The sequence below is a fragment of the Roseovarius litorisediminis genome (genome assembly GCF_900172295.1).
GTDB classification, from domain to species: domain Bacteria; phylum Pseudomonadota; class Alphaproteobacteria; order Rhodobacterales; family Rhodobacteraceae; genus Roseovarius; species Roseovarius litorisediminis.
The window spans coordinates 1-55,053 of sequence record NZ_FWFL01000014.1 but is presented as its reverse complement, the minus strand read 5'-3'; the positions used below and the strand labels follow the sequence as shown (position 1 = coordinate 55,053).

Below are 55,053 nucleotides of genomic sequence, written 5' to 3'. Positions count from 1 at the left end.
CACGCCCGTCAACATGCACAACACAGGCCCCGCATTGCGACGTGTCACACCCAACATGCGTCCCCGTCAATCCACAACCCTCACGTAAAAAATCAACCAATAACGTACGCCCTTCAGATTCGGCCGAGCGGGACGTTCCGTTCACGGTCATTGTAATTTTCGTCATTTTTTCTCCCTTTGGAAATCCTGTGTGGTGTCAGCCGCCAAAAGTACGTTTCAACCAGCCCTTTTTCTCGGGTGTGTCGCCCTCTTCATCCTGCGCCGTCTCTTCGGCGGGGCCTTCAACGACCTCCTGAAAGCGCTGGAAAAACTGGTCGGCCATCTTTTTGGCAAACCCGTCGATGATGCGGCTGCCCAATTGGGCCAGTTTGCCACCAACCTTGGCCTCGACGTCGTAGCTGAGTTTTGTGCCTTCGGGGGCGTCTTCCAAGCGCACATCTGCGCCGCCTTTGGCAAAACCGGCAGTGCCTCCCTTGCCCTCGCCGGACAGCGTAAGGCTTTCGCCTTCGACCCTGTCAGACAGGGTCACCGCGCCCTTGAACGTGGCTTTGACAGGGCCGACCTTTTGCACGACTGTCGCTTCGAATCCGTCCTCGGCCGAGCCTGACATCTCCTGGCAACCGGGGACGCATTCTTTCAGAACATCAGCAGACAACAGGGCGGCCCAGACCTCGGAACGGGGGGCTGCGATCACGCGGGAATCAGATAGTTTCATCGTGGGTCTCCTACTTGTTGCGGTCACTCTAGGCGGAACCTGCGCCAATGGCTATTGGACCTTGGGAGTAGTTGTTGCTTTCATTTTCTGTCTCTGAAACAGAAAGGGGCAGGCCCTATGATCAGGACTGCCCCTTTTAGGATAATGCAGGGTCGAAACGCTTCAGAAGCTGTAGCTGATGCCCAGATTGACCGCGTGAGTCACGAGTTCTGTTTTCAGCTTACCCGCCGTTTGGCCAGGATCGGGGTCGATGGTGGCGTCGTTGTCCGACCAGACAACCTGATATTCGCCAAACAGCGCCCATTTGTCGTTAAGGTTGTACTTCATGCCGGCAATGCCGCGAACTGCCGGGCCGGTCGTTTCGTACCCGAAGGTCCGGTCGGTAGCGCCTGTGACCCTGATATCGACGTGGGGAATCGCAACGCCCACGCCAGCGCCGACATAGGGCGTAAACTTGGCGTTGTTGAATACGCCGGGCCAGCGTTTCATGATGTTGGCGGTGATAATGTTGTGCCCGTCCGAAAACTCCAGCCGGTCAACACCGATGGCCGCCCGGTCCGCATCCGAGGCGTACGCCTTGGTGTGCGTACCTTCAATGCCGAAACCCAGATTGCCTTGTGTCCACCAGATTGCCCGGCCACCGTAATAATAGGGATTCTCCAGCGGTTTGCCTTCCCAGTTGACGTTGCGGCTGAAGGACGCGCCGCCCGGCAAATTGCCAGAAGCCGTGCTGTCCTGAACATTCTGAACGCCCATGTAAAGGCTAAGTTCCATTTCCGCAGCGGCAGGGCTGGCAATCAGCGCAATCGCGGCGGCGGTCAGTTTCAGGGATTTCAGCATATTCATGGGCCTTTCCGGGTGGCATCACGTTAAGATTTCCCCATGCTTACACCCGGATTCGACCACTCTCAAGCGCGACACAAGCGCGCCGAGTTCAAAACATCGGCATTGCGCACTGGACTGGCCTTAAAAGCCCCGCTAAACAACGGTCCGGAACGGTTGCGGGAATCTCGCAGCCCGAAACCCGTATGAGCCCGGTCGCGGCTTTGAGAATGGAGTATACCTCGTGTCCCACGCAGAAGATCACGACGGCACCCGCAGAGATTTCCTCTACTACGCCACGGCTGGCGCAGGTGCCGTAGCCACAGGGGCCGCCGTCTGGCCACTGGTTGACCAGATGAACCCGTCCGCAGACGTAAAGGCGCTGTCCTCGATCCGTGTTGATGTATCCGGTGTCGACGTCGGCACCCAACTGACCGTCAAGTGGTTGGGCAAACCGGTATTTATCCGCCGCCGCACGCAGGACGAGATCGACGCTGCCCGCGCCGTCGAAATGAGCGACCTGATTGATACGACCTCGGAAAACCTGAACAAGCCGGATACTGATGCCGCTGACCAGAACCGCTCTTTGGATGAAAGTGGTGAATGGCTGGTGATGATCGGTGTGTGTACCCACCTTGGCTGCGTGCCAATCGGGGACGGTGCTGGCGACTTTGGCGGATGGTTCTGCCCCTGCCATGGGTCGCATTACGACACTTCGGGCCGCATCCGCAAAGGGCCCGCCCCTGAAAACCTGCCGGTTCCGCTGGCCGAATTCGTCGACGATACGACGATCAAACTGGGATAAGGAAGCGCGCAATGTCCGGAATTCCGCACGATCATTACGAACCCAAGACCGGCATCGAAAAGTGGCTGCACTCACGGCTGCCCATCGTTGGTCTTCTATATGACACCATCATGATCCCCACACCCAAGAACCTGAACTGGATGTGGATCTGGGGTATCGTCCTGACCTTTTGTCTGGTGTTGCAAATCGTTACCGGCATCGTGCTGGCGATGCATTACACCCCGCATGTCGATATGGCTTTCGCTTCGATCGAACATATCATGCGCGACGTAAACGGTGGCCACTTCCTGCGCTACCTGCACATGAATGGCGCGTCACTGTTCTTTTTTGCCGTCTATCTGCACATCTTCCGCGGCCTTTATTACGGCTCTTACAAGGCCCCGCGCGAAATTACGTGGATTGTCGGCATGCTGATCTATCTGGCCATGATGGGCACTGCGTTCATGGGCTACGTTCTGCCCTGGGGGCAAATGTCGTTCTGGGGTGCCACGGTGATCACCGGACTTTTCGGAGCGATCCCCTTCATTGGTGAACCGATCCAGACGTGGCTTCTGGGCGGACCGGCGGTGGATAATGCTACGCTGAACCGCTTTTTCTCGCTGCACTACCTGCTGCCCTTCGTGATTGCGGCCCTTGTCGCTGTGCACATCTGGGCGTTCCACACTACCGGCAACAACAACCCGACCGGTGTTGACCCGCGCAAAAGCTCAAAGGCCGAAGCCGAAAAAGACACAGTGCCTTTCTGGCCCTACTTTGTAATCAAGGACCTCTTTGCACTGGCAGTCATCCTGGCCGTTTTCTTTGCCATCGTCGGCTTCATGCCCAACTATCTGGGTCACCCCGACAACTATATCGAAGCAAACCCGCTGTCGACGCCTGCGCACATTGTGCCTGAATGGTACTTCCTGCCGTTCTACGCGATCCTGCGGGCCTTCACATCCGATGTCTGGGTTGTGATGCTGGCAAGCTGGATCACCGGTGGCATCATCAACGCCAAGTTCTTTGGTGTTCTGGCGATGTTCGGTGCGATCGTAGTGATGGCTCTGGTGCCCTGGCTGGATACCTCCAGCGTGCGTTCAGGCCGGTATCGGCCGATGTTCAAGTGGTGGTTTGCGCTGTTGTGCATCGACTTTGTCGTGCTGATGTGGTGTGGCGCCATGCCGGCCGAACCGCCCTATTCGATCATCTCGCTTATCGGCTCGGCCTATTGGTTCGCCTATTTTCTGGTGATCCTGCCGCTGCTGGGTGTGCTCGAAAAGCCAACCGCACAGCCCGAAACCATCGAGGCCGACTTTGCCAGCCACTACGGCAAAGCCGAAACGCCGGCTGAATAAGAAAGGAAACGGGATAATGTTTAAGAAACTCAGCCTATCCGCTGTTACCGCCCTGACCCTTTCAGCCGGGGCAGCACTTGCTGCAGGCGGGGAAAGCCACGTTCATGATGTGGACTTCTCGTTCGAAGGCCCGTTTGGAAAGTTCGACCAGAACCAGCTGCAACGTGGCCTGCAGGTCTATACCGAGGTCTGTTCGGCCTGCCACGGTCTGCGCTATGTGCCGCTGCGCACGTTGGGCGACGAAGGTGGCCCAGCTCTGCCTGAAGATCAGGTTCGCGCCTACGCCGAACAGAACTTCAGTGTGTATGACGCCGAACTGGAAGACGACCGTCCGGCCGCTCCGACCGATCACTTCCCGGCCAATACCGCAGCAGGCGCGCCTGATCTCAGCATGATGGCCAAGGCGCGTGCCGGGTTCCATGGCCCCTATGGGTCGGGTATCAACCAGCTGATCAAAGGTATGGGCGGCCCGGAATATATCGTTTCGATCCTGACCGGCTATACCGGTGAGGAAAAAGAAGAGGCAGGCACCACCTTCTACGAAAACACCGCATTCCCCGGTGGATGGATCGCCATGGGCCCGCCGCTGCTGGGTGAGGATGTCGAGTATGCCGATGGCCACTCGAACGAGCTTCATCACGAATCCGAAGATGTTGCCGCCTTCCTGATGTGGGCCGCCGAGCCCAAGCTGATGGCGCGCAAAAATGCCGGTCTGACCGGGGTGATCTTTCTGACGGTTCTGTCGGTTCTGCTTTATCTGACCAACAAGCGGATCTGGGCGCCGATCAAAGGCAAAAAGACCAGCTGATCCATTAGCGGATTTCTGAAACGTCCAAACCCCGCAGGTTCCGCCTGCGGGGTTTTTCTTTTGCGACAATGGACGTCGGTGCATTCTTTAGGGAATTCAGGTACGAACCTTATAGATCTTACATAATCTTTTTGTGGGCTGGTCTTGAAATCGAAAAAGCTATCTACTAGTTGGTAGGGTAATTCGGAGGAAACAGAATGCGTATTAATGCCGATTTTTCACAACGGGTTGTCGTTCGGCCAGAAGATTACAATTGGGTCAGTTCGCCTGCCATGGGGGTTGAGCGTATGATGTTGGACCGCATCGGTGACGAAGTTGCCCGCGCCACCACGATTGTCAGGTTTGCCCCCGGTTCACAATTCGATGCGCATACTCATGGCGGGGGGGAGGAATTTATGGTTCTGGAAGGGGTATTCTCTGATGAAACAGGTGATTACCCGGCAGGCACGTATGTGCGCAATCCAATCGGCACCACTCACAAACCGCACACAGACGAGGGCTGTACGATTCTGGTAAAGCTGCACCAGTTCGACGAAAGCGATACCGCGCACTTCCATATTGACACCACCAAGGCCCAGTTTCAGCCCGGGCTGGTTGGAGGCTTGTCTGTCTTGCCGCTGCATAGTGCGGTCAATGAAAACGTGGCGCTGGTCCGCTGGGCGCCGGGCACCAGGTTCAACGCCCACCAGCATTGGGGGGGCGAGGAAATCTTTGTTTTAGAGGGCACTTTTCAGGACGAACACGGATCATACCCTGCTGGCACATGGATTCGCAGCCCACATTTATCCCGGCACACGCCATTTTCCGACGAAGGATGCCTGATCTATGTGAAAACAGGGCACTTGCCGATGGAAAATGCCGCTTAACTGGGGGGCTGGGGAATATCACCTTTTGCGATAATGTCCCGTGAAAACTCGGTATAAGCGGTTTCCCACGCTTCCTGCATTTCGGGTGTAAACGCATCACCCAATGTTGCGCTCAGCGTCTCGATCAGGGCTTTGCCCATGGGTTCAAAATCCTGTGCCCTGACCCCCAAGGCCCGATGCGCGCGTCCCAGATCGGCATATCGGTCAGCCATGGCTTTAGTATCGTGCAGGTTGTCAACAATAGCACCTAGGGTCGCCATGAACCGCATGCCCTGACCCGCCAGATCTTCGCGAAACATGGCTTTGAGTTCAGGGGCTTGCCGGAATAGCGAGGTATAGAAATCAATGGATTTAGGGATTGGGTCGTCACGCAATACCGAAAAACTTTCGCGTACCAATTCCAGCTGTCTTTGGGTCAGGGGCATGGTGTTTCCTCCGCTGATTGGACGCGCGCGAAGTTACTATACCACACCTACCAGGCGCTGGCGAACTGTCACCTGGGCTGAGGATTGCGTGCCGTGTTGTAGGGCTGCCAGTTGGTAATTTCCGGATAATACATCTGCCGCCAGCGCCGTACCCTTGGATTCATGACCCGGCGCCATACCGGTGGGATCATCGCGACCATGGTCATGACCGAATAGCCATAGGGCAGTTGCGGTGCATCGGTATTGGTATAGTTCTGCAGTAGCGGAAAGCGCCGGTCAGGCTTGTAATGATGGTCGGAATGGCGCTGCAGATTGATCAGCAACCAGTTTGAAACCTTCTGCGCCGCATTCCAGCTGTGTTGTGGTTTAACGTGCTCGTATTTGCCATCGCCCAGATGCTTACGCGTCAGACCGTAATGCTCGATGTAGTTCACCAGTTCCAATTGCCAGACCGCAATAAACGCCTGCCAGACAAACAGCGCCACGCCAATCCAGCCCCCGATCAAAGCGGCCAGCACCAGCATGAAACCCTGCAAAGCCCAATAGCGGAAAAAGGGGTTTCCAAGGCTTGCCCAAGGCTTGTCTTTGCGCGCCAGCATGTCTTTTTCTGCTTTGAAAGCGGATTTCAGACAGCCGGTCAACACACGGGGAAAGAACCGGTAAAAGCCTTCGTTGTAGCGGGCCGTTACCGGATCGCGCGGGGTGCAGACATGGCGGTGATGCACCAGAAGATGTTCTGATCGGAAGTGCGAATACAGCACCATCGCCAGCAGCACATCACCCAGAAATCTTTCGCCACGGTCTTTTTGATGCATCAGTTCATGGCTATAATTGATGCCCACCGTCCCGGTAATCACGCCAACGCCAAAGAACAGCACGATCTTTTCCAGCGGCGCCAAGTGGCTGTCGCCCGGGCCTGTGACATACCAGATCATCCAGAAAAGCAGGGAAAACTGAAGCGGTGCCCAGATCAACGTGATGGCTTTGTACCAGGTCAGCTGATCTTCACGGGTTTCCAGATCGGCGTTTTCAAGGTTAAGGCCCAGCAAGGCATCGAGAATCGAAAAAAGATACCACGTGACAATGGGCAGCAGCACGACAGTCCATCCCCCATAAAGTGCTCCGATCAGGGCGATGGGGACCAGCAGCAGCGACATCCAGAACGGAAGGGCATTTTGAAACTTGGCGACCTGACTGGAGGGGATCATAACTGGCTCCGACTATGGAAGGGGTGCTTTTCGTGGCAGAGTTTAAGGCATATTCTTTAGCGCGCCATGGGCAAGATCATAAACTTTGCGCATGACGGTGGGTAATTCGGATGGTCTGAACTGCGGTTTAGGCAGGAATTCACCTGTCAGTGGCTGCGCGTCGGTATTCACAAGGGCGATTGTGATCTGAAGGCGCAGGTGGAAATGCGTAAACGTGTGCCGTACCTCTTCTGCCAGCAAGGTCCATTCGGCTTTGATCGGCGGGGAAGGAGAGGGGGCCTCGCTCCAGTCGCTACCAGGCCAGCCCAGCATGCCGCCCAACAGGCCTTTGTCGGGACGACGTTCCAGCAAAAAAGCACCATCGTCGCGCAAAACCACATAGGCAATACCAAGCCGCGTGGGCTTGGGGCTCTTCGGCGTTTTCCGGGGCAGTTCACTAGCGGTACCACGGGCACGTGCCTTGCAGGCTTTCATCCAGGGGCAAATTCCGCAGGCGGGGGATTTTGGTGTGCAGATAGTCGCCCCCAGATCCATCACGGCCTGCGCATAGTCGCCGGGTCGCTTTTTTGGGGTCAGTTTCGCAGCTGCCTGCGTCAACGCGGGTTTGGCGGCAGGCAGGGGCGTGTGGATATCATGGATACGCGCCATCACCCGTTCGACATTGCCATCGACAACCACTTCGGACCGGTCAAAAGCGATGGCGGCAATGGCGGCAGCTGTATAAGGGCCGATGCCCGGCAGGTTCTGCAAAGCCTCTCGGGTATCGGGAAAAGCCCCATTGTAGTCGCCGGCCACCACGCGCGCGCATTTCAGCAAATTCCTTGCGCGGGCATAATATCCCAATCCGGCCCATTCCCCCATGACCTGACTATCTTCGGCAGCGGCCAGATCGCCGACGGTAGGCCATAGTGTGGTGAACCTTTCAAAATAAGATTTCACACTGGCCACGGTCGTTTGCTGTAACATTACTTCGGACAGCCAGACACGGTATGGATCAGGCGGGGTGCCTGCTACGTTCACGGCCGCCGGACTGATGCGCCACGGCAATACACGTGCATGGGCATCGTACCAGTGCAGCAGGTCGGCAGCGTTGGCGGTGTCACACATTCTTTATCCGTCGGTCGGGTTTGGGGCTGGTATGCTTTGTCACATGCCCTAAATTAGGGTGTGAGTACAGGAGTCCAACCATGGCTGCCCCCAAATCCCCGACCCGGGGGTTCAAACGCACCTCGACACTGCTGCAAAAGCGTATCCGCGGCGCTTCTGAAAGCCGTGGTTTCGCCCAGTCCCGTCTGCTGACCCATTGGGCCGAAATTGTCGGTGAAGACATCGCCGCAATTGCGCACCCGGTCAATGTCGCTTACGGTCGACAGGGGCTTGGGGCAACTCTGACAGTGCTGACAACAGGGGCTCAGGCCCCGATGCTGGAAATGCAAAAGGAAAAGCTGCGCGACAAAGTGAACGCAGTATATGGGTATAACGCCATATCGCGCTTGCGCATCACCCAGACAGCACCGACGGGTTTTGCCGAGGGTCAGGCAAGTTTTGCGCATCACGCACCCCCTGAAACCAAACCTCTTCCTGAACCAGAGACCCTGAAAAAGGCCGCAAAACTGGTGGCACCTGTGGGCGATACTTCCCTGCGCGAAGCACTGGAAACTCTGGGGCGGAATGTACTATCAAAGTCGAAACGCTGAAATTACGAAAGTGACCCTTATGAAGCGAATGATTATTGCCGGTGTCTCAAGCCTTGCCTTTGCAGCAGGAGCCTTTTTTTGGATGGGTAGCGGGCCATCAACCCCTCCTGCCCTGCCTTTTGGGGCCGCAAGTGCGCAAGAGGCTGCAGAGGTTGATACCTCAAGTATTGTCGAAATGTCGCTTGGCCAGAAAGACTCCAAGGTTTCCATCGTGGAATACGCGTCGTTCACCTGTCCGCATTGTGCGAATTTCCACAAAGGTCCTTTCAAGAAACTGAAGGCCGAGTATCTGGATAATGACAAGGTGCACTTCACCTATCGCGATGTCTATTTCGACCGCTTCGGCTTGTGGGCGTCCATGGTGGCGCGCTGTGATGGCGAAAAGCGCTTTTTTGGCATCTCCGACATGATTTACACTCAGCAAAAAGAATGGATCGGCAACGGTGACCCGGTTGAGATTTCTAAAAATCTGCGCAAGATCGGCAAGATCGCCGGTCTTGGCGAAGACCAGTTGGAGGCGTGCCTGAGTGACACGGACAAAGCCAAGGCGCTGGTTGCGTGGTATCAACAGAATGCCGCCAGGGATGATGTGACGTCGACGCCGACATTGATCATCAACGGCAAGAAATATTCAAATATGAGCTATGCCGACCTGAAGGTTATCATCGACGAAAAGCTCGCTGAATAACCATAAAAGCGTCTGGGGCGAGGTCGGTTACTTCGCCCCAACCTCAAAGCTTTGGCTTATCTTTTATTTACAGACCTATACGTGACAATGCCGCGTCCAGAGGCGCCCAATCCTCGATTTTCAGCCGGACGGGCAGGGTAACAACCTTGCGCTTGAAGTCGGGCGGCAGGCGAACCGCATCTTTTTCCGTTGTTACCAGTTGAGCGCCCAATTGATCGGCCTCACGCTCGAGTCGCGCCATAAGAGAGTCGGTCAGGGGCTGATGGTCGTCCAGAGCTTCGCAGCGGGCCAAAGTGGCCCCCATGCCGCGCAGGGTGGCAAAAAACTTACCTGGATGGCCGATCCCAGCAAAGGCCAGAAAGGGGGCGCCTGTCCAGTCCATGCCTGTTTCCAAAGGCTCCAGATGCCCTTTCAGATGGGGAATGGAAATTTTTTCACCCCATGCCTTAGCAAAGCTGTCTTGCGCACTGTCGGGGCCTATTGACAGCAGAAGGTCGGCGCGCGCTAACCCTTCATGCACCGGTTCACGCAAAGGACCGGCCGGTATACAGCGGCCATTGCCAAAGCCCTTGACAGCATCCACCACGACGATCGACAGGTCTTTGACAAGTTCCGGATTTTGAAATCCGTCATCCATTACAATTACAGAAATCCCGTCGTCGTCCTCTTGCTCGGCGGCGATATGGCGCGCGCCTTCAGCACGGTCGCGGGCGATCCAGGTATCAGTGAAGGCGGCGCATAGCAAAGGTTCGTCACCGACCTGGGCAGCCGTATGTCGACGAGGGTTGACCTCGACCGGTCCTTCCAGCGTGCCACCATGGCCCCGTGACAAAACACAAGGTTCTTCGCCTTTTTCCAAAAGGTGGGTCACCAGCGCAATTACGGTCGGCGTTTTTCCTGTTCCGCCGGCGTTAAGGTTGCCAACACAAATGACTGGCATTGCCGCCTTGAAGCCCTGCCCATTTGCCAGCCGCCGTCTGGTCGCCCGGGCATAAATCGCGCCAAGTGGCGCCAAAAGGCGCGCGATGATCGAGGGTTTGCCGGGCGGCGTAAACCAGAAACCGGGTGCTTTCATGATCGCGCCACCGTCACATCCAATGTGTCCTGCACTGTATCAAGTATACGGTCTGTCACTGCTGCACCCTGGGATGCGACATCCCACGCCGCATGCGCCATCAGCGCTGACTGATCGGGTGCGATCAGACGTCGAACAGCTGCGGCAAGCGTCTCGGTATCCCGAACGATCCGGGCCGCCCCGGCCTCGGCATAGCGGGAATAGCTGGACAGGTACTGCTTAATGTTGGGGCCATAAAGAATGGCCGATCCATGTGCTGCGGGCTCGTTGGGATCACAGCCCGACTGGCCCGGACATAAAGAACTGGCCATAAAAGTTATCGGCGCAAGCCTGTACCACAGGCCCATTTCCCCGCGTGTGTCGGCAAGTAATACTTGTGTAGACTCATCTGGTATTTGCCCTTCGGACCAGATGACGTAACGCCAACCTTCCAGATCCAGTTGCTCCTGCATTTCTTGGCTTTGGTTGATATCATTCGGGACGATCACCAGCAGCGTCCGGTGTGCCAGCTTGCTGACGTCACGGTGAGCGGTAAGAACGACCTCAAGCTCGTTCAACTGTAGCATTGCCGCCAACCATATGGGGCGCCCGCGCAGAATTTCGGCAAGTTCTTCGCGATCAGATTCAGTATAGGGAAGTGCCATCGCCCCTCCCAGAAACGGACCTGTAACCAAGATATCGTCGTCGCGGATGCCCAGCCGTCGCAGGTAGCGCGCGGTATTTTCTGTCCGGACCATGATCGCCGTGAATAGTCTTAACACTGAACGCGGCAGATCCGGAAACCAACGCCAGCCCGGTCGGTCAAGCAGCGTTTCTTCGGCGTCGATCAGATACAAGGGAACGCCGCGCTGATCCGCTTGAATCAAAAAGGCCGGCTGCAGATCGCCACCCGTCCAGAGGCAGACGTCGGGTGACCAGTGGCCAAGGAAAACTTCGGCTGAATCGACTGTGTCATCGGGCAGAGGTTGCCAGATAACGGCATCGGATGTTCTGGACGGACTTGAAACATCCCCCTTTGTCGTCAACAACATCTGCACGCCGGGGCGTTGCTGAACCAGGCGTTCGGTGAGTTGCACCAGGGCGTCGGCACGTATCGAATCCACCGCATGCGCCCAGATCAGCTCACCCTTCGGGCGCGGTATGTCCGGTATATTTTGTGGCTGCGAACTGCGGCGCGCATATGCCAGGTAAGCAGCTAGACTAAGCGAGCGACTCATTGCTTGCCTACCCCAGTTCCTCTGTCGAAGAGGTTTCGCTTTCTTCGTCGCGCAACTTGTGCAGATGGGCAATGAAATAGCGCATGTGTGCGTTGTCGACGGTGCGATGGGCCTCGGCCTTCCAGGCGTTGTAAGCCGTTTCGTAGTTCGGAAAAATGCCGACGATATGCAGATCGCTGACATCCTTGAAAACATTTTTGGATGGATCGACCAGTTCGCCGCCAAAAACCAGATGCAGGCGTTGGGTCATGTCAGTATCCTTGCCAGAAATTTGCAGATGCGCGCAAGGTATTCGATTGCGGCGCAGGGTCAAGCGAATGGATGAAAATCGGACTTTTAACCACGCCGTAGCTAGCACGTCGGGCGGATCCGTTTTGCCTTGGCTTGACGATCTGGGCTGAAACCGGCATGCGTTTCTGAAAAACTGAAAGCAAAAAATGCTCAAACCCTTTCTGATCCTGCAGCTGCGCCCCGAAACCGAGGCTGCCGATGACGAATATGCCGCGATCCTGCGCAAAGGTGGGATGACCGCTGATCAGACACAACGTATTCGGCTTGACCAAACCGACCTGCCTGCGAACTTGCAGCTGAAAGAGCTTGCCGGTGTGATTGTTGGTGGCGGGCCCGGCTGCGTCAGTGATGCGCCACACGACAAAACCCCCGTCGAGGCGCGAATCGAGGCACAGGTGCTGGCTTTGATGCCCCAAATCACCGCAATCGATTTCCCTTTCCTTGGTTGCTGTTACGGCATTGGCATTCTTGGCAAGCACCTCAACGGTGACATCAGCAAGGCCGCCTTTGCTGAACCAGTTGGAACATCGGATTGCGAAGTGACACCTCAGGGTGCTGACGATCCATTGCTGAATGGTGTACCCGAAAGATTTACGGCTTTTGTCGGACACAAGGAAGCGATGCAGTCCTTACCCGATGATTGCACTCATCTGGTCAGTTCCCCCACCTGTCCCTTCCAGATGGTTCGCTACAAAAAGAATGTCTATGCCACGCAATTCCATCCCGAGGCTGACGCCGCAGGGTTTGAGACCCGGATCAATATATACAAACATCGAGGTTATTTCCCGCCTGAAACAGCCAGTGACCTGATTGCGATGTGCCGCGCGGCAGATGTGCGCGCGCCCGAACTGATCTTGCGAAACTTTGTGCAGCGCTACGGTTGATAGGTCAGAAGCAATCTCTGCGGCCAGGTGCGCAAAAATCCGATAATGCCAAGTCCGGCCTATTTCCGCCTTATTGAGTGAGATCAAGGACGCGGACCGCGCAACAGGTTCAATCCTGTGGTACCGTAGCGCTGACAGGAGAGAACAATGTTAGACATCAGCACATATAAAGTGGCGCAGGTCATCCTGATGGCCCGTGAACTGGATCGCGCCGAATCCGAGCTTCGGGCGTTTATTGACCGGTTGACCGAAGAGGAACAGGTTAGTCTTGTGGCGCTTATGTGGATTGGTCGTGAAAGTTTCACTGCCGATGAACTGGAAGAAGCCAAGGCAACCGCCCGCGAAGAGGCAACAACGCCAACAGCGGACTACCTGCTGGGAAGCCCGCATCTGTCGGACCACCTAGAAAATGGCCTGGATGAACTGGGCCTGTCCGCCATCGATGACGAAGATGATCTGGTGCGGGGGGGATAGGCTTCACCATCAGGGTCTGTTGGCCAGGGTCCATTGTAAATTCTGCGGCTTAGCATTGCATTTGCGGTTTCTCGACAGCCGTGATGGTACCCATTAATATGAAGGCAAGAGCGTTTGAATGCGGTCGGGGATCACTATGATCAAAAGGAAAATAGCGTATCTGTTTTCACTTCTGGTGATGCTGACCGCTGTCAGCGGTTTGGCAGCGGCGCAGCAACCTGTGGACCCGCGACAAATCAATCGCCTGACCCAGGAAATCCGTGCGCTTGGCCCCAAGGTTGACCCGAATGAAGCACAGCGTGCGGCGCGCATTGCTTATGAGTATACCGCGCAGCTGGCGCAAGAGTATCAGATCACCGATCCACCGATTGTCCACAATACCAAAGTCAATTTTGGGTTGAAGCCGCGCGGTCTGTGCTGGCACTGGGCGCATGATATCGAGGCACGGTTGATGAAAGAGAATTTTCAGACGCTTGACCTTCACCGGGCGGTGGCCACTCCTAGCAGCCCGTTCCGGCTTGAACACAGCACTGCAATCGTAAGCCTGCGGGGGGATACGATATTTCAGGGGATCGTGCTGGACCCTTGGCGAAAGGGTGGTGAGTTGACTTGGGTGCGGACTGGTTCAGACCGGCGATACACTTGGCGCCCGCGCGACGAGGTCTTGCTGGAAAAACGTCAGCAGAAACAATCGCTTGGGCATCCGCGCGCCCATGTTCGAGTTGATTGAGATCGCCAAAGGCTTGCCAACGGGCGGGGGCATTGACCCCAGGTCGATCCCGATGGGATGGTACAGATTGGCCTAACCCGCGACAGATGCTGCCAACAGCGCCTTTGAATAGGGGTGCTCGGCTTTCATCTGGCGCAGTTTTTCAACATCCATAACCTCAACAATTTCGCCGTCTTTCATAACCGCAAGCCGTTCGCACATATGGCCAATCACCGGCAGATCGTGCGAGACCATCAGATAGGTCAGCCCATGTTCCTCGCGGAGGTCGGCCAGCAGGTTAAGTATTTCGGCCTGCACCGACACATCCAGTGCGGATGTCGGTTCGTCCAGCAGCAGCAGCTTCGGCTCGCCAGCCAGCGCCCGGGCAATCGCCACACGTTGCCGCTGCCCGCCGGACAACTGGTGCGGATAACGAAACCTGAACCGCGCGCCAAGGCCTACATCCTCCAAAAGCTGCACCACGCGCTCATCGATATCGCGAAACCCGTGCAAGTGCAGCGTTTCGCTCAGAACCTGATCGACCGAATGGCGCGGGTGAAGTGAGGCATAGGGATCCTGAAATACCATCTGGACGGATTTGTAGAATGTTCTGTCGCGGCGTCTGCCCAACTCTTGGCCATCTACCGCAATCCTGCCAGACCAGGTTGGCGCCAGTCCGGTGATCGCCTTGAGGATCGTCGACTTGCCGGAACCGCTTTCGCCTACCAACCCAAAGCTTTCGCCGTCAGCCACCGAAAAACTGGCGCCGCGTACCGCATCGACCCTGTCGCGACCGATCCCGAACCAGACATTCAGGTTTTCAATTTCCAGCATCTCAGACAGCCCCCGACACGCTATCGGCCTTGGCCCAGTTGTCATCACGCTGCAGAACCTCCAACCGTTTGCGCGGCGCATCCAGACGTGGAAGAGAATTCAGCAGTCCGCGCGTATAAGGGTGCTGCGCCTGATGAAGTTTGTCGGCATCGCACACCTCAACGATCCGTCCGGAATACATGATCAGTACCCGGTCACAGAACTCGGACACCAGATTGAGGTCATGACTGATGAAAATCAGCCCCATACCGCGCTCTTTTACCAGCGCGTCCATGATATCCAGCACCTGCCGCTGCACCGAGACATCCAGCGCTGATGTGGGTTCATCCGCGATCAGAATTTCCGGGTCCGGGATCAGCATCATTGCAATCATGATCCGTTGGCCCATGCCGCCCGACATTTCGTGCGGGTAGGCGCGCATCACACGCTCGGCGTCACGGATCGACACCGCATTGAGCATCTCAATCGATTTGGCCCGCGCCTGTGCTTTGGATGTGTTGTTGTGCAGCAGGTAGGCTTCCATGATCTGATCGCCGATGGTCATCACGGGATTGAGCGAAAACTTGGGGTCCTGCATGACCATCGAAATGCGTTGGCCGCGCACTTTGCGCATCTCGACCTCTGTCAGTTTCATGAGATCTGTTTCATGAAGACGAATATGATTTGCTTCGACAATGCCGGGTTTGCGGATCAGCCGCAGGATCGCCCGCCCGGTCATCGACTTGCCCGATCCGCTTTCGCCGACGATACCCAGCCGTTCTTTGCCAAGGGTGAACGAGACACCGCGCACGGCCTCGAAAATGCCTTGCCGGGTGGGGAATTTGACCCACAGGTTTTCGACATCCAACAGTGTCATTGTGTGCCTCCGTCCTTGGGGTCGAGCACATCGCGCAGCCCGTCGCCCAGCAGGTTGAAGGCAAGTGAGACAGTAAAGATTGCCAGCCCCGGAACGGTAGCAACCCACCAGTGATCCAGAATAAACCGCCGCCCTTCGGAAATCATCGCGCCCCATTCGGGGCTGGGCGGCTGTGCCCCAAGGCCCAGGAAACCCAGGCCGGCTGCAGCCAGAATGATCCCGGCCATATCCAGCGTGACCCGAACGATCAGCGAAGAGATACATAGCGGCCAGACATGTTTGGTGATGATCCGCAGCGGCCCGGCACCTTGCAGGCGGATGGCGCTGATGTAATCAGAAGAGCGGATGGTCAGCGTTTCGGCCCGCGCAATCCGGGCATAGGGCGGCCAAGCCGTCAACGAGATGGCCAGCACCGCGTTTTCAATTCCGGCGCCAAGGGCGGCGACAAATGCCAGAGCCAGTACCAGCCGCGGAAAGGCCAGAAAGATATCAGTGATCCGCATCAGGACAAGATCGACCCAGCCACCGACATATCCGGCAATTGTGCCCACCAGCAGCCCGGCAATTGGCGCAATCATCGCAACCAGCAGCACGATATAAAGCGTGATGCGACTGCCATAGATTAACCGGCTCAGGATGTCGCGGCCCAGACTGTCGGTGCCTAAAAAGTTTCCGTCGCTGCCAAGCGGCTGCAACCGGTTACCCAAGTCCTGGGCAAAGGCGTCATGCGGGGCCAGAAAGGGTGCAAAAACCGCAGTCAGCCCCAACAGCACCAGAATGGCCAGTCCGAACATGGCCATCGTGTTGGACCGGAGTGCCAGCCAGCCCTTGTAAAAGCTAGACAGCCGCGCATGCCGCCGTGAAGTGGGCGTATCGGTTAAAAGCCAGGCACGCAGGGTTTCAGTCTCGCTCATTTCGACCTCGGATCGAAGACCTTGTAAAGAAGGTCCGAGAAAATATTCAGAAGGATAAAGATCAGCCCGACCACCACCGTACCACCCAGTACCGCGTTCATATCGGCCGACAGCAGCGCTGTTGTGATGTAGCTGCCGATGCCCGGCCAGCTGAAGATTATCTCGGTCAGCACCGATCCTTCCAGCAGGTTGGCATAGCTCAGGGCGATCACGGTGATCAGCTGCACCCGGATGTTGCGAAACGCATGCCGCCAGATCACGGCGCGTTCCGACATGCCTTTGACACGGGCGGTGGTGATATACTCGGCGCTCAACTGCTCCAGCATGAAGGACCGGGTCATGCGGCTGATATAGGCCAGCGAATAATATCCCAGCAATGAGGCGGGCAATACGATATGGCTGAACGCGTTGCGGAATACCTCCCAGTTTCCGTCCAGCGCCGAATCCAGAAGGATCATACCGGTGCGCTGCGGCACGATATCGACATAGAAAATATCCAACCGCCCGGGTCCGCCAACCCAGCCAAGGATGCCGTAGAACACCAATAGGCCCATAAGGCCCAGCCAGAAGATTGGCATGGAATAGCCAACCAGCGCCACGACACGAGCGATCTGGTCAATCCATGACCCGCGGCGCACGGCGGCAATCACGCCCAGTGGCACCCCCAGAACGATCCCGGCAAAGACGCCTAATGTGGCCAGTTCCAGCGTCGCGGGAAAGACCCTTGCAATGTCTTCGGAGACGGGCCGCGCATTCAGCAGCGACATGCCGAAATCGCCATGAATGACATCCCAGAGATAATAGAAGAACTGCACGATCAGCGGCTTGTCCAGCCCAAGCTGTTCGTACACCTCCTGATAGGTGGACTGGCTGGCGCGCTCGCCGACAATTGCCAGCACCGGGTCGATCGGCATGACCCGCCCGATCACGAAAGTGACGAATAACAGCCCCAGCATCGTGACCGCAATTGATCCCACGGTCATCAGCGTCGTCTTTAACCAAGGTGCAAGAGGCGCCCGGCGGCGCCCCTCACGATTTTCTTCGGTCAATGCCATTTACTTGGTGACTTGCCAGTAGGAGGCCGACGTGATGGCCTGTCCGGTCGAAAAGTTCGTCACGTTGTCGCGCATGGCCGACTGTTCGATCTGCTGGAACATGATCACAAAAGGCGAGGTTTCACGGAACTTTGCCTGAATGTCCTTGTACATCTGTATACGGGCATCACGGTCGTTTTCAGTTACAGCCGCGTCCACCAGCGGCGTCAGCCCATCCGTGTCCCAGGCATTGCGCCAGGCCAGAAGGCCGGTCGCCTGTGCCGCGTCGGAGTTGTCTGGGTTATAGGCAAATGTACCCGCATTGGTTTGCGGATCCGGATAGTCCGGCCCCCAGGCACCCAGATAAACGTCCAGTTCACGCGACCGGTAGCGCGCTAGAATCTGCTTGGCTGTACCTACGGTGATGTTCATCTTGATTCCGACCTGCGCCAGCGAGTTCTGCAGCGATTGGGCAATCTCGATCCGCTCTTGCGCTTCGCGCACGCCAACTTCGATTTCCAGGCCATCAACACCGGCAGCGGCCAGCAGCTCTTTGGCCTTGGCAACGTCATAGGTAAACGGCGCTTCATTCGAGGCCCCCAGATAGGTCTTCGGCAGGAAGTTCTGATGGATCGTATACTGACCTTTCAGAAAGCTGTTCTGCATTCCTTCATAGTCGACCAGATATTTGAATGCCTGGCGGACTTCGGGTTTGGAAAGGATCGGATGTTTCTGGTTCAGCGAGGCATACATCAGACGGCCTTTCAACTCGTCAATTACCTTGATGCCTTCTGCACTGCTGGCCCCGGCAACGTCTTCGGGGTTCAGGTTGCGGGCGATGTCGATATCACCACGTTCCAGCAGCAAACGCTGGCTGGCGCTTTCCTGTACATGGCGCACGATCACGCGCTCCATCGCCGGGGCGCCGCGATAGTAACCGGGGTTGGATTGCAGGGTCACGCTGTCATTGGGTTTCCAGCTGACCAGTTTGTAGGCGCCCGACCCGGCGGTGTTGGTTTTCAGCCAGGTGTTGCCCATGTCGCCATCGACCTCGTTGGCCATGACCGTTTTCATGTCAACGATCCCGCCGATAGTGGCGGTCAGACAGTTCAGCACGAACGACGTCGCATAAGGTTGGTCTGTGACGATTGTTACAGTGTTGCCATCGGCGACGATGGTCTGCTCGACGTTTTCGGCGCTAAATCCGAACTGCGTCAGGATGAACGACGGTGTTTTGTTCAAGATCACCGCCCGCCGCAGCGAATATTCCACATCAGCGGCAGTCACCGGGTTGCCCGAATGGAATGTCAGCCCGTCGCGAATGGTAAAGGTGATGGTCTTGCCGTCATCGCTGACGTCCCAGCTTTCAGCCACTTCCGGCTGATATCCGGCGTCCAGATCGTTGGGGTCAAAATTGACCAGTTTCTGATAGACGTTACGGCTGACATCCGAGCCGGCGAATTCGAAACTTTCGGCCGGGTCCAGCGTGGTGATATCGTCAATCCGGTTGGCAATCACCAGCATGTTCGCAGGCGTTTCCGCAAACCCGGCAGGCGCGGACGTCACCGCCACTGCCAGCCCGATGGCGGCACTTGTCAATAATCGGTTAAAAGCATTCATTTGTATTACCTCTCCTGTTGGTTACGAATTTGATTGCGCACCGGGGCCTTAAGACACCCATGTTTTTTCAAGTACGCGCAACCAGTTTGCGTGGCAAAGCTTGGTGATCAACGCATTGTCATATCCATGCTCTGTCATTGCCTGTCTCAAGTTCGAAAGATCCGCGACTGTGGTCAGGTCCTGTGGCACCACGGCACCGTCATAGTCCGAGCCCAGCCCAACGCGATCTTCGCCTAATTTTTCGATCAGGTAATCCAGATGGCGTAACATTTGGCTAATCGGGACATCGGCCAGCATCTTGCCATCTTCTCGCAGAAAAGCCACCGCAAAATTCAGACCAACCATTCCGTCACTTTCACGGATCGCATCCAATTGAGGGTCCGTCAGATTGCGGGAATGGTTGCAGATCGCATAGGCGTTGGAGTGGGTGGCAACCAGCGGTTTCGTCGAATGGCGCGCCACGTCCCAGAATCCCGCTTCGTTCAGGTGCGACAGGTCCAGCATTATCCCCAGCTCATCGCAGCGCTTCACCAGCCGCAAGCCATGATCGGTTAAACCCTCGCCAATATCGGGCGTCGACGGAAATCGGAAGGGAACCCCGTTGCCAAACACCGTGCTGCGGCTCCAGACCGGGCCAAGTGACCTGAGGCCCGCCTGATAAAGCACATCCAGAGTGTGCAACTCGGGGTCAATCGCCTCGGCCCCTTCGATATGGAAGATCGCTGCAATCTTGCTCTCGGCCATGGCTGCGCGAATGTCGGCCACGCTGCGGCAAACGTTCAAAGCGCCGCGTCGTTCCAGATCAAACAGGATTGCAGCCTCGGACATCACCACCGGCAGCGCATCTTCCCAATCAATCGGTTCTGGCAGCGGCAGGTCATAGCTGGCCTTGGTCATTTCATCGAATTTGGCGTTCAAATCGGTGGGCGAAGGGACGTAAACCGCAAAGAATCCGCCGCCAAAGCCGCCCCTGCGCGCCTTTTTCAGATCCAGCGCGCCGTCGCGCCCGTCGATAAAGGATTGTGCCGCGGTCAAACCGCCGGCGCGGAAGATCTTTAGCAATACATCGTTGTGCCCGTCGAAAATAATCGGCTCGCTGTTTGCCACGTCAGTCATCCACCCCAAATGTTGGCACACGCTATCAGCCCTTTTATTCATGTCCGAGCGGGAATAGTATGATTTTTAGTCATACATCTAGTCGGTATTTGAAAAGGTACTTTTTTGAATAAAATCAGGAACTGGCATTCGATCCCTGAATATCAGGCTTTTCGCGCGCTGATGCAGGCCGGAACAACCACAGGCGCGGCCCGGCAACTGGGCCTGTCACAGTCAGCGGTCAGCCGTTCGATCGCCAATCTTGAAAACAGGGTCGGGAACACACTGTTTGAACGTGAAAGTGGCCGCTTGCGCCCCACCTCCGAGGCCGTGCGCCTGAATCGTCGGCTGGATCCGTTATTTGATGCGCTCAACCGAATTGACGGCCCGACCGATCAGGTGCAGGAAACGCTGCGCCTGATTGCCCCACCCACCTATGCGCATCGGTTTCTGGTGTCGCAGATAAAAGGTTTCCTGACAGCCAACCCGCATTTCTATGTCAGCTTCGAGGTGAATACGTCAGACGAGGTGACCCGCGGCATTCTGGACGATCGGTTTGATCTTGGTGTTGCCGGAGTCGAGCTGTCACGTGCGGGGGTCAAGATGATTCCTTACCGGCTTTCCCAGGCAGTCTGTGCGATGCCGCGTGGCCACGCACTTGCCGCCGCGCAGGAGGTGAGGCCGCAGGATCTGCACGGGCAGGCCATGATCGCGCTGACCCACCGACACGCGCGTCGCAGTCAGTTGGACCGCCTGATGCATGAAGCCCGCGCCGTTCCACATGTCGTGGCCGAGGTTTCGACCTCTTTTGCCGCCGCGGATCTGGCGAAAGAGGGGCTGGGGCTGACCATCATCAATCCCTTTCCGCTGTATCACTACCGGTCCGAGGATCTGATTTTTGTGCCTTTCGCTTCACCCATCCGGTATCAAAGCTATTTTGTTGTGTCCGATCATCGGCCTTTGCCCCGCATCGCGCGGGCCTTCATGCGTCACCTTAGACTGAATACGCCGCAGGACCCGTTTTCGCAAAAAGGATAGGGCAGGGGGCTGATGGCTTAGATGATCGCTTTTTCGACAAGCGGGGCGTTGCGTAGAATCCGGTCGTAATGGAAAGGTGTCAGATCAAGGCTGCGATATTCTCCGTAGGTCAGCCATTCGGCCGTTCCGCGCCCCATCGCCGGGGCCTGCTGCAGTCCGTGGCCGGAAAAGCCATTGAGAAAAATAAAATTCTCAATCGTGTCATGTGGCCCAATGATGGCGTTGTGATCGAAGGTGTTATAGGCATAGTGCCCCGTCCACTCGCGCATCACCTTGATGGCCTCGAACTGGGGAATGCGGGTCGCGATCGCTGGCCAGACATGATTTTCCCACAATGACAGATCCATGTTGAAATCATCATAGTCTACCGCCGGATCAACCTCTGAGTGGCCACCTGCCATATAGGTCGTTTTGCCATCCTGCCGCATGTGCACACCCGACGGATCAACTGTCAGTGGCAGCTCGCGGTCCAGTGGTTTTTCTGCGCTGAAAACCCAAGTGTAGCGCTTGCGCGGTTCCACCGGGATATCAATGCCAGCCATCCGGCTGGTGCGGGCTGCGCGGGGGCCGGAACAATTGACAACCTGCCCGCAGGAAATCACCTCGCCCGAGGCCAGCGTGACCGTTTCCACACGGGTGCCCGCAGCATTTTTGGCCATGGTCACAACCTCGTTTGCAACATATTCCACGCCGCGTTCTCTGGATTGTCTGCGCCACCAATCGAATACCGCAATTGAATCCCAATAACCTTCGTCGACGGTATTGAGGCTGCCCAGAACCACGTCATCCACGTTGTAAAACGGGTAGGCCTCTTTGATCTGCTCGGGTGACAAAAGCCTTGTACCAGCGCCTGCGGCGTGCTGCACCTTTTGGTTGTCGCGCAGGATGTCGGCAAAGGCGTCATTGTCCGCCAGATACAAATAGCCGTAATTCTGGATTCTCAGTTGAGGCACCCTGGGGTCATTGCCCATATGGCGTGGTAAATTGTTGATGAAATCCGCCCCAAACTGCGAAATCCGCACGTTGATTTCCGTCGAAAACTGCTGACGGATGCATGAATTGCTATGCGCGGTCGAGCAAAACTCGTAACTCGGGTCCCGTTCGACAACAAGAACCGAGCCATCAAAATCCGGGGTGTCTGTTAAAAACCAGGCGGTAGAGGCCCCCATCATGGCCCCCCCGACAATGACAACATCATACCTGTCTTTGGTAGGGGGCTGCTGTTTCAAAAGTGGGTTCATGCAGCAGTCATTCCTTTGAAGGTAAAGCCTATATGGCCGTTTGATTGTCCGATTCTCCAGACGTGCTGGGGCGCGAAAATCTTTTTTCACGCACGAAAATAAATTCCACTCCAGTCAGGCTGGGTCAACAGGCAATTCCAACAGCATGATAGACGTTGCGATTTGCCTGATCTCTGATGTCCGGGATTGCCGTGCGATCCTGATGATCAGTGCCGAAAGAGCGGCAGGCGGGCATTTAAACGGCAACCCAAGCCCACTGCCCATTTCCAGGGGACCGGCTTTCACTTTTGCCGTTCAAATGGTGGGCAATTGTAGACTTCATCCAGAATGGTTTCGACCAGCTCGAATTGCGATTGCCCGTTGACGTCCTCAAAATAGATATGGCTGGGCCAAGGGGCGCCGACATGATTGTCCTCGGGCAGATCAATGGTGTCACAAACGCGTTTTATGGCTTCAACAAAAGAGCGGGCCTGCGCGCGGATTTCTGCCTTTGCGGCCTTCAGATCCTCGATGCTGTTCCGGTCGATCTGAGGGGAGCCGATGCCCGAGGTCAGGGGCAGATTCCGCTGTATGGCCTGGTCTTCGTAGAATGCGATATCCACCTTGTCCGCCTCCAGCCGCATGATGAACACCGGATTGACGCTGACTTTGGCCTCAGTCAGTTCCAGCAGGCTGCCCCGGTCTACATTTGCCCCTTCGGGAATTTTGCGCCGCGACGCTCGCCCCTTTCTTTTGACTTCAGAAACGAAATCACCACGATAATTGTTGTCAAACACGCGGTCGGCATAGGGTTTGTCGCGCAGCATGTGCCGGATTGATCGGATCGACATGGATTTGCAGTTTTCTGGCCCGATGAAGAAAGGAGAACCCGAGGCGTCCGACAATTCCACCCAGCCGTTCGGGAAGGTCTCCATGTGATGATCCATCCAGGGCCCAAGCACTTTGTCGCCCAGATGATCCAGCAAGGCATTCACATTGTCCGGGTCGTTTACCACGTCCGCCAGCAGCGGTTCCTGCCCGTAGATATCAGCGGCAAGGCTGTAGGGGGCCGAAATCTGCAACATCGGTGGCATGCCTGTCAGCTCTTCGGTGACCCGCAAAATGCCATCAATGGCCTTGGGTACACCAACGGTAAAATCCGGTGTTTCAAGCAGATGCCAGTTGTCGCGGTTGATCAGAACCGTATCCGGATCGGCGCCGGGTGGGAACTTGTCCGGATACATCATTTTCTGGCCCAGCGGTTCGCAGGTGAAGGCATAAAGCGCCCAGGTCATGTAGAATTTATGCACGCCCAGCAAACGGCTGACGGCCAGATTGGCCCGGACATAGCGGTATGGATCGGTGTTGTAATAGTCCCATGATTCAACGCCATAGAGGTCATTGAGAACCGCAAGCCCCAGCATATGAACCGAAGCGGTTGAATTTACCCTGTCGGGAGGGGCCAGCACCTTGAAGTTCTCGTCAAACTCTCCGGCAAGGGCTGCGTCAAGAATATCAGTCATTTCCTGCCTTGCACCAACATCGCCATTCTGCCAGCGCGTCAGCAGGTGTAATCCCACGGGATGGGCGTAATTTTCTATCTTGATCATGTTCCGATACCTTGCCTTTCAGCCCCTCACAGCCCCATGTCAGAGACGCCTTTCGGGTTATTTGCTATCGAAAATTGGATTTATTAAATATATCCATTATTGCATAATCTATAAGCCCATTTGGAGGACGCCGTGCCAAAATCCCCGGGAGGAGCATTGCTGCATGGGTTTGATATCGAACGGGGATCGTCCGTTCCGATCTATCGGCAGCTGGATGCGGCGCTGCGGCGGCTGATCCTGGATGGTACGCTTGAGCCGGGTCAGAAACTGCCGTCGACGCGTGAACTGGCCCTTGAGCTCTGTTTGTCCCGTATCACGGTAAAATCCGTCTACGAACAACTGGTCGCCGAAGGGTATGCGCAGGCCAGAACAGGGGCGGGAACGTTCATTTCTGAAGGGCTGGATTTTGAAACCTTCCCAAAATTCCGACGCCCTCGCTCGAAAGCAAATCCTCCGGCGATAGAGATATCAGATCGCGCAATGGCAATCATGTCCTCCAAGGCCAGCGTTCGGCATGGCAAGATTGCCCCGTTTCGCCCTGGTGTGCCCGCGCTGGACAAGTTCCCGGTCAATATCTGGAACAAATATCTGTCCGACGCGATGGTTTGTGACGCCCGTCGCAACCTCAGCTATGGGCAGGTGAACGGCAGCACGGCCCTTCGGACGTCGATTGCCAAACACCTGACCGATGCCCGGGGTATGCAAGCGGACCCCGATCAGATCATCATTACGTCGGGCGCGCAGCAGGCCTTTGTTCTGATCGCGTTTGTGCTGCTGAACAAGGGCGATACGGTCTGGTATGAAAATCCGGGTCATATTGCCGGGCGCGATGTCATGCAGATCATGGGGGCCAATGTCACGCCTGTGCCAATCGACAGCGAAGGGATGGATCTTGCTTATGCTGCAAAGGTGAACCCAAAGCCCACGCTGATTTTCGTAACGCCGTCGCATCAGCAACCCCTGGGAACGACAATGAGTCTCGTCCGGCGGCTGGCGTTGCTCAACCACGCGCATCAGAACGACGCCTGGATCATTGAAGACGATTACGACAGCGAATTCAGATATCGCGGACGCCCCTTGCCGGCGCTAAGTGCGTTAGACAGCGAACGTCGGGTTTTCTATGTGGGGACGTTTTCGAAATCAATGTTTGCCGCCATCCGGCTTGGTTATATCGTGGTGCCGCCGGGGCTGGTCGAAACCTTTGCAAAAGCCCGTAATCTGCTTGGTCAAAGCTCGTCTGCGGTTGCCGAACAGGCCTTGTCACGTTTTATGGATGATGGCCGGTTTGTTGAGCATATCCGGAAAATGCGCCGCATCTACCGGGAACGTCGGGATATCCTTTTTGACTGTCTGATTAACGATTGTCCCGATGTGCTTGAACCGCAGGCGACGGATGCCGGCATGCACATGCTGGCCTGGCTGAAGAATGGCGTGGACGATCAGGTGGCACATCATGCGCTGCTTGAGGCCGGGATCGAATCGCTGCCGCTGGCTGTGTATTGTCAGAAGCCGTTAAGCCGCTCAGGTCTCGTTCTGGGATTCTCTGCCGCGCCCGAAAATCGCATACCCAAACTGGTCAGGCGTATGGCAGAAGCGCTGCGGGTGTTACCGCGGCCCGAATAATCGTTGGAACAGACGGTCAGGATCATAAGGTCATCGCCGTCTTGTCGACTTTTTTGGCGCTCAGGGCCTTGCAGGACATTCTGCGCGAAAAGAGTGTGCGAAATCTCTGGCGCAGTTTGAAACGCGGCATAATCACTATATTGTAAAACCTATGCAGTCTGATCTCTCCACCAGTTTTCCCCTGAGAAGGGCCCGCGTTCACGAAGTCTGTGGCTCCGGGGCCATGGGGTTTGCGGCGGTCTGTGTGGCTCAGATGCAGGGCGATGTGCTCTGGATACGCGAGGTCTGGCGGCCCGAGGCTCTCAATCCCGTCGGGTTGAACGCTTTCTTTGATCCCGCAAGGATGCTGGTTGCTCAGGTCAAGGACCAGACCGAAGGCCTTGCTGTCGCCGAAGAGGCCCTGCGGGATGGCGCCCTGCCGCTGGTGGTGGTCGAATTAAGCCAACCGCTTGACCTGACAAAAGGGCGGCGGCTTCAGCTGGCGGCAAAGATCGGGAAATCTACCGGGCTTTGTCTCATTCCCGAAGGCATGGGCAGCAATGCCGCCGAAACCCGCTGGCAATGTACCCCGTTTTTTAATCCGGCATTTGATCCTGCCGACTCGACTCTGCAGCGCTGGGAAATTATAAAGAACAAATCGGGAACATTGAGGGCCTGGCATGTTCGATGGGATGCAGCGTCGCGTCGTCTCCATGTGGTTTCCCCGGCTGGCAAGCGACCGGGTTCTCAGGACGCGCCTGATTGAGGGGCCGTTCGCCCTGACCCTGCAGGAAAACAACGCCAACCGCCTGTATTGCCTGAACATGCAGGCCGAAAAACAGGGGCTGCACCGGGGCATGTCCTATTCCGATGCCCGTGCCTTTTGCCCGGATCTGCAAAGCCGCCCGGCAGATCCGATCGGAGATCAGCAGTTCCTGCATGTGCTGCGCCGCTGGGCTGCGCGCCATTATTGCCCCTGGGTAGGGCTTGAGGGGGGGGATGGGCTGGTGCTGGATATCACCGGTGCGGCGCATCTGTTCGGCGGCGAGGCGGCGATGCTGACTGACATGCGCCAGCGGCTAAGTCGGGCAGGTTTTGCGGCCCGGATCGGGCTGGGGGATACACGCGGCGCGGCCTGGGCGCTGGCGCATTACGGCGAAGGGTATGCCGCGCCGGGGCAGGCGCTGGCTGCGCTGCAGACCTTGCCCGTAGCCGCCCTGCGGCTGGACAATAAAACCACCATTGCCCTGCAGCGGCTGGGGCTGCGTAGTGTTGGCGATCTGGCCGGGGCTGTCCGTGCCCCGTTGGCCCGTCGGTTCGGCCCAGAGGTGCTGATGCGGCTGGATCAGGCCCTTGGCCATCAACCCGAACAGATCGCCCCGCTGGCTGAGCCGCCCCATTACGGGGTGCGGATGACCGTGCCTGATCCGATCGGCCTGTATGATGATGTGATGGCAGGCACCGCACGCCTGCTGGACCAGATATGTGCTAGGCTGAAAGCCCAGGAAACCGGGGCGCGGGTGCTGTGCCTGACCCTGCGCCGGGTCGATCAGGACAGCCAGACAATCGAGCTGCGCCTTGCCCGCCCCTTGCGTGACCCGCGGCGCATCCTGCCGCTTTTTGAACGCGGGGTCCGGGATGTCGATGCCGGGTTCGGCATCGACCAGATGCGGCTTGAGGCCACGCAGGTCGAACCATTGCCAGTGCAACAGGTCAGCCATGTTTCTTCCGGCCGAAAGGATCAGCTGGATGATCTTGTCACCCGCATCGGCACCCGCATCGGGTTGGAGAATATCCAGCGTTTTCTTCCGGCCGACAGCCATATTCCGGAACGCAGTTTTCTGATTGCACCGGCCGCCTATTCTGACCCCGGCGGTCCATGGGTCAGCCTGCGCTCACGCCCTTTGCAGTTGTTTCCGCCTGTCCCTGTTGCGGGCACTGGCCCGCGCCCGCCAAAGCGGTTTCGCTGGCGGCGTATGTCCCTCACAACGGCCCGTGCAACAGGGCCGGAACGGATCGCCCCGGAATGGTGGCTGGTGGATGACAACTGGCGTTCAGGCCTTCGCGATTACTGGCGTGTCGAAACCCGGCAGGGGCGTCGGCTCTGGCTGTTCTATACGCCGCAGAACCCCGGCTGGTTTGTGCAGGGGGAATTTGCATGAGCTATGCCGAACTATGTGTCACCACCAATTTCACCTTCCTGACCGGCGCCTCCCACCCCGAGGAAATGGTGACCCGCGCCGTCGAGCTGGGGCTTGCCGCGATTGCCATCACGGACCGGAACTCGCTGGCCGGGATTGTCCGGGCCTATTCCGCCCTGAAGGAACTGACCCGCGAGGCCGAGGATGCCATTCGCATCCGCTCACAACATCGGACCGACAGTTGCTCACGTCAGGAGGTCGGACAGCCTGAACCGATTGACCGGCCCATCATGCCGCAGCTTCCGAAACTGATCGTAGGGTGCCGTCTGGTGCTGCGCGACAGTTCGGTAGACTGGATAGCCCTGCCCAAAGACCGCACCGCCTATCAGCGTCTGACCCGTCTGCTGACGCTGGGCAAGCGTCGCGCCGGGAAGGGGGAGTGTCATCTTGATCTGAAGGATATGTTCGGTGCCTGTACCGGCATGATCCTGATCGCCTTGCCCCGGAAGGGGCTGCAAACAGCAACCTCGCATATACAGCAGGTTCAGCGGCGCTTTCCCGGTCATGTCTTTCTGGGCGCCGCGCCGCGCTATGATGGCACCGATCAGGCCTATCTTGCGGCCTGTGCCCGACTGGCGCTCAAAACCTCGGCCCCGATGGTTGCCGTCGGGGATGTGCTGATGCACCGGGCCTCGCGCCGCCAACTGGCCGATGTATTGACCTGTATGCGCGAACATATCACGATTGATCAGATCGGCACCCGGGCCCTGCCCAATGCCGAACGTCGTCTGAAAGGCTATGCCGATATGGCGCGCCGGGTCTTTCGCGACCATCCGGCGGCCTTGCGCCGGACGCTCGAGATTGCGGCGCGGTGTTCTTTCTGTCTCAGCGAACTCAGCTACGAATACCCCGTTGAAATTTCCCAGGGGGAAGCCCCGCAAACGCGACTGGAACGATTGGCTCGTCAGGGGGTGAAACGCCGGTATCCAAATGGCGCCCCGGACCGGGTTCATGCCCTTATGGAAAAAGAACTGAAGCTTGTAGCGGAGCTGGGGTTCCCGGCCTATTTTCTGACCGTGCACGATATCGTCCAATACGCCCGCTCTTTGGGTATCCTGTGCCAGGGGCGTGGATCGGCGGCCAATTCGGTACTTTGTTATCTGCTGGGCATCACTGATGTTGGCCCCGATCAGATCACCATGGTCTTTGAACGATTCATGTCGAAATACCGCGGTGAGCCGCCTGATATCGACGTCGATTTCGAACATGAGCGGCGCGAGGAAGTGATCCAGTGGATTTACGATAAATATGGCCGTCACCGGGCGGGCCTCTGTGCCACGGTGATTCATTTTCGGTCCCGCGCCGCGATCCGTGAGGTGGGCAAGGTGATGGGCCTCAGTCAGGACGTGACGGCGGGCCTGTCGGGTCAGATATGGGGGATGTCCAATGGCGGGGCCGATCCGGAACGGATCAGAGAGCTGGGGCTGGACCCGACCGACCGCCGCCTGGCCCAGACGATCCGCCTGATCGGGGAGATCATCGGCTTTCCCAGACATCTGTCACAACATGTCGGCGGGTTCGTGATCACCAAAGGGCGGCTGGATGAGCTGTGTCCCATCGAAAACGCCGCCATGGAGGATCGCACGATCATTGAATGGGACAAGGATGATATTGATACGCTGGGCATTCTGAAGGTCGATGTGCTGTCGCTGGGGATGCTCACCTGCATCCGCAAGGCCTTTGATCTGATGGCGCAGTACGAAGGTAAACCGATGTCCATTGCCACGGTCCCGCAAGAGGATGGGCCGACCTATGACATGCTGCAAAAGGCGGATGCCATCGGGGTGTTTCAGGTCGAAAGCCGGGCGCAGATGAATTTCCTGCCGCGGATGAAACCCAGAACCTTCTATGATCTGGTGATCGAGGTCGCCATCGTCCGACCGGGGCCGATTCAGGGCGGCATGGTGCACCCCTATATCAACCGCCGCCAGGGCAAAGAGGCCGTATCGTTTCCGTCCTGCGCGTTAGAGGCGGTTCTGGGCAAGACCCTTGGCGTGCCATTGTTTCAGGAACAGGCGATGCAGATCGCCGTGGTCGGCGCCGGGTTTTCACCCGAAGAGGCCGATCGCCTGCGCCGTTCTCTGGCTACCTTCCGCAAGATGGGGACCATTGGCACGTTCCGGGATCGCTTTATCACCGGGATGTTGGAGCGCGGATATGCCCCGGAGTTTGCCGATCGTTGCTTTTCGCAGATCGAAGGGTTCGGGGAATACGGCTTTCCCGAAAGCCATGCTGCCGCCTTTGCCATGCTCACCTATGTTTCTTCATGGCTCAAATGCCATCACCCGGCCATTTTCGCCTGTGCGTTGCTCAACTCTCAGCCCATGGGGTTCTATGCCCCGGCCCAGATCGTCCGTGATGTGCGTGAACATGCGATCGAGGTGCGCCCGATCTGCGTGAATGCCAGTGGCTGGGACAACACGCTGGAACGCCGGGCCGACGGGGCACTGGCCCTGCGGCTGGGGTTCCGGCAGATCAAGGGATTCCGTGAAGAAGACGCCGGTTGGATCGTTGCCGCACGCGGCAACGGCTACCGCGACCCCGAGGCACTGTGGCTTCGTGCCGGGGTCGCGCCTTCGGTTCTGGAACGGCTGGCCGAGGCGGACGCGTTCACGGAAATGGGCCTGACCCGCCGCGATGCCCTCTGGCAGGTCCGGGCCATTCGCGGGCAGGCGCCGTTACCGCTTTTCAATGACCCGATTGATGGCGAAAGCATCCATGAACCTCAGGTCGATCTGCCCCCCATGCATCTGGGCGAAGAGGTGGTCGAGGATTATGTCTCGATGCGTCTCAGCCTACGTGCCCACCCGATGGAGTTGTTGCGTCCTTCCATGCCGGATCTGACACCGCATGCAGAACTGCCGGAGGCGCCATTGCAACGTACCTGCGTCTGCGGCCTTGTCATTACCCGCCAGCGTCCCGGTACCGCCTCGGGGGTGATTTTCCTGACGCTGGAAGATGAAACCGGGGTCAGCAATGTGGTTGTCTGGCCCAAAGTCTATGACCGGTTCCGTCGTATCGTCATGGGCGGGCGGCTGTTACGGGTAACGGGCTACCTGCAACGTGAAGGGATCGTGGTGCATCTGATCGCGCAACAGGTCGAGGACATGTCCCCCCGGCTGATCGATCTGGGCCACCCGCTGGATGATGCCATTGGTATCACCCAGCCACAAGCTGACGATGCCCCGCGCCGCGCCCATCAACCCGCCCGTGCCAGACATCCGCGCGAGCAGGCCAAACGGCTGTTTCCCAGCCGGGATTTTCATTAAAGCGTTTCAATCGGGGCCGCGTGTTTTCCGATTGGCGAAACGGGCTGTCTGCTGCCTGAAAAAGACGGCTGCCGGAGCGAAGATCAAAACGTGGCGATTGCCAGGCAAGATATCCACCGCAGTAACGATGGACCAAAGGTTTAAAGGGCCCGCCGCACAGAAGGGCTTGGCGGCTTGTGACCCCGCGACACAAAAGCCTGAGATGCTCGCCCACAAACGCTTCTGATACCTGCGCTCAAAGGCACTCCCCTCCGTCAACAACCAGGGCGTGCCCGGTCATGAAAGAGGACATTTCCGACGCAAGAAACAAGATCGAACCCGCGATTTCGTCTGTCGTTCCCCAGCGGCCCATCGGAATGCTGCTGGAAATATACTCTTCAAGCCCGGCGCGCCCGCCCATCTGTTTTTCAAACCCGGCATTGAACGGTGTGTCGATAAAGCCGGGGCAGAGGGCGTTGAAGCGGATGTTGTCCTTTGCATAGTCAGCGGCCATCTGCCGGGTCATCGCGATCACCGCGTGTTTGGTTGTCGCGTAAGCGATCATTTCACGGTCATATTGTACGCCTGAATTCGACGCTGTGATGATGATGCTGCCCCCACCTTGCGCGCGCATATGACCTACAGTGGCGCGGGCCATGATGAAATGTGACCGCACATTCAGGCGCCATGAAAGGTCCATCCCTTCAATCGGGACCTGCTCCAGATTGCCTTCCACCTGATAGCCCGCATGCGAATGCAGGATGTCCAGCCTGCCAAATTTGCCAACAGTGTCGCCAATACAGGCGCTGGCGGCCTGGTCATCGGTGACATCAAGGCCTGCAGAGGTCGCCTGCAACCCCTCAGCCTGCAAATCAAGGGCGACCTGATCGGCCTTGCGCTGGTCCAGATCGGTAACAATAACCCGCGCCCCGTGACGCGCCATGATTGTAGCGCCAGCGCGTCCGATGCCTGATCCCGCGCCGGTGATCAGCGCAATCTTGCCCTGAAGAAGACCTGTCATATCGGGGTACTCGGATGGGGGTGCATGTGTCATATTGCTTTTCTCTCACCCCGTCGCAGAAGAATTTGGGCCGTCACCAGCAAGATCAGCGAAACGCCCAGAACCATGGTGCCGATGGCATTGATTTCCGGCGTTACACCGCGCCTGATCGACGAGAAGACATAGATTGGCAGGGTGGTCTCCGACCCGGCAACGAAGAAGGCGATGATGAAATCGTCAAAGCTGAACGTGAAACTCAGCAGGAACCCGGCCAGAATGGCAGGAAAGATCATCGGAAGGGTCACTTGCCGGAACGTGCCGAAAGGGGTGGCATAAAGATCAGACGAGGCCTCGACCAAAGCGCGATCCATCCCGGCCAGACGCGCGCGAACGATGATGATCACCAGCGCCATCAGAAACATGGTATGTGCAGCGATCAATGATCCCAACCCCATGCTCAGCTTGGGCGGGGTGCTGTCTTCGGGCCAGAGCACGGCCAGCACCGGGTTCAGTTGGTCAAAAAGCGTTACCAGCCCAATCAGCGTTGCAATGCCGATCACGATTCCAGGGATCATCACCGCCACATAGATCAGCATGTCGAACACCGTCCGAACCGGCCCCTTGATACCCTGAAGGGCCACAGCGGCCATCGTGCCAAAGACGCTGGCCAGCAGGGCCGAGGTAAATGCCACCATCAGGCTGGTTTCCAGCGCGTCCATAACAAACGGGTTGGATAGCGTCTTGCCGTACCATTTGGTCGACAGGCCCTGCAACTGGCTGGCATGCCGCCCGGCGTTGAAGCTGAAAAGCGCTATCACCCCGATGGGAATATACAGAAACAGGTAAACACAGATGGCATACAGTCTCATTGCGCGCGCCTCACATGATCGACACGTCTTCGCGGGTGGCGCCAAGACGATTGATAAGCCGCATATAGACGGTCACGGTGATCAGCATGACGATGACCAGGGTCACCGCCACCGCCGAGCCATAGGCCCAGTTGCGTGATTGCAGAAAGAGATCGACCAGGGCATTACCGACAAAGAATACCTTGCCACCGCCCAGCAGCGCCGGGATCAGAAATTCACCCATCAACAGGATGAAAACCAGCATGCAGCCCGTGGCGATACCGGGTATGGATAGCGGCAGCGTGATCTGCCGGAACGTGTTCCAGCGTGTAGCGCCCAGATCGGACGAGGCCTCGAGCAGGCGTTTGTCCAGCCGGTCAAGGCTGACATAGATCGGGAATACCATCAGCGGCAGATAGCCATAGATGATGCCCACCAGCACCGCAAATGGCGTGTTGATCAGACGGACACCCTCGATCCCGACCCACTCCAGCAGCGCCGGAATGCCGCGCCCTCCCAGAAGGAAAATCCACGCATAGCTGCGGATCAGGATCGAGGTCCAGAATGGCACAATGACCAACACCAGCAGGATGGTTTTCCATTTCGGGCTGGCCTTGACCGCCAGGAAATAGGCCAGCGGATAGGCAATCAGCAGCGACGCCAGCGTGCCAACCGGCGCCAAAGTCAGGGTATTCTTGAAGGCGGTCCAGCGCGCTGGAAGATTGGCATATTGCTCAAAGGTGAAAGCGGGCACAACGCCACCGGCGGGTGCCCGCTCTCCAAAGCTGAAGATAAGCACAACTGTCAGCGGCAGCAGCAGCATCACCAGAAACCATGTTCCGGCGGGTGCCAAAAGCAGCGTTGTGCGCATGCGCCCTGTCATGTTGCTCTTATCCGTTTCCCGGGTTTCAGGCCGATTTGAAACGCGCCATCAACTCGGCACGGTTCGGGTCGGTCAAGGTGACAGCCGCGCCAAATTCCAGGGCGTCCAGCAATTCCGCCGCCGGATAAAGGATCGGATCATTCAAAAGCGCCTCGGGCAGCAACGCATTGGTATGGGCGTCGGCGGACGGATAGCCGTGGGCCAGTACTTCCTTGGCGTTCACCTGAGGGTCCAGCATGAAGTTGATCAGCGCATAGGCCGCATCCATATGTGGGGCGCCTTTTGGGATGGCGTAATAGTCGCTCCACAGTTCGCCCCCTTCGACACCAAGAACATAGTCAATCTCGGGGATGTCCGTGTTCAACTGTTTGCCGTCGCCTGTCCAGCACATGGTCATCCAGGCATCGCCATTGCGCATTGCCGGCTGATAGTCTGACGAGATTGCAAACAGGTGTGGTTTTACATCAATCAGCAGTTTTTCAGCCTTGGCCAGTTCATCCTCGGCGACCGAGTTGAAAGAATAGCCGAAATATTTCAGCGCATTGCCGATGGTGGTCAACTGGTAATCATGCACCATCGTACGGCCAGAAAAGCTGTCCATGGTCATGTCGAAAAAGTCTTTCCACGAGGTCATCTTGTAACCACCGGTATGGCTGGTGTTCACCGCATAGCCCGTTGTGCCCCAGTTCTTGGGCACCGCATAAAGCTTGCCATCAACCGATCCGGCCTCGGCATAACGCGGATCAAAGGCTGCGGGATCGTAATTTGGCAGACGCGTGGTATCCAGCGGCTCGATCAGGTCTTCGCTGACATAGGTGGTGATGGTGTAATTGGTCGGCACATAGACATCCCAGCCGCTGCCACCGGCCTGCAACTTGGCCAGCATTTCCTCGTTTGAACCAAAAACATTGACCTGCACATGCGCACCGGTTGCTTCGGTGAAAGCTTCGAAATTTTCCGGGTCATGATAATTCGGCCATGTCGCCAGAATGACGCGGTCGCCAATATCGCCAGCGGCAAAGGCCGGTTTTGCGCGCAGGCCGGGCACCGCCGCCCCCATCACGACCGAGGCCGCGCCCAACCCGGTGACGTTCAGAAAATGGCGCCGGGTTACAGATCCCTTTTGATAGCGCCGAAACTCTTCCATGAACTTTTTCTTCGAAATATGGTCGATGTCATTGGTCATTGGTCTTCTCCCTTTTTAGTGCGGTTTCATACCTAGTTACGATCAAGCACGAGCGCCGAATTGGCCTCCCAGTTCACAAACAGCTTATCGCCCGCTTCAAACGGGCCGTCGTTCAATTCCGATTGCCTTGGCGACAGCACCAGAAATTCGCCAAGCGTCTCACTTGCCACCAGATATTCGGTGTGTTCGCCCAGAAAAATTCGGTTGCGCACTTCGACCGCAACGCCGTCTGCTTTGCGGGTCAGCTTCATCTGCTCGGGGCGCACGCTGATACACACGTTCTGATCCCTGGACAGGGTGCCGGTTGGCGTCCCTTCAACGACACGGCCATCGGCCAGCCGAACCGAGACAAGTGCACCGTTTTGCCCGATGATTTCACCGTCAAAGAAGTTGGACGACCCGACAAACCCCGCCACATAACGCGAGTTTGGCCGGTCATACAGGTCTTGCGGTGCGCCGATCTGAACGATCCGGCCCGCGCGCATGATGCAGATACGGTCGCTCATTGACAGCGCCTCTTCCTGATCATGCGTCACCAGAACGAAAGTGATCCCCAGTTTGCGTTGCAGGTTCTGCAACTCGATCTGCATTTCTTTACGCAGCTTGCGGTCCAGTGCGGCCATCGGCTCGTCCAGCAGCAACAGCTTTGGCTCATTGACGATGGCGCGTGCAAGCGCCACGCGCTGCTGCTGGCCGCCCGACATCTCCCAGATGCGGCGGTCTTCGAAATCGCTCAGGCGCACGACGTCCAGCGCCTTGCCGACCTTTTCCGCAATGGTTGCCTTGGCAAGGCGGGGCCTCTGTTGGCGCAGTCCGTACCCGATATTCTGGGCAACCGTCATATGTGGAAATAGCGCGTAGTGCTGGAATACCATGTTGACCGGCCGGCGGTGGGCCTCAAGGCTGTTGACCACCTCGCCGTCCAACAGAACCTCGCCCTCGCTCGGGGCCTCGAAACCAGCCAGAATTCTCAGGGCGGTCGTCTTTCCGCAGCCTGACGGCCCAAGGAAAGACAGAAACTCACCCTCGCCTATGGAAAGATTCAGATCGCGTGCAGCAACGACGTCGCCGAACCGTTTTGATACGTTCCGAAGCTCGGCAATTACCGTTTTGCCAACTGCAGCCTCGCCCGTGCGATATCCCCCAACGTTCATTTGTTGCTATCTTTTTCCCTTTTATGAAATACCATCCATATTGGGAAAACTGTAGGAAAAACCGGTTTCGTTGTATATACCACGTTTTTGGTAGATCAATTTTGGTGCCGGGGGGGGCGTGATGAAAAGCTGGCAGACAGCAACCGGAGCGCTGATTGACGCGATCGGGACCGATCGATTTGCCCGCGAACTTTCCAACACTCTCAGGGCAATAACGCCGTTCGACTACACCGTGGTTTTCGGATATCTTGATACCGCCCGCCCGATGGATCTGTTTGATGACTTTCCAAAGCGCAAGCGCCGGATTTTTGTCGAGGATTATCAGGAGGGCCCCTACCTTCTGGACCCGTTTTATCTGGCCAGCGAGAATCGTGTGGAACCGGGCCTTTACCGAATCCGCGACCTGGCCCCGGACCGCTTTTTTCAGGGTGAATATTACCGCAGCTATTATGCCAGAACCGGACTTACGGAAGAAATCGGTTATTTTATCCCGATCCCGGGCGGTGCGACGGTGGTCGTTTCTCTGATGCGTGCAAACAAGGCGTTTACAGCAAAAGAATTTCGTCAACTTGGCGAATTCTGGCCAATTGTCTGCGCTGTTGGCCAGCGCCACTGGCATGATCTTTCCACTGTCTTCAGCGCTGAAGGCACAAAACCCGTTGATGCCAGCCTGAACGATAGCGTGGAACTTGCCTTTACCCGCATCGGCGGTGGCATTCTGACCCCAAGAGAGCGGCAGGTTGTCGAGTTCACCCTGAAAGGCCACTCTGCCGATGCGGTGGGCCGCATTCTTGAGATTTCTCCGGGCACCGTGCGGATACACCGGCGAAATGTATATTCAAAACTGCAAATTCGATCTCAGGGCGAATTGTTTTCAAGATTTATCAAGACTTTGGTGGCAGGGCCCGACAACTGAGACCCCATGATTTTTTCACAAGCGCCCTGAAGGCCCCGCAGTCTAATCTGTGAAGCAAAGCAGCGGGCAGTATGCCACGTCTGGTCAGACGTCTATCTCTGCCTCACGCGCCTCGTGGCAAAGAGCAACGTTTGTGGTGTGGGTATGTAACAGGAAATTCTGGTCGGGCTGAGAGGATTCGAACCTCCGACCCCCTGCTCCCGAAGCAGGTGCGCTACCAGGCTGCGCTACAGCCCGACCGTGAGAAAGGCGATTATACGCGGTGGCGTGGCTTTGCAAGCGGGTTTTGGATGGTAAACTGGTCCTAAAGTGTCATTGACAGGCTATGGTGCGTGCAGGGTATTCTTCGCGTGTCGCAAAACAGATCGCGCGCCCCATCGCGTTTCGAAAGGAAATGACCATCGCCCCAAATCATCGCCACCATGTCGACAAGGTACTGGAAGAGTCGCAATCGGCCTCGGCGCCGGCCCGTTCGCGTATAGCGGCGTCGTGGCGCCGTTCGATGGTCAAGCACGGGCTTGACCCGGCCGAGCGCCGCGCGCCCGAGAGGGTGGATGCCCGTGATCTGGCCACGCGCCGCGCCGGGATGGAACAGTTCCTTCAGGTGGCCGCGCCCAAGCTTGATCAGCTTTTCGGCCTGTTGGGGCAATCGGGCTGTGCGGTGCTGCTGACCGATGCGCAGGGCGTGGTGCTGGATCAGCGCTGTGGCGAAGGCGACGCTGATATTTTCCAAAGCTGGGGCCTGTGGCAGGGCGCGGTTTGGTCCGAGGCGGCAGAGGGCACCAACGGCATCGGCACCTGCATCGCCGAGGATCGCCGGGTGATCATCCACCGTGACGAACATTTTCTGGCCCGCAACACCGCCATGAGCTGTATGGATGCACCGATCTATGGCGCCGATGGTCAGATCGTGGCGGCGCTTGACGTATCTTCGGCCCGCTCGGACCAGACCGAGGGCTTCAACCGGCTGATTGCCGCAACTGTGGCCCAGACCGCGCGCCAGATCGAGGCGGATAATTTCCGCGCCGCCTTTCCGCGCGCACGGATCGTCTTTGCCGATCACGACGATTCCGAGGTGGCGATGCTTTTGGCGGTGGATGCCGATGACATTGTAATCGGTGCCACGCGCGGCGCACGCAAGGCATTCGGGCTTGGGGCGACCGGGCCGATCACCGCCGTGCCCGCCTCTGATATCTTTGGCCGCGAGGATGGCCCGCGCGGGTTTGAACGCGCCGAACGCGCGGCTGTGATTCGCGCCCTTGCGCGGGCGGGCGGCAATGTCTCTGCGGCGGCACGCGCGCTCGGCATCGGGCGCGCGACGCTCTATCGCCGCATGAAACGGCTTGGCCTGAGCGAAAACACCGCCTGACCTGTCTCAGCCCTGAGACAGGTGCGCCGGGTCGTCCCCGGTGCCTGGGCTGACAGGGCACCCTCCAAAGCGCAGGTTTGCGGCATTCCCGGCGGAGGACCGGGTGCAACCGGAGGAAACCACCATGAATGAAATGACCCAAGTGGCCGGGCAACATGCCTCGCCGTTCAAGACCCGTTATGACAACTTCATCGGGGGCACATTCGTACCCCCCGTCAACGGGCGCTATTTTGACAATATCACGCCGATCAGCGGCGAAACCGTCTGTTCTGTTGCGCGCTCTGATGCGATGGATGTCGAACTGGCGCTTGACGCCGCGCATGGCGCCCGCGAGGCCTGGGGGCGCACATCCGCGACCGAGCGCTCGAACACCCTGCTCAAGATCGCCGATGTGCTTGAGTCCAATCTTGAACTGCTGGCGCAGGCCGAGACCTGGGACAACGGCAAGCCGATCCGAGAGACGCGCGCCGCCGATATCCCGCTGGCGGTGGATCACTTCCGCTATTTCGCCGGCGTTTTGCGCGGGCAAGAGGGCAGCATGTCCGAGATCGACAATGACACGGTCGCCTATCATTTCCACGAACCGCTTGGCGTGGTTGGCCAGATCATCCCATGGAACTTTTCGATCCTGATGGCGGCATGGAAGCTTGCCCCGGCCCTGGCGGCTGGCAATTGCATCGTGATGAAACCGGCCGAACAGACGCCTGCCGCGATCATGGTCCTGGCCGAGCTGATTGCTGATTTGCTGCCTGCGGGCGTGTTGAACATCGTCAACGGCATGGGCGCCGAGGTTGGCGCGCCGCTTGCCAAATCGTCGCGCATCGCCAAGATCGCCTTTACCGGATCAACCGCAACCGGCCGCAAGATCATGCAGGCGGCGACCGAAAACCTGATCCCGGTCACGCTTGAACTGGGCGGTAAAAGCCCGAACATCTTTTTCTCGGACGTGATGGCCAAGGATGACGCGTTTCTGGACAAGGCGATCGAGGGTTTTGTGCTCTTTGCCTTCAATCAGGGCGAGGTGTGCACCTGTCCCAGCCGCGCGTTGATCCAGGAGGACATCTATGAGGCCTTCATCGAGCGCTGCATCGAGCGGGTGAAGGCGATCAAACAGGGCGACCCGCGCGACCCCGAAACCATGGTCGGCGCACAGGCGAGTGCCGAACAGCAGGACAAGATCATGTCCTATCTGACCATCGGCGTCGAAGAGGGGGCCGAGGTGCTTGTGGGCGGCGATGCGGCGCGCTTTAACGGCGATCTGGCGGGCGGATACTACGTTCAGCCGACGATCCTGAAGGGGCACAACAAGATGCGCGTCTTCCAGGAGGAAATCTTTGGCCCGGTCGTATCGGTCACCACCTTCAAGGATGAGGCCGAGGCGCTCGCGATTGCCAATGACACGATGTACGGCCTTGGTGCCGGTGTCTGGAGCCGCGATGCCAATACTTGCTACCGCTTTGGTCGCGCGGTCGAGGCGGGGCGTGTCTGGGTCAACAACTATCACGCCTATCCGGCGCATGCGGCCTTTGGCGGTTACAAACAGTCGGGCATCGGGCGCGAGAACCACAAGATGATGCTGGACCACTATCAGCAGACCAAGAACATGCTGGTCAGCTATAACCCCAACAAGCTTGGGTTCTTCTAGGCTTGCAGGGCTCTGGCGCCACCCGGACTCAAGCCGCAGGCGCCGGGTGATTGTCGGCCCGCCCGGCTTGCGTTGATGGCCCCCTAAAATGAAAAAGGCCCGCACAATTGGCGGGCCTTCCTTTCGTCTTAAGAGTCGTAATGCTCAGAGACTGGCGTCAAGTGCCGCGATGATGGCATCGCCCATCTCGGTGGTCGAGATCGGCGTTTCGCCATCATTGCCCAGCAGGTCGGCGGTGCGCAGCCCATCGGCCAGCACTTTTTCCACGGCATTTTCAACCCGTGTCGCCTCTTCTCCCTGATCAAAGCTATAGCGCAACGCCATGGCAAAACTCAGGATGCAGGCGATCGGATTGGCCTTGCCCTGACCGGTGATGTCGGGGGCCGAACCATGCACCGGCTCGTACATCGCCTTGGGGCGACCATTGGCCATCGGCGCGCCAAGGCTGGCCGAGGGCAGCATGCCAAGCGAGCCGGTCAGCATTGCCGCGCAATCCGACAGGATATCGCCAAACAGGTTGTCGGTGACGATCACGTCAAACTGTTTGGGCTCGCGCACAAGCTGCATCGCGCCGTTGTCGGCATACATATGGCTCAGCTCGACATCGGCATAATCCTCGTCGTGCACCTTCTGCACCACTTCGCGCCACAGAATGCCGGATTCCATCACGTTGGCCTTTTCCATCGAACAGACCTTGTTGCCGCGCTTGCGCGCCAGCTCGAACGCGGCGCGGGCGATCCGGTCAATCTCGGATTCGGTATAGCGTTGGGTGTTGATGCCCACCCGCTCGTTGCCCTCATTGAAAATGCCGCGCGGCTCGCCGAAATAGACGCCCGAGGTAAGTTCGCGCACGATCATGATATCAAGACCGGCCACGATATCCTTTTTCAGCGAGGAAAAATCGGCCAAAGCGTCAAAACACTGGGCCGGACGCAGGTTGGCGAACAGATCCATTTCCTTGCGCAGGCGCAGCAGGCCGCGCTCTGGTTTCACGCTGAAATCAAGGTTGTCATAGGCCGGGCCACCGACGGCACCCAAAAGAACCGCGTCAACCTCTTGCGCCTTAGCCATCGTGTCATCATGCAGCGGCACGCCATGCTTGTCATAAGCTGCCCCGCCCACCAGGTCCTCGCTGACATCAAATTTCAGACCGCGTTTTGCACCGAACCAGTCAATGATCCTGACGACTTCGGCCATGACTTCGGGGCCGATCCCGTCACCGGGCAGAATAAGAAGCGATGGGTTGCTCATGGCGGCGTGTCCTTGCTGTGTAAATTGCTGGCACTCGCCTATCCCGAAGCCCCGCGATGGTCAAGAAAGGTTGGGTTTCAACCCCTCGGTCAACCCATTCCAGACCCGCGCGATCCGCAGTGCTTGGCCCAATGCCTGATGCGTGGCCAGCCAGACGGGTTGGCTGATCTATCCCGGCTCGGTTCATGTGCCCCGTCTGCCAGCAACCCCGGTCGAGGAGGCTCTGAAAATTGCGGCAGCCCCCTAGCTTGGTCTGCGCCACAAAAGATGCAGGCAGCGTCAGTCGATGACAAGATCAACCCAGACCATCCGATGATGGTTGGCCGCATTGACCACTTCCGCTTCGGGCGTATTGTCTGGCGGCCAGTAAACCCCGCTGCCGCGTAGCTTCAACCCGGCAGCGGGCAAGACGTAGTCCACCCGCAGATGGCCCGGATCAGGCTTGGGCCAGGCCACGGTATCCAGCCTTGGGTCGCCGACTTGGCCCGCGTCCTGCGCCACCACGCCGGGGCGCAGGGGGCGCGGATCCTGCAGGCGCGGGTCCGCCAGCAGGTTGCGCATGACCTTGTTGCGCCCATCGCTGTCGTGCGGATCAAGGTTGGCATCACCCAGCAACACAAAAGCACCTGTCGGGGCCTCCCCGATCTGGCCATCCAGAAAAAGTTGCCAGAACCGGATCTCATCATGGTTCCGCCGCCCGTTCAAATCCTCTGGTCCGTCAAATACCGGCGGCGAGGCATGAAAGGCCAGCAGGTCGATCCGGCCTTGCGGCAGGATCACGGGCACCACCCAATGGGCAACCGATGAAAGCCTTTGAACCTCTGCGGCTTCGGCAGAAGGGAAGGGGGTGCCATCCACAATGGGCATGATTGCACCTGGAAGGTCCTTCCATAAGAAGGTGCCAAAGTCCTGTGCCTTGTCGGGATCAAAAGGAAACCGCGACAGGATCGCCATACCGCCCTGACCTGCAAACAGGCCGAACCCCTGCGCATCCCGACCCTGTCCCAGCCGGCCGTCGCCATCCATGTCCAACCCTGTTTCCAATCCCGAGTTCGGGCGGCGGGCAAAGAGATGCGGATAATCAGGGCCGTCTGCCCTGATCATATCGCGCAGGGCCGTCAGGGTGGTCAGTCCAAGATCGTAGTCTACATCCTGCAGTGCCAGAATATCCGGCGCGACCTGCGCCACGACCTTGCGAAAGGCAGTCAGCTGTGGATCATCGCCTTTCAGGATATCACGCAACAGTAAACCGGGCCCGTCACGTGACAGCCCGGTGTTGTAAGTTGCTATTCGAAATGTTTCGGCAAACACCGGCGCGGCGAGTAACAGAAGTGCCGCAAGGTATGGGATCAGGCGCGCTGCAGCCCGTCGGCTTCGGCCTCGGCCCGGGCATAGGCGCGGCGACGCTTTTCTTCGATCATGTCGGCAATGCGGCCCATGGCGATGCCTCGGATCAACATGCTGGCAGGCAGAAAGGCCCATGCGGTCATTGTCCAGATCAGGGTTTGCGGGTTTGCGATTGAAATGGGGTCAATCAGCGTTGACGCGGCTTTGACGGCAGCCGGTATCAAGAATGGCAGCAAAATTCCTAACACAATGTTAAGGCCTGCATCTCTTTTCAGACGGTGCAGTACATCACCGCCACCGGTAGGATCAAACAGGGGCAGATTGACCCATACATTGAATGCGCCGTTACGGGCAGGCCAGCCAAAGATGCGCACCAATGTCAGGAAAACGAACATCATCAGCAGCGAAACCATGTACGAAATACCGGCAGAGGTCCTGACCAGCGACACAAGTTCAAGATCGGCGTCTGCGGGCATCATCAGCACAACAAGGCGCACCGGTGAATAGGGGAAATCAATTGCCTCACCCAGGCCGGTGCCCAGATTGGTCAGCAAAACGGTCAGACCGGTGGGGTCGGTTTTACCACGGCAGATCAGTGACAGCAGGATAACTGTTGCCGCCAGACCAATGAACTTCAGCCGGTTGAAAGGTGGGGCAAAGCGAAACTCGATGATGCTGGGATAGCGGCCGTAATACTCGATGAAGGTCATGACAGAGGCTAGAAAGGCCAGAACAACAACTACTTGGGCTGTATCTGCTTCGGTTGACGGCAAAAGCAAAGACGGCGTTGCAATCAGCAACGCGACTAATAGTGCGCGACTCAATGCGCTTGTCAGCTGTGAAATCACTGCCCGTTTCCCTTCAAACTGGTCTGCCGCAGTACGATGCCGCGCCATTGTTCCAACTTGAGTCCGCGCCCCTTGGCGGTTTGCCTCTGTATTATCCAATGTGTGCCTTCTTTCGGTATGCGGCTCAAGATGTTGGTTAACAAGACGTTAAGTTTAGGGCTAATTGATGATGCGACTGGTGCGGGAATACATCATTTTTGGTACAGAAATTAGGCAACCTTGTTGGGTGCCACAACATCTTGCGGTTTCGTATTTTCGGGCTACAAGCGTGGCTCGGTGGGTAAAAAAAGTACATTTAGAGGTTGTACAAAATACAATTGCCGCATGCAATAAGCATGCGGCAATGCACGTTTTAAAGGGGAAATCGCCCTCAGACCCAGGGGCGTTCCTGGCGTGCCTTCGCTTCAAAGCTGTCAATAGACTCGGCTTTGGCCATGGTCAGGCCGATGTCATCCAACCCCTCCATGAGACAGTGCTTTTTGAACGGATCGACCTCGAAACTGAAAACTTCACCATCCGAGCTGGTGATCGTCTGCGCCTCAAGATCCACTTCGATCCTAGCGTTCGAACCCTTTTCCGCGTCCTTCATCAACACATCTACCTGCTCTTTTGGCAGGGCGATGGGCAGGATGCCGTTCTTGAAGCAGTTGTTGTAAAAGATATCGGCAAAGCTGGGCGCGATGACACAGCGGATGCCGAAATCCTTGATCGCCCATGGCGCATGCTCGCGGCTTGATCCGCAGCCAAAATTATCGCCCGCGACCAGAATTTCGGCTTCACGATATTGTGGCTTGTTCAACACGAAATCGGGAATTTCATTGCCGTCATCATCATAACGCATTTCGTCAAACAGGTTCACACCCAACCCCGAGCGTTTGATGGTTTTCAGAAACTGCTTTGGGATGATCATATCGGTGTCGATGTTGATCAAGGGCAGGGGGGCGGCAATGCCGCTGAGTTTGTCGAACTTGTCCATTACATCATCTCCCGTACATCGGTCAGCTTGCCGGTTACAGCGGCGGCTGCGGCCATGGCGGGCGACATCAGGTGCGTCCTGCCTCCGCGGCCCTGACGGCCTTCAAAGTTGCGGTTTGACGTGGCTGCGCAACGCTCACCCGGTGACAACTGATCGGGGTTCATCGCCAGACACATGGAACATCCTGCCAGACGCCATTCGAACCCGGCCTCCTTGAAGATATCCGCCAGACCTTCTTCCTCGGCCTGCGCGCGCACAAGGCCAGAGCCGGGCACGATCATGGCGCGCAGTCCTTCCTTGACCTTCTTGCCTTTCAGAATTGCGGCGGCGGCGCGCAAATCCTCGATCCGGCCATTGGTGCAGGACCCGATAAAGACGGTGTCGATCTCGACCTCGCTCAGCGGTGTGCCGGGGGTCAGCCCCATGTAATCAAGGCTGCGCTGTGCCGCGTCCACCTTGCCGCCGGTGAAATCCGACGCCGCAGGCACGTTTGCGGTGATAGGTAGCACATCCTCGGGCGAAGTGCCCCATGTGACCACCGGGGCAATATCTTCGCCCTTAAGGGTTACTACCTTGTCCCAATGCGCGTCATCATCGGAATAAAGCGTTTTCCACCAAGCCATTGCGGCCTCCCATTGCGCGCCTTTCGGGGCGTGGGGGCGGCCCATGCAATACTCAAACGTCTTTTCGTCCGGTGCAATCAGGCCCGCGCGGGCGCCGCCTTCGATTGCCATGTTGCAGACGGTCATGCGGCCTTCCATGCTCAGATCACGAATCGCCTCGCCGCAATATTCGATCACATAGCCGGTGCCGCCCGCCGTGCCGGTCTCGCCGATCACGCTCAGGGTGATGTCCTTGGCCGTCACACCGGGGCGAAGCTTGCCGGTGATCTCGACCTTCATGTTCTTGCCCTTGCGCTGGATCAGCGTCTGCGTGGCCAGAACATGCTCTACTTCGGATGTGCCGATGCCGTGGGCCAGTGCGCCAAAGGCGCCATGGGTCGCGGTATGGCTGTCGCCGCAAACCACGGTCATGCCTGGCAATGTCCAGCCCTGTTCGGGCCCCACGATGTGCACGATACCCTGCCGCACATCGGATACCGGATAATAGTGAATGCCGAATTCCTTGGCGTTTTTGTCAAGCGCCTCAACCTGAATGCGGCTGTCTTCGGTCATGGTGGCAGCGTTTGCCCTGTCCAACGTGGTGGGCACGTTGTGATCGGGCACGGCGATGGTTTTGTCCGGCGCGCGCACATCCCGCCCTGCCATACGCAGCCCTTCAAAGGCCTGCGGGCTGGTCACCTCGTGCACAAGGTGACGGTCGATATACAAAAGGCAGGTGCCGTCTTCTGCTTCGTGGGCCAGATGGGCATCCCAGATTTTATCATAAAGTGTCTTGGGGGACATGAGTCCTCTCCCGTTTTTTGGATGGTTTTCAGATGTGACAGGGGTGGCCGCGCCTCATAGGCTGGCGAGTACAGTCAGCGATGCGCCAAAAAACCGCCAGGGCAGGCGCGCGCGATCATCCATGTCGAAAATCCGTGTCATGGGGTTGATCTACGCCTGCGGCTGCAAGACTTCAAGGATTCTGTGTGATACGCATTACAAACCGGATTTAAGTAGCAAATGAGATCTGAGTTATGGGCCGATATTACGGAACCAAGAAACAGCAGCGCCAACAGGAAACTCTGACCGTCTGACGCCGTGGATCATGCAAACACCGGGGGCCTGTCTGACCGGCAGAATGCCCTGACCGAAATGCAGGCCAAGCTGGCGGATCAGGATATGGCACCTCTCTCAACGGCTGTTTTGGGCGGGCAGAAATGTACGGCGCTTTCGTTGCTGATCCGGGATGCGTACGGTGGCATTGCGACCATGGGTTTTGTCGGCATGCTGCAAAACCGGTTCTCTCCGCTGGCGGATTTCGGGTGGATAGGTGTGATGCCACCGACCCGGCGCAGCGTGGCAAGGGATTAGGCAAACGCATCACCGCTGAACTCATCCACAGCACGCTGAACGAGCTGGGGGGCAAACCGGATCATGGGATTTGCTGTCGCCGATAACCCTGGTTCTGCCGCGATGACGCAAAGCTGCGGCATAAGGCCCATTGACCGGGCCTCATACGTTGTGTCGCTTACGCAAAAACCGTTACCCTTTAGGGCGATTTACGGCGCGTCCTCGATCAGTCCGGTCAGGGTGAACTCTCGGTTCGGCCCACCGGCCGGATGAATTTCCAGCGCGCCAACACCGCGTTTGCCGGCAAAGGCGCCGGTGCCGCTGGTCAGTTCCCAGAACCCGTTGTCATGCAACGCGGGCTTGTCCGCGCCCTTCATGAAAACGGCACGTACGGTGAATTTCACGATAGCCACATCGCCCGCGGCGGTTTCGAACTTCAGATAGCCCTGCGGATCGCCTGCGCGGGGCGGGTCGATGTCGTGCCAGCCAAATTCGTCTACCTTGGCGCCTGCCAGCGGGCCTTCGCCCTCGGCCTGGCCCTGCCGGTGCACGGCCAGAACGAAATGCTTGGTGCCGTCGCCCATTTCAAATTTCATCTGTTCCTGCGGAACCATCACCGCCTTGACGTTTACCGCTTCTGCGAACACCTGGCTGGCCAGCATCGACAGTCCCAGTGCCGCGGTTGCAGCGAATTTGCGAATAGCCATTCTTAATCTCCCTTTGATAAGTGCAGTAACCTTTCCATGCATATTTTTGCATGTGTTTGAATTGACGACACCATGCGGGGCAATGGGGCGCGCACTCAACCAAAGAGTGGTTTCATGCGATCAATTTAACGTGCTTGGATTGTGATCTGGGGGTCGCGGGTGCGATGCGTGATGCTTAATCCGGCACCAGCATATAGCCCTCGCCGCGCACGGTCTGAAGATAGCGGGGCTGCTTTGGATCAGTCTCGATCTTGCGTCGCAGGCGGGTAATCTGGACATCTACCGCGCGCTCCTGGGCCTGCCCCCGGTCGCGGCCCAGATCCTCGACCAGCTTAGAGCGGACAACCGGTTCGCGCAGGTTTTCCGCAAAAATGCGCATCAACTGGGTTTCGGTCGCGGTCAGGCGGATCATTTCGTCGCCCTTCATCAGCTCTGCCCGTTCGATATCATACCGAACCGGGCCCATCTGCAGAACTTTTGGTGCCGTGTTTTCGGGTTTGGGTTCGGGCATGCGGCGCAGAATGGCATTGATGCGCAACAGCAGTTCCTTGGGCTCAAAGGGTTTGGGCAAATAATCGTCCGCCCCCGCTTCCAGCCCTTCGATCCGGTCGCCGGTTTCACCTTTTGCCGTCAACAGCAAAACGGGGGTGTTCAGATGCTCGCGCAAGGACCGGGTCAGATCAACACCGGATTCGCCCGGCATCATCACGTCCATGATGATCATGTCAAATTCCAGCCCGGCCAGCAGGCTGCGGGCATGTCTGGCATCGCGCGCCACCGATACCAGAAACCCGTGGCGGGCCAGGAATTTGCGCAGCAGGCCGCGGATACGTTCGTCATCATCGACAATCAGCAGATGTGGGGCTGGGTCGCTCATACTTCACTCTCCCTGATTGTGTAGTAGCGCCGCCGCATCTCGGGGTCCATCATTGCTTCCAGAACCTGGCGAAATCCCGATACCGCTTCGGGCCCGGCAGCGCGGTAGGCCGCGCGCATCCGGGCGCGTTGTGCATCGCTCAGCTTTCTTTCCAGCGCTTCGCCTTCCTCGGTCAGTTTCAGATGCCGCTCGCGTTTGTCCGCAGTACCGACGCGGCTTTCGACCAGACCATCCTCAACCAGTGTGCGCAACACCCGGTTCAGCGATTGTTTGGTCACGCCCAGAATATTCAGCAGGTTGTTCACCGTGGTGCCGGGGCTGCGTGAAATGAAGTGGATCGCCCGGTGATGCGCGCGGCCATAGGCCATTGTCGCCAGAATTCGGTCAGGATCCGCGGTAAATCCGCGATAGGCAAAAAACATTGCCTCGATGCCCTGTCTGAGCTGCTCGTCGGTCAGAAACAGCAGGTTTTCCCCACCCTGTACCTCTGGCATTGCCGTCCTCCGATCACAAACCACTGGTTATGGTTGTTACAATACGTCAGCTTTGTTGACATTCCAAGGTCAAACTGGTACCGAATCGCAGTTTCCGCGCAATATTATGTCCGAACCGGACGTAACGTGCGCAATAAATGAAAAGATAGCCTAAGAGGAGAAGACCAATGGCTGGCTATGATGACCGCGACGGCAAGATCTGGATGGATGGCACCCTTGTCGAGTGGCGCGACGCAAATGTGCATATCCTGTCCCATGCGCTGCACTATGCCAGCTCGGTCTTTGAGGGCGAGCGTTGCTATGACGGCAAAGTGTTCAAAAGCCGCGAACATTCAAAGCGCCTGCTGAAATCTGGCGAACTGATGGATATGGATATCCCCTACACCGTTGATCAGATCGAAGCTGCCAAGAAACAGGTGCTTGACGTCAATGGTCTGACCAACGCTTACGTCCGCGTATTGGCGTTTCGCGGTGCGGGCGAAGATATGGGGGTCGCGGCCTCGCGCAACCCGATCCGCATGGCAGTGACCGCCTGGGAATGGGGCAATTACTATGGCGACGCCAAGATGAAAGGCGCCAAGCTGGATATTGCCAAATGGAAACGACCCAGCCCCGAAACCATCCCCGTCGCGGCCAAGGCGGCTGGTCTTTACATGATCTGCACCATGTCCAAACACGCGGCCGAGGCCAAGGGATGTTCAGACGCAATGTTCCTTGATTATCGCGGCTATGTGGCCGAGGCGACGGGCGCCAACATCTTCTTCGTCAAGGATGGCGAGGTGCACACACCGCTGCCCGATGCCATCCTCAACGGGCTGACCCGCCAATCGGTGATCGGCATGCTGAAAGACCGCCAGATCAAGGTGCATGAGCGCCATATCATGCCCGAAGAACTCGAAGGTTTTGAGCAATGCTGGCTGACCGGCTCCGCCGCCGAGGTAACGCCAGTGGGCCAGATCGGTGACTACCACTTTGAGGTCGGCGCCCTGACCCGCGAAATGTCGGACGCTTACGAAAAACTGGTCCGTTCCTGATCCGAAATGGATTACGGCGCTTTCGCCCAAGACTGGCAGGATGCGTGGAATTTCCACGATCTGACACGCATCCTGTCGCACTACTCCGATCACATCACCTATACCAATCACCGCGGCGTCCTTGCCGCCGAAACACTGATCTTTGATGCGGATGGCATGGTGGTTTAGACTTCGGCCTGCCACGCCCCAAAGGCCAAGACATGAACGCCCTTGCCGACAGCATTGCCCGGCTCAACCTGTCAAACGGCGCAACCCTGTCCTTTCACCACCACCTGCGCAACGGCGATGATGTCATGCGGCAGGTGCTGGCCGCCTGCGACACGCTTGGCCTGCGCGATCTGCATATCGCGCCCTCATCTTTGTTTCCCTGTCACGCCAGCCTGATCCCTTACCTTCAAAACGGCACGATCACCCGGATCACCACCTCTTACATGACCGGCCCCTTGGCCGATGCGGTGCGGGCGGGCGCTCTGCCGCACCCTGTTCATCTGCAAACCCATGGCGGGCGGGCCTGTGCCATCGCCTCTGGCCGCTTGCCTCTCGATGCTGCCTTCATCGCCGCCCCTGCGGTCGACGCCGCCGGCAACCTCAGTGGTGCCACCGGCCCCGAGGCCTGCGGCCCCCTGGGCTATGCCATGGTCGACGCCGCGCATGCGGGTCGTGTCGTTGCGCTCACCGACCACACCGCCGACCGCCTGCCGCGCATCTGCATCCCGGCTAAACAGGTGCATAATATCATTCACGTTCCCCGTATCGGCGAGGCTGCGCAGATTGCCTCGGGCACCACCGGGCGCGCGCCCTCGGAAACCGGCCTGATCATCGCCGATCTCACCGCGCGGCTGATTGCGGCCTCGGGTCTTTTGCAAAACGGTTTCACATTCCAGACTGGCGCCGGGGCAACATCGCTGGCCGTGGCTCGCGCGCTTGCGCCCTTGATGGCCGCTGACAATATCAAAGGTGACTTTGCTGCAGGCGGGATCACCGGCGCTCTGGTCGACATGTTCCAATCAGGCCTCTTCCAGCGGCTCTGGGATGTGCAGGCCTTTGATCTGGCCGCCGTACAATCCTATGCACAGGACGCCGACCACCTGGCCATGTCCGCCGATCAATATGCCAACCCAGAGCGCCCCGACAATATCGCCAACCAGCTTGATGTGATGATCCTTGGCGCGGCTGAGGTTGACATGGATTTCAACGTCAACGTGACCTGCGCCAGCGACGGCCGGATCATCGGCGGCTCGGGTGGGCATGCCGATACCGGCGCCGGAGCCACCCTGCCCATCGTCACCACGCCGCTGGTCGCGGGCGGCTTTGCCAAGCTGGTCAAAACCCTTACCTGCCTCACGACGCCCGGTGCCACGATCGGGGCTTTGGTGACCGAGGCCGGGATCGCCATCCACCCCTCGCGCCCCGATCTGGCACAGGCGGCACGCGCCGCCGGCCTGCCGGTCAAAGACATCAATGACCTGCGCCGACTGGCCAAAGCACACGCCAGCAAGGCCCCGCCCCCCCGCACCACCGGTCGTATCATAGCGCATTGCGAGGCGCCGGACGGCACCGTGATCGATCATATCTGCGCCTGATCCCTTCCCAAGGGGCCGCTTTTCCGGCAGAAATACAGATATGACACCCAACGATCTTGTCCTCACCCCCACCGGCCTGCGGTTTCAGGGGCAGCGTTTTCCCTGCAGCATCGGGCGGGGGGGTATCCGTGCGGATAAACGCGAGGGCGATGGCGCGACGCCCGTGGGCATCCTCCAGATTGTCGGTATGCTCTACCGCCCCGACCGCATGGCGCGCCCTGCGTCCTGGGCTGAACTGATCCGCCCCGGCGATCTGTGGTCGGATGCCCCGGACGATTGGGACTACAACCAGATGGTCCGTGCGCCCTATGCCCCCAGCCACGAGGTGCTCCGCCGCGCCGATCCGCTTTATGATCTGGTGCTGGTCACCGACTGGAACTGGCCTGATGCGCAGCCGGGGCAGGGCTCGTGCATCTTCATCCACCAATGGCGGCGTCCGGGATACCCGACCGAAGGCTGCATTGCCTTCCGCCGCGACCACCTGTTGCGAATCGCCCGCGCCGTCACCCCCGCCAGCCGCCTGATTGTTCGGGGCTAACACGCCTTACGCGCAGAAAGCAGCGCAACGCATGCCCACGCTGCGGAAGCGGCCGAATTCGTGACAAAACCAGTCAGAGTTTTGGCAAGGGTTTGTGGCACAAGAATTTTCAATAGGTTTCGACCGTGAGCAGACAATGCCAAAACGATTGTTTGTGGACAGCTTTGGCTATGCCGGCGCAGCCCAGGGGTGAGACGGACTTGGGTGATGACGGTCAGCTCCGAGCCCAAAGCGGAAGTGCTCCTGCGCTGACGCTCGCAAGTGCAGAAATGCGGTCGCCTAAAATCGTCAGCTGCGCCGCAGAACGAAAAGCGGCTGTTCATCCACAGCGCAGCAAGTTTATTGAAGCCGATGACCGAGTTGCGGACAAGTTAGCCCTCGCGGCTGGCGCGCCAATTGCGGCTTTGGCTTTCAGAAAATATAGCTCCGTATAACCATCGCATGGTTAGTTCTGTTGGCAACGAATTAACCACGTGCCTGTTGCCCCAACCAGTTTGTGAATGCTTTAAGTCTCGGGTTCGGGTTTGGCATTGCCTCGGAAACGACGTCGCTTGCCAGCTTCCATGAAGTCCTTAGACCATTTGTAATAGATACCCTGCGATATGCCTTCTCGGCGGCACAGTTCTGCAATGCTGTCTTCGCCACGCAGGCCGTCCAAAACGATCCTGATCTTCTCTTCAGAGGAATACTGTTTGCGCGTCGCACGTTTGATATCTTTGACGATCTTCTCGCCAGGGCTTTTGCGGGTTCCAGTTGTCTTTCTCATCGTCCACTCCTCAGTGGTTACGATGAGCCAAGAACACTCCCTTATCAAATCACCCTATTTGGACCCATAAGCGCTGACGTCAGACAGTCCAGGAGGATCAACTGTTTCGGCTGCAATTCGCCGCCGAGGACATGAAAGACAGGCGGGCGCGAGTATTTCTTTTACCCAAGAAGCTGGTCGGGCCTATGCGCGACTATCTGGATCGGTTCCGCCCCACGCTTGCACAGGACAGCGAGGCCAATGCGCTGTGGCTCAACCAATATGGAAATGCCATCACGCCTGACGGATTTTCTCGCGAACTTCCCAAAGTAACAAGGCGCTTCCTCGGTGTACCCCTCCGAACTCAGGCGTTCCGCCATATCGCGGCTACCTCCATCGCCGAAACTGATCCGGAGCATGTTAACATCATCAAGGATATCCTTGGTCACGTCACATTGGAGATGTCCGAACGCCACTATAATCGCGCGCAGGGTGTCTCCAGTTGCAGTCAGTTTCAATCGATTGTTGAGGACATCCAGGACAGGCTGCCTATAGTAGGCAGGGCCGATCAGAACAAATTTTCCGGGAGGCCACGGTCATGAAAGCCGCCATTTACGCACGTTATTCAACCGAGATGCAGTCAGAGGCATCGATCGAAGACCAAGTCAGGATTTGTAACAAACTCATCGAGGGGCGGGGTTGGGAAGTCGGGCCGATCTATTCCGATTACGGTCAAAGTGGAGCGACGCATTTGCGCGCCGGATACCAAAAACTCCTAGAGGAGGCACGATATCGCAAGTTCGACGTTGTGGTCGCTGAAGGCCTCGACCGGCTCAGCCGAGACCAGGAGCATATCGCCCACTTCCATAAGCAGATGACGTTCTCTGGTATCCCGATCTTCACCGTGGCCGAGGGCGAGATCACGGAACTGCATATTGGCCTGAAGGGCACGATGTCAGCGTTGTTTCTTAAAGACCTTGCGCTGAAGACGCATAGAGGCCTTGAGGGGCGCGTGAAGCAGGGCAAGGCCGCTGGTGGCTTGTCCTTCGGATACAAAATAGAACGGCAACTGTTACCTGATGGCACCTTCACCAAGGGCGACCGCGCGATCCTTGAAGAAGAAGCGGAAATCGTACGTCGTATCTTCGCGGAATATGCAAATGGAAAGAGCCCTCGAAAAATTGCAGGGGAGCTTAACTCCGAGGGTGTCGGCGGACCTCGTGGCGCGACTTGGGGGCCATCCACGATTTACCGGAATTGGAAGCGTGGGACCGGCATCCTTAACAATGAGCTGTATGTGGGCAGGATGGTCTGGAACCGCCAGAGCTTTGTTAAGGACCCGCTGACGGGCAAACGGCAGGCGCGACTTAACCCCAAGGAAGAATGGGTCATCGAGGAAATTCCACAATTGCGAATCGTCGAGCAGAACCTCTGGGATCGGGTGAAAAAACGGCAATCTTCGACCCGCGACGCTATGAACACTGGCGGCGGTAGACGGCTTGACCATGCGCGAAGAGCAAAATACCTGTTTTCCGGGCTGCTGAAATGCGCCTGCTGTGGTGGCGGCTACGTCCTGATCGGCAAAACCAGATACGGCTGCGCCAATGCGCGCAACAAAGGCATCTGCGACAACCGCCAGACTATTGAGCGGGAGGACCTCGAACAGCGGGTGTTGGAGGGCCTGAAGGACAGGCTCCTGTCGCCTGAACTGATCGCAGAGTTCGTGGCCGAGTACCAACGCGCCTATAACGAGATACGAGCGGCTGAAGTGAAGGCCCAGGCAACGAAGAAGCGCGAATTGGCCAAGGTCCAGAAGCAGCTCGACGACATGGTCGAGGCTGTCTGTAACGGCATGTACCATCCGAGCATGAACGACAAGATGGGCGCGCTCGAATCGCGCAAAGCGGAGCCCAAGACCGAACTTGAGAAACAGCAGGAAGAACCAATCCGCCTGCACCCCAGCCTGAGTGGCATCTACCGTGAGAAAGTTGCGGAACTGTCCGAAGCGCTGAACACCGAGGGTACGCGCACTCAAGCCGCTGAATTGATCCGGGGGTTGCTGACGGAAGTGCGGCTCATACCCGGCGAAGGCGCTTTGTCCATTGAGCTTGTGGGGGAATTAGCGGCCATCATGGCGCTTGAAAATAAAAGCCCCCGAGACACGAAGTCCGGGGGGCAATTAATGATGGTTGCGGGAGGGCGCATTGACCTTGACCGAACCACAGAAGAGTTCCTGAGGTGCATGAGAGGGTCTAAACTCAATCTCTGACAATATGGGCTTATTTTGTTGAAAAACTCTTCCTTGATCGAGGCGTGCATCACTGATTCAATTCCCATCTTGATCGGGGGATTTTGCGATGTTGGGACCGAGGCAGGAAGCACAGGCGGCGCTGTTTTATGAGTTCTC

Annotated in this window: 54 protein-coding genes, 1 tRNA gene and 1 pseudogene; 24 read left to right on the top strand and 32 right to left on the bottom strand. The window is 57.7% G+C overall.

The features are described 5' to 3' along the window. The 3 genes from PEL8287_RS18680 to PEL8287_RS18670 all read right to left on the bottom strand — a co-directional run. The coding region (locus PEL8287_RS18680) for a 2Fe-2S iron-sulfur cluster-binding protein (protein ID WP_139837864.1) at positions 1-166 on the bottom strand (166 nt) is incomplete at its 3' end. A gap of 30 nt (positions 167-196) precedes the next feature. Next, positions 197-715: an SRPBCC family protein gene (locus tag PEL8287_RS18675; protein ID WP_085893959.1), complete on the bottom strand. Its 519-nt coding sequence runs from the start codon at positions 713-715 to the stop codon at positions 197-199. 162 nt (positions 716-877) lie between these two features. Next, the gene (locus PEL8287_RS18670) at positions 878-1,561 is read right to left on the bottom strand and encodes an outer membrane protein (RefSeq protein ID WP_235862340.1); all 684 of its coding nucleotides are present in this window, start codon (positions 1,559-1,561) and stop codon (positions 878-880) included. A gap of 220 nt (positions 1,562-1,781) precedes the next feature. Between PEL8287_RS18670 and petA the strand changes: the two genes are divergently transcribed. The 4 genes from petA to PEL8287_RS18650 all read left to right on the top strand — a co-directional run bounded on the left by petA (position 1,782) and on the right by PEL8287_RS18650 (position 5,350). Beyond that, complete coding sequence (gene petA / locus PEL8287_RS18665; protein WP_085893958.1) at positions 1,782-2,342, top strand: ubiquinol-cytochrome c reductase iron-sulfur subunit; 561 nt, start codon at positions 1,782-1,784, stop codon at positions 2,340-2,342. Between the two features lie 11 nt (positions 2,343-2,353). Further along, on the top strand, positions 2,354-3,676 hold the full coding sequence (gene petB / locus PEL8287_RS18660) for a cytochrome b (protein ID WP_085893957.1): 1,323 nt from the start codon (positions 2,354-2,356) through the stop codon (positions 3,674-3,676). Between the two features lie 16 nt (positions 3,677-3,692). Further along, positions 3,693-4,484: a cytochrome c1 gene (locus tag PEL8287_RS18655; RefSeq protein ID WP_085893956.1), complete on the top strand. Its 792-nt coding sequence runs from the start codon at positions 3,693-3,695 to the stop codon at positions 4,482-4,484. A 197-nt stretch (positions 4,485-4,681) separates the two neighbouring features. Next, complete coding sequence (locus PEL8287_RS18650; protein WP_085893955.1) at positions 4,682-5,350, top strand: cupin domain-containing protein; 669 nt, start codon at positions 4,682-4,684, stop codon at positions 5,348-5,350. On the opposite strand, the gene PEL8287_RS18645 is transcribed toward PEL8287_RS18650, so the two are convergent. The 3 genes from PEL8287_RS18645 to mutY all read right to left on the bottom strand — a co-directional run bounded on the left by PEL8287_RS18645 (position 5,347) and on the right by mutY (position 8,090). Beyond that, positions 5,347-5,775, bottom strand: coding sequence for a globin domain-containing protein (locus PEL8287_RS18645; RefSeq protein WP_085893954.1), 429 nt, complete (start codon positions 5,773-5,775; stop codon positions 5,347-5,349). The genes PEL8287_RS18650 and PEL8287_RS18645 overlap by 4 nt on opposite strands. A gap of 68 nt (positions 5,776-5,843) precedes the next feature. After that, on the bottom strand, positions 5,844-6,983 hold the full coding sequence (locus tag PEL8287_RS18640; protein WP_085893953.1) for an alkane 1-monooxygenase: 1,140 nt from the start codon (positions 6,981-6,983) through the stop codon (positions 5,844-5,846). A 42-nt stretch (positions 6,984-7,025) separates the two neighbouring features. After that, positions 7,026-8,090, bottom strand: coding sequence for an A/G-specific adenine glycosylase (mutY, locus tag PEL8287_RS18635; RefSeq protein WP_085893952.1), 1,065 nt, complete (start codon positions 8,088-8,090; stop codon positions 7,026-7,028). An 80-nt stretch (positions 8,091-8,170) separates the two neighbouring features. Here mutY and PEL8287_RS18630 point away from each other — a divergent pair, with 80 nt between their 5' ends. After that, positions 8,171-8,680, top strand: coding sequence for a DUF721 domain-containing protein (locus PEL8287_RS18630; RefSeq protein ID WP_085893951.1), 510 nt, complete (start codon positions 8,171-8,173; stop codon positions 8,678-8,680). A 19-nt stretch (positions 8,681-8,699) separates the two neighbouring features. Further along, a complete protein-coding gene (locus tag PEL8287_RS18625; RefSeq protein ID WP_085893950.1) occupies positions 8,700-9,368 on the top strand; it encodes a DsbA family protein in 669 nt (222 codons plus the stop codon). Between the two features lie 67 nt (positions 9,369-9,435). On the opposite strand, the gene lpxK is transcribed toward PEL8287_RS18625, so the two are convergent. The 3 genes from lpxK to PEL8287_RS18610 are packed head-to-tail and all read right to left on the bottom strand — an operon-like array spanning position 9,436 to position 11,910. Beyond that, positions 9,436-10,443: a tetraacyldisaccharide 4'-kinase gene (lpxK, locus tag PEL8287_RS18620; protein WP_085893949.1), complete on the bottom strand. Its 1,008-nt coding sequence runs from the start codon at positions 10,441-10,443 to the stop codon at positions 9,436-9,438. Continuing rightward, the gene (locus PEL8287_RS18615; RefSeq protein ID WP_085893948.1) at positions 10,440-11,660 is read right to left on the bottom strand and encodes a 3-deoxy-D-manno-octulosonic acid transferase; all 1,221 of its coding nucleotides are present in this window, start codon (positions 11,658-11,660) and stop codon (positions 10,440-10,442) included. Before PEL8287_RS18615 ends, lpxK begins: the two co-directional genes overlap by 4 nt. A 7-nt stretch (positions 11,661-11,667) precedes the next feature. Then, complete coding sequence (locus PEL8287_RS18610) at positions 11,668-11,910, bottom strand: DUF4170 domain-containing protein (protein ID WP_085893947.1); 243 nt, start codon at positions 11,908-11,910, stop codon at positions 11,668-11,670. Positions 11,911-12,097: 187 nt separating this feature from the next. Here PEL8287_RS18610 and PEL8287_RS18605 point away from each other — a divergent pair, with 187 nt between their 5' ends. The 3 genes from PEL8287_RS18605 to PEL8287_RS18595 all read left to right on the top strand — a co-directional run bounded on the left by PEL8287_RS18605 (position 12,098) and on the right by PEL8287_RS18595 (position 14,039). Beyond that, on the top strand, positions 12,098-12,835 hold the full coding sequence (locus PEL8287_RS18605) for a glutamine amidotransferase (protein ID WP_085893946.1): 738 nt from the start codon (positions 12,098-12,100) through the stop codon (positions 12,833-12,835). Positions 12,836-12,982: 147 nt separating this feature from the next. Continuing rightward, the gene (locus PEL8287_RS18600; RefSeq protein WP_085893945.1) at positions 12,983-13,309 is read left to right on the top strand and encodes a DUF3775 domain-containing protein; all 327 of its coding nucleotides are present in this window, start codon (positions 12,983-12,985) and stop codon (positions 13,307-13,309) included. Positions 13,310-13,445: 136 nt separating this feature from the next. After that, a complete protein-coding gene (locus tag PEL8287_RS18595) occupies positions 13,446-14,039 on the top strand; it encodes a hypothetical protein (RefSeq protein WP_085893964.1) in 594 nt (197 codons plus the stop codon). Positions 14,040-14,111: 72 nt separating this feature from the next. Here the strand turns inward: PEL8287_RS18595 and PEL8287_RS18590 are convergent, their stop codons facing one another. Genes PEL8287_RS18590 through PEL8287_RS18565 form a run of 6 tightly spaced genes read right to left on the bottom strand, consistent with a single transcriptional unit; the run spans position 14,112 to position 20,383 of the window. Next, complete coding sequence (locus PEL8287_RS18590; protein WP_176228699.1) at positions 14,112-14,852, bottom strand: ABC transporter ATP-binding protein; 741 nt, start codon at positions 14,850-14,852, stop codon at positions 14,112-14,114. Between the two features lies 1 nt (position 14,853). Further along, a complete protein-coding gene (locus tag PEL8287_RS18585; protein ID WP_085893944.1) occupies positions 14,854-15,708 on the bottom strand; it encodes an ABC transporter ATP-binding protein in 855 nt (284 codons plus the stop codon). Next, entirely contained in the window at positions 15,705-16,622 is a 918-nt protein-coding gene (locus PEL8287_RS18580) for an ABC transporter permease (protein WP_085893943.1), read from the bottom strand. The genes PEL8287_RS18585 and PEL8287_RS18580 overlap by 4 nt, the downstream gene beginning before the upstream one ends. After that, positions 16,619-17,677: an ABC transporter permease gene (locus PEL8287_RS18575; protein WP_085893942.1), complete on the bottom strand. Its 1,059-nt coding sequence runs from the start codon at positions 17,675-17,677 to the stop codon at positions 16,619-16,621. The genes PEL8287_RS18580 and PEL8287_RS18575 overlap by 4 nt, the downstream gene beginning before the upstream one ends. Next, positions 17,678-19,276 (bottom strand): ABC transporter substrate-binding protein, encoded by a 1,599-nt coding sequence (locus PEL8287_RS18570; RefSeq protein WP_085893941.1) that lies wholly within the window; start codon positions 19,274-19,276, stop codon positions 17,678-17,680. 48 nt (positions 19,277-19,324) lie between these two features. Then, entirely contained in the window at positions 19,325-20,383 is a 1,059-nt protein-coding gene (locus PEL8287_RS18565) for a dipeptidase (protein WP_370737931.1), read from the bottom strand. A 114-nt stretch (positions 20,384-20,497) separates the two neighbouring features. Between PEL8287_RS18565 and PEL8287_RS18560 the strand changes: the two genes are divergently transcribed. Then, entirely contained in the window at positions 20,498-21,409 is a 912-nt protein-coding gene (locus PEL8287_RS18560; RefSeq protein ID WP_085893939.1) for a LysR family transcriptional regulator, read from the top strand. Between the two features lie 17 nt (positions 21,410-21,426). Here the strand turns inward: PEL8287_RS18560 and PEL8287_RS18555 are convergent, their stop codons facing one another. Both PEL8287_RS18555 and PEL8287_RS18550 read right to left on the bottom strand, forming a co-directional pair. Next, positions 21,427-22,650, bottom strand: a complete 1,224-nt coding sequence (locus PEL8287_RS18555) for an NAD(P)/FAD-dependent oxidoreductase (protein WP_085893938.1) — start codon at positions 22,648-22,650, stop codon at positions 21,427-21,429. A 281-nt stretch (positions 22,651-22,931) separates the two neighbouring features. Continuing rightward, complete coding sequence (locus PEL8287_RS18550) at positions 22,932-24,239, bottom strand: uroporphyrinogen decarboxylase/cobalamine-independent methonine synthase family protein (RefSeq protein ID WP_085893937.1); 1,308 nt, start codon at positions 24,237-24,239, stop codon at positions 22,932-22,934. 132 nt (positions 24,240-24,371) lie between these two features. Between PEL8287_RS18550 and pdxR the strand changes: the two genes are divergently transcribed. The 4 genes from pdxR (at position 24,372) to PEL8287_RS18530 (ending at position 31,311) form a co-directional block, all read left to right on the top strand. Next, the gene (gene pdxR / locus PEL8287_RS18545; RefSeq protein ID WP_085893936.1) at positions 24,372-25,862 is read left to right on the top strand and encodes a MocR-like pyridoxine biosynthesis transcription factor PdxR; all 1,491 of its coding nucleotides are present in this window, start codon (positions 24,372-24,374) and stop codon (positions 25,860-25,862) included. Positions 25,863-26,013: 151 nt separating this feature from the next. Beyond that, entirely contained in the window at positions 26,014-26,607 is a 594-nt protein-coding gene (locus tag PEL8287_RS18540) for an ImuA family protein (protein ID WP_085893935.1), read from the top strand. Next, positions 26,522-28,003, top strand: coding sequence for a Y-family DNA polymerase (locus PEL8287_RS18535; RefSeq protein WP_085893934.1), 1,482 nt, complete (start codon positions 26,522-26,524; stop codon positions 28,001-28,003). The genes PEL8287_RS18540 and PEL8287_RS18535 overlap by 86 nt, the downstream gene beginning before the upstream one ends. Continuing rightward, the gene (locus PEL8287_RS18530; protein ID WP_085893933.1) at positions 28,000-31,311 is read left to right on the top strand and encodes an error-prone DNA polymerase; all 3,312 of its coding nucleotides are present in this window, start codon (positions 28,000-28,002) and stop codon (positions 31,309-31,311) included. The genes PEL8287_RS18535 and PEL8287_RS18530 overlap by 4 nt, the downstream gene beginning before the upstream one ends. Before the next feature lie 235 nt (positions 31,312-31,546). Here PEL8287_RS18530 and PEL8287_RS18525 read toward each other — a convergent pair whose 3' ends face one another. Genes PEL8287_RS18525 through PEL8287_RS18505 form a run of 5 tightly spaced genes read right to left on the bottom strand, consistent with a single transcriptional unit; the run spans position 31,547 to position 36,361 of the window. After that, a complete protein-coding gene (locus tag PEL8287_RS18525; protein ID WP_235862339.1) occupies positions 31,547-32,344 on the bottom strand; it encodes an SDR family NAD(P)-dependent oxidoreductase in 798 nt (265 codons plus the stop codon). Beyond that, the gene (locus PEL8287_RS18520) at positions 32,341-33,159 is read right to left on the bottom strand and encodes an ABC transporter permease (protein WP_085893932.1); all 819 of its coding nucleotides are present in this window, start codon (positions 33,157-33,159) and stop codon (positions 32,341-32,343) included. The genes PEL8287_RS18525 and PEL8287_RS18520 overlap by 4 nt, the downstream gene beginning before the upstream one ends. A gap of 10 nt (positions 33,160-33,169) precedes the next feature. Next, on the bottom strand, positions 33,170-34,021 hold the full coding sequence (locus tag PEL8287_RS18515) for an ABC transporter permease (RefSeq protein ID WP_085893931.1): 852 nt from the start codon (positions 34,019-34,021) through the stop codon (positions 33,170-33,172). Positions 34,022-34,046: 25 nt separating this feature from the next. Next, positions 34,047-35,207, bottom strand: a complete 1,161-nt coding sequence (locus PEL8287_RS18510; RefSeq protein ID WP_085893930.1) for an ABC transporter substrate-binding protein — start codon at positions 35,205-35,207, stop codon at positions 34,047-34,049. Positions 35,208-35,239: 32 nt separating this feature from the next. Further along, positions 35,240-36,361 carry an ABC transporter ATP-binding protein gene (locus PEL8287_RS18505; RefSeq protein ID WP_085893929.1) on the bottom strand — a complete coding sequence of 374 codons (1,122 nt, stop codon included), beginning with the start codon at positions 36,359-36,361 and terminating at the stop codon, positions 35,240-35,242. A 121-nt stretch (positions 36,362-36,482) separates the two neighbouring features. Between PEL8287_RS18505 and PEL8287_RS18500 the strand changes: the two genes are divergently transcribed. Beyond that, the gene (locus PEL8287_RS18500; protein ID WP_085893928.1) at positions 36,483-37,277 is read left to right on the top strand and encodes a response regulator transcription factor; all 795 of its coding nucleotides are present in this window, start codon (positions 36,483-36,485) and stop codon (positions 37,275-37,277) included. Positions 37,278-37,437: 160 nt separating this feature from the next. On the opposite strand, the gene PEL8287_RS18495 is transcribed toward PEL8287_RS18500, so the two are convergent. Continuing rightward, a tRNA-Pro gene (locus PEL8287_RS18495) sits at positions 37,438-37,514 on the bottom strand. Between the two features lie 265 nt (positions 37,515-37,779). Between PEL8287_RS18495 and PEL8287_RS18490 the strand changes: the two genes are divergently transcribed. Both PEL8287_RS18490 and adh read left to right on the top strand, forming a co-directional pair. Further along, a complete protein-coding gene (locus tag PEL8287_RS18490) occupies positions 37,780-38,646 on the top strand; it encodes a GAF domain-containing protein (RefSeq protein WP_085893961.1) in 867 nt (288 codons plus the stop codon). Positions 38,647-38,770: 124 nt separating this feature from the next. Then, on the top strand, positions 38,771-40,291 hold the full coding sequence (adh, locus tag PEL8287_RS18485) for an aldehyde dehydrogenase (RefSeq protein WP_085893927.1): 1,521 nt from the start codon (positions 38,771-38,773) through the stop codon (positions 40,289-40,291). 144 nt (positions 40,292-40,435) lie between these two features. Here adh and leuB read toward each other — a convergent pair whose 3' ends face one another. The 5 genes from leuB to leuC form a co-directional block, all read right to left on the bottom strand. Continuing rightward, complete coding sequence (gene leuB, locus PEL8287_RS18480; protein ID WP_085893926.1) at positions 40,436-41,542, bottom strand: 3-isopropylmalate dehydrogenase; 1,107 nt, start codon at positions 41,540-41,542, stop codon at positions 40,436-40,438. Positions 41,543-41,821: 279 nt separating this feature from the next. Then, positions 41,822-42,853: an endonuclease/exonuclease/phosphatase family protein gene (locus tag PEL8287_RS18475; protein WP_306372193.1), complete on the bottom strand. Its 1,032-nt coding sequence runs from the start codon at positions 42,851-42,853 to the stop codon at positions 41,822-41,824. Between the two features lie 38 nt (positions 42,854-42,891). Then, complete coding sequence (locus PEL8287_RS18470; protein ID WP_235862338.1) at positions 42,892-43,737, bottom strand: hypothetical protein; 846 nt, start codon at positions 43,735-43,737, stop codon at positions 42,892-42,894. A gap of 370 nt (positions 43,738-44,107) precedes the next feature. Next, positions 44,108-44,713: a 3-isopropylmalate dehydratase small subunit gene (gene leuD, locus PEL8287_RS18465; protein ID WP_085893924.1), complete on the bottom strand. Its 606-nt coding sequence runs from the start codon at positions 44,711-44,713 to the stop codon at positions 44,108-44,110. After that, positions 44,713-46,119 carry a 3-isopropylmalate dehydratase large subunit gene (leuC, locus tag PEL8287_RS18460; protein WP_085893923.1) on the bottom strand — a complete coding sequence of 469 codons (1,407 nt, stop codon included), beginning with the start codon at positions 46,117-46,119 and terminating at the stop codon, positions 44,713-44,715. Before leuC ends, leuD begins: the two co-directional genes overlap by 1 nt. Positions 46,120-46,416: 297 nt before the next feature. Here leuC and PEL8287_RS18455 point away from each other — a divergent pair, with 297 nt between their 5' ends. Next, positions 46,417-46,689 (top strand): hypothetical protein, encoded by a 273-nt coding sequence (locus tag PEL8287_RS18455; protein ID WP_085893922.1) that lies wholly within the window; start codon positions 46,417-46,419, stop codon positions 46,687-46,689. A 188-nt stretch (positions 46,690-46,877) separates the two neighbouring features. Here the strand turns inward: PEL8287_RS18455 and PEL8287_RS18450 are convergent, their stop codons facing one another. The 3 genes from PEL8287_RS18450 to PEL8287_RS18440 all read right to left on the bottom strand — a co-directional run bounded on the left by PEL8287_RS18450 (position 46,878) and on the right by PEL8287_RS18440 (position 48,746). Continuing rightward, positions 46,878-47,375, bottom strand: a complete 498-nt coding sequence (locus PEL8287_RS18450) for a hypothetical protein (protein WP_217807695.1) — start codon at positions 47,373-47,375, stop codon at positions 46,878-46,880. A gap of 175 nt (positions 47,376-47,550) precedes the next feature. Further along, on the bottom strand, positions 47,551-48,252 hold the full coding sequence (locus PEL8287_RS18445) for a response regulator (protein WP_085893921.1): 702 nt from the start codon (positions 48,250-48,252) through the stop codon (positions 47,551-47,553). Next, positions 48,249-48,746 carry a MarR family winged helix-turn-helix transcriptional regulator gene (locus tag PEL8287_RS18440; RefSeq protein ID WP_085893920.1) on the bottom strand — a complete coding sequence of 166 codons (498 nt, stop codon included), beginning with the start codon at positions 48,744-48,746 and terminating at the stop codon, positions 48,249-48,251. The genes PEL8287_RS18445 and PEL8287_RS18440 overlap by 4 nt, the downstream gene beginning before the upstream one ends. 167 nt (positions 48,747-48,913) lie before the next feature. Between PEL8287_RS18440 and PEL8287_RS18435 the strand changes: the two genes are divergently transcribed. Genes PEL8287_RS18435 through PEL8287_RS18425 form a run of 4 tightly spaced genes read left to right on the top strand, consistent with a single transcriptional unit; the run spans position 48,914 to position 51,901 of the window. Beyond that, complete coding sequence (locus PEL8287_RS18435; protein ID WP_085893919.1) at positions 48,914-49,780, top strand: branched-chain amino acid aminotransferase; 867 nt, start codon at positions 48,914-48,916, stop codon at positions 49,778-49,780. Between the two features lie 6 nt (positions 49,781-49,786). After that, complete coding sequence (locus tag PEL8287_RS20125; protein ID WP_176228697.1) at positions 49,787-49,948, top strand: hypothetical protein; 162 nt, start codon at positions 49,787-49,789, stop codon at positions 49,946-49,948. Between the two features lie 32 nt (positions 49,949-49,980). After that, the gene (locus PEL8287_RS18430; RefSeq protein ID WP_085893918.1) at positions 49,981-51,363 is read left to right on the top strand and encodes a citrate lyase subunit alpha; all 1,383 of its coding nucleotides are present in this window, start codon (positions 49,981-49,983) and stop codon (positions 51,361-51,363) included. A gap of 40 nt (positions 51,364-51,403) precedes the next feature. Further along, positions 51,404-51,901: a L,D-transpeptidase family protein gene (locus PEL8287_RS18425; protein ID WP_085893917.1), complete on the top strand. Its 498-nt coding sequence runs from the start codon at positions 51,404-51,406 to the stop codon at positions 51,899-51,901. A gap of 544 nt (positions 51,902-52,445) precedes the next feature. Here PEL8287_RS18425 and PEL8287_RS18415 read toward each other — a convergent pair. Further along, positions 52,446-52,667 (bottom strand): annotated as a pseudogene (locus tag PEL8287_RS18415) (transposase); the annotation flags it as partial. A 101-nt stretch (positions 52,668-52,768) separates the two neighbouring features. On the opposite strand from PEL8287_RS18415, the gene PEL8287_RS18410 reads away from it, so the two are divergent. Together PEL8287_RS18410 and PEL8287_RS18405 are read left to right on the top strand one after the other, a co-directional pair. Further along, positions 52,769-53,248, top strand: a complete 480-nt coding sequence (locus tag PEL8287_RS18410) for a tyrosine-type recombinase/integrase (RefSeq protein WP_306372194.1) — start codon at positions 52,769-52,771, stop codon at positions 53,246-53,248. Next, positions 53,245-54,915: a recombinase family protein gene (locus PEL8287_RS18405; protein WP_085893913.1), complete on the top strand. Its 1,671-nt coding sequence runs from the start codon at positions 53,245-53,247 to the stop codon at positions 54,913-54,915. The genes PEL8287_RS18410 and PEL8287_RS18405 overlap by 4 nt, the downstream gene beginning before the upstream one ends. Positions 54,916-55,053 lie beyond the last annotated feature (138 nt).

Coding starts and splice junctions, on each gene's coding strand:
- PEL8287_RS18675 (WP_085893959.1), bottom strand. CDS start 715: ATGAAACTATCTGATTCCCGCGTGATCGCAGCCCCCCGTTCCGAGGTC.
- PEL8287_RS18670 (WP_235862340.1), bottom strand. CDS start 1,561: ATGAATATGCTGAAATCCCTGAAACTGACCGCCGCCGCGATTGCGCTG.
- petB (WP_085893957.1), top strand. CDS start 2,354: ATGTCCGGAATTCCGCACGATCATTACGAACCCAAGACCGGCATCGAA.
- PEL8287_RS18655 (WP_085893956.1), top strand. CDS start 3,693: ATGTTTAAGAAACTCAGCCTATCCGCTGTTACCGCCCTGACCCTTTCA.
- PEL8287_RS18650 (WP_085893955.1), top strand. CDS start 4,682: ATGCGTATTAATGCCGATTTTTCACAACGGGTTGTCGTTCGGCCAGAA.
- PEL8287_RS18645 (WP_085893954.1), bottom strand. CDS start 5,775: ATGCCCCTGACCCAAAGACAGCTGGAATTGGTACGCGAAAGTTTTTCG.
- PEL8287_RS18640 (WP_085893953.1), bottom strand. CDS start 6,983: ATGATCCCCTCCAGTCAGGTCGCCAAGTTTCAAAATGCCCTTCCGTTC.
- mutY (WP_085893952.1), bottom strand. CDS start 8,090: ATGTGTGACACCGCCAACGCTGCCGACCTGCTGCACTGGTACGATGCC.
- PEL8287_RS18630 (WP_085893951.1), top strand. CDS start 8,171: ATGGCTGCCCCCAAATCCCCGACCCGGGGGTTCAAACGCACCTCGACA.
- PEL8287_RS18625 (WP_085893950.1), top strand. CDS start 8,700: ATGAAGCGAATGATTATTGCCGGTGTCTCAAGCCTTGCCTTTGCAGCA.
- lpxK (WP_085893949.1), bottom strand. CDS start 10,443: ATGAAAGCACCCGGTTTCTGGTTTACGCCGCCCGGCAAACCCTCGATC.
- PEL8287_RS18615 (WP_085893948.1), bottom strand. CDS start 11,660: ATGAGTCGCTCGCTTAGTCTAGCTGCTTACCTGGCATATGCGCGCCGC.
- PEL8287_RS18610 (WP_085893947.1), bottom strand. CDS start 11,910: ATGACCCAACGCCTGCATCTGGTTTTTGGCGGCGAACTGGTCGATCCA.
- PEL8287_RS18605 (WP_085893946.1), top strand. CDS start 12,098: ATGCTCAAACCCTTTCTGATCCTGCAGCTGCGCCCCGAAACCGAGGCT.
- PEL8287_RS18600 (WP_085893945.1), top strand. CDS start 12,983: ATGTTAGACATCAGCACATATAAAGTGGCGCAGGTCATCCTGATGGCC.
- PEL8287_RS18595 (WP_085893964.1), top strand. CDS start 13,446: ATGATCAAAAGGAAAATAGCGTATCTGTTTTCACTTCTGGTGATGCTG.
- PEL8287_RS18590 (WP_176228699.1), bottom strand. CDS start 14,852: ATGCTGGAAATTGAAAACCTGAATGTCTGGTTCGGGATCGGTCGCGAC.
- PEL8287_RS18585 (WP_085893944.1), bottom strand. CDS start 15,708: ATGACACTGTTGGATGTCGAAAACCTGTGGGTCAAATTCCCCACCCGG.
- PEL8287_RS18580 (WP_085893943.1), bottom strand. CDS start 16,622: ATGAGCGAGACTGAAACCCTGCGTGCCTGGCTTTTAACCGATACGCCC.
- PEL8287_RS18575 (WP_085893942.1), bottom strand. CDS start 17,677: ATGGCATTGACCGAAGAAAATCGTGAGGGGCGCCGCCGGGCGCCTCTT.
- PEL8287_RS18570 (WP_085893941.1), bottom strand. CDS start 19,276: ATGAATGCTTTTAACCGATTATTGACAAGTGCCGCCATCGGGCTGGCA.
- PEL8287_RS18555 (WP_085893938.1), bottom strand. CDS start 22,650: ATGAACCCACTTTTGAAACAGCAGCCCCCTACCAAAGACAGGTATGAT.
- PEL8287_RS18550 (WP_085893937.1), bottom strand. CDS start 24,239: ATGATCAAGATAGAAAATTACGCCCATCCCGTGGGATTACACCTGCTG.
- PEL8287_RS18540 (WP_085893935.1), top strand. CDS start 26,014: ATGCAGTCTGATCTCTCCACCAGTTTTCCCCTGAGAAGGGCCCGCGTT.
- PEL8287_RS18535 (WP_085893934.1), top strand. CDS start 26,522: ATGTTCGATGGGATGCAGCGTCGCGTCGTCTCCATGTGGTTTCCCCGG.
- PEL8287_RS18530 (WP_085893933.1), top strand. CDS start 28,000: ATGAGCTATGCCGAACTATGTGTCACCACCAATTTCACCTTCCTGACC.
- PEL8287_RS18525 (WP_235862339.1), bottom strand. CDS start 32,344: ATGACACATGCACCCCCATCCGAGTACCCCGATATGACAGGTCTTCTT.
- PEL8287_RS18520 (WP_085893932.1), bottom strand. CDS start 33,159: ATGAGACTGTATGCCATCTGTGTTTACCTGTTTCTGTATATTCCCATC.
- PEL8287_RS18515 (WP_085893931.1), bottom strand. CDS start 34,021: ATGACAGGGCGCATGCGCACAACGCTGCTTTTGGCACCCGCCGGAACA.
- PEL8287_RS18510 (WP_085893930.1), bottom strand. CDS start 35,207: ATGACCAATGACATCGACCATATTTCGAAGAAAAAGTTCATGGAAGAG.
- PEL8287_RS18505 (WP_085893929.1), bottom strand. CDS start 36,361: ATGAACGTTGGGGGATATCGCACGGGCGAGGCTGCAGTTGGCAAAACG.
- PEL8287_RS18500 (WP_085893928.1), top strand. CDS start 36,483: ATGAAAAGCTGGCAGACAGCAACCGGAGCGCTGATTGACGCGATCGGG.
- PEL8287_RS18490 (WP_085893961.1), top strand. CDS start 37,780: ATGGTCAAGCACGGGCTTGACCCGGCCGAGCGCCGCGCGCCCGAGAGG.
- adh (WP_085893927.1), top strand. CDS start 38,771: ATGAATGAAATGACCCAAGTGGCCGGGCAACATGCCTCGCCGTTCAAG.
- leuB (WP_085893926.1), bottom strand. CDS start 41,542: ATGAGCAACCCATCGCTTCTTATTCTGCCCGGTGACGGGATCGGCCCC.
- leuD (WP_085893924.1), bottom strand. CDS start 44,713: ATGGACAAGTTCGACAAACTCAGCGGCATTGCCGCCCCCCTGCCCTTG.
- leuC (WP_085893923.1), bottom strand. CDS start 46,119: ATGTCCCCCAAGACACTTTATGATAAAATCTGGGATGCCCATCTGGCC.
- PEL8287_RS18450 (WP_217807695.1), bottom strand. CDS start 47,375: ATGGCTATTCGCAAATTCGCTGCAACCGCGGCACTGGGACTGTCGATG.
- PEL8287_RS18445 (WP_085893921.1), bottom strand. CDS start 48,252: ATGAGCGACCCAGCCCCACATCTGCTGATTGTCGATGATGACGAACGT.
- PEL8287_RS18440 (WP_085893920.1), bottom strand. CDS start 48,746: ATGCCAGAGGTACAGGGTGGGGAAAACCTGCTGTTTCTGACCGACGAG.
- PEL8287_RS18435 (WP_085893919.1), top strand. CDS start 48,914: ATGGCTGGCTATGATGACCGCGACGGCAAGATCTGGATGGATGGCACC.
- PEL8287_RS20125 (WP_176228697.1), top strand. CDS start 49,787: ATGGATTACGGCGCTTTCGCCCAAGACTGGCAGGATGCGTGGAATTTC.
- PEL8287_RS18430 (WP_085893918.1), top strand. CDS start 49,981: ATGAACGCCCTTGCCGACAGCATTGCCCGGCTCAACCTGTCAAACGGC.
- PEL8287_RS18425 (WP_085893917.1), top strand. CDS start 51,404: ATGACACCCAACGATCTTGTCCTCACCCCCACCGGCCTGCGGTTTCAG.
- PEL8287_RS18405 (WP_085893913.1), top strand. CDS start 53,245: ATGAAAGCCGCCATTTACGCACGTTATTCAACCGAGATGCAGTCAGAG.